The sequence below is a fragment of the Streptomyces sp. NPDC003697 genome, assembly GCF_053587115.1.
Genome location: NZ_JBSFNN010000047.1, coordinates 1 through 50,435, shown reverse-complemented (window position 1 = coordinate 50,435; position 50,435 = coordinate 1). Strand labels below are relative to the sequence as shown.

37 protein-coding genes, 3 tRNA genes and 2 pseudogenes are annotated in these 50,435 nt (G+C 73.4%); 22 read left to right on the top strand and 20 right to left on the bottom strand.

Annotated elements, in window-relative coordinates; genetic code table 11:
- Positions 1-159 precede the first annotated feature (159 nt).
- Entirely contained in the window at positions 160-459 is a 300-nt protein-coding gene (locus ACWDNY_RS19580) for a hypothetical protein (protein WP_135793527.1), read from the top strand.
- Between the two features lie 153 nt (positions 460-612).
- Here the strand turns inward: ACWDNY_RS19580 and ACWDNY_RS19575 are convergent.
- Together ACWDNY_RS19575 and ACWDNY_RS19570 are read right to left on the bottom strand one after the other, a co-directional pair.
- Positions 613-685 (bottom strand) — tRNA-Arg (locus ACWDNY_RS19575).
- A gap of 285 nt (positions 686-970) precedes the next feature.
- Positions 971-1,061, bottom strand: a tRNA-Ser gene (locus tag ACWDNY_RS19570).
- Between the two features lie 169 nt (positions 1,062-1,230).
- Here ACWDNY_RS19570 and ACWDNY_RS19565 point away from each other — a divergent pair.
- Both ACWDNY_RS19565 and ACWDNY_RS19560 read left to right on the top strand, forming a co-directional pair.
- A pseudogene (locus ACWDNY_RS19565) lies at positions 1,231-1,713 on the top strand (SSI family serine proteinase inhibitor); the annotation flags it as partial.
- 346 nt (positions 1,714-2,059) lie between these two features.
- Complete coding sequence (locus tag ACWDNY_RS19560) at positions 2,060-6,952, top strand: PAS domain-containing protein (RefSeq protein WP_451647029.1); 4,893 nt, start codon at positions 2,060-2,062, stop codon at positions 6,950-6,952.
- A 361-nt stretch (positions 6,953-7,313) separates the two neighbouring features.
- On the opposite strand, the gene ACWDNY_RS19555 is transcribed toward ACWDNY_RS19560, so the two are convergent.
- Entirely contained in the window at positions 7,314-8,990 is a 1,677-nt protein-coding gene (locus tag ACWDNY_RS19555; RefSeq protein WP_451647028.1) for a long-chain fatty acid--CoA ligase, read from the bottom strand.
- Between the two features lie 128 nt (positions 8,991-9,118).
- Complete coding sequence (locus ACWDNY_RS19550) at positions 9,119-9,679, bottom strand: SigE family RNA polymerase sigma factor (RefSeq protein WP_451647027.1); 561 nt, start codon at positions 9,677-9,679, stop codon at positions 9,119-9,121.
- Between the two features lie 384 nt (positions 9,680-10,063).
- On the opposite strand from ACWDNY_RS19550, the gene ACWDNY_RS19545 reads away from it, so the two are divergent.
- Positions 10,064-10,942, top strand: a complete 879-nt coding sequence (locus ACWDNY_RS19545) for a bifunctional DNA primase/polymerase (RefSeq protein WP_451647026.1) — start codon at positions 10,064-10,066, stop codon at positions 10,940-10,942.
- Positions 10,943-11,052: 110 nt separating this feature from the next.
- Here the strand turns inward: ACWDNY_RS19545 and ACWDNY_RS19540 are convergent, their stop codons facing one another.
- The 4 genes from ACWDNY_RS19540 to ACWDNY_RS19525 all read right to left on the bottom strand — a co-directional run bounded on the left by ACWDNY_RS19540 (position 11,053) and on the right by ACWDNY_RS19525 (position 14,120).
- Positions 11,053-11,730, bottom strand: a complete 678-nt coding sequence (locus ACWDNY_RS19540; protein WP_451647025.1) for a DUF305 domain-containing protein — start codon at positions 11,728-11,730, stop codon at positions 11,053-11,055.
- Between the two features lie 105 nt (positions 11,731-11,835).
- Positions 11,836-12,258 (bottom strand): DUF6153 family protein, encoded by a 423-nt coding sequence (locus ACWDNY_RS19535; RefSeq protein WP_451647024.1) that lies wholly within the window; start codon positions 12,256-12,258, stop codon positions 11,836-11,838.
- Between the two features lie 212 nt (positions 12,259-12,470).
- A tRNA-Ser gene (locus ACWDNY_RS19530) sits at positions 12,471-12,557 on the bottom strand.
- Between the two features lie 63 nt (positions 12,558-12,620).
- A complete protein-coding gene (locus tag ACWDNY_RS19525; protein WP_451647023.1) occupies positions 12,621-14,120 on the bottom strand; it encodes a trypsin-like peptidase domain-containing protein in 1,500 nt (499 codons plus the stop codon).
- Positions 14,121-14,376: 256 nt separating this feature from the next.
- On the opposite strand from ACWDNY_RS19525, the gene ACWDNY_RS19520 reads away from it, so the two are divergent.
- The 3 genes from ACWDNY_RS19520 (at position 14,377) to ACWDNY_RS19510 (ending at position 17,239) form a co-directional block, all read left to right on the top strand.
- The gene (locus ACWDNY_RS19520) at positions 14,377-15,204 is read left to right on the top strand and encodes a glycerophosphodiester phosphodiesterase (RefSeq protein WP_451647022.1); all 828 of its coding nucleotides are present in this window, start codon (positions 14,377-14,379) and stop codon (positions 15,202-15,204) included.
- Positions 15,205-15,329: 125 nt separating this feature from the next.
- Positions 15,330-15,968, top strand: a complete 639-nt coding sequence (locus ACWDNY_RS19515) for an ATP-binding protein (RefSeq protein ID WP_451647021.1) — start codon at positions 15,330-15,332, stop codon at positions 15,966-15,968.
- A 302-nt stretch (positions 15,969-16,270) separates the two neighbouring features.
- Positions 16,271-17,239: a DUF5926 family protein gene (locus ACWDNY_RS19510; protein ID WP_451647020.1), complete on the top strand. Its 969-nt coding sequence runs from the start codon at positions 16,271-16,273 to the stop codon at positions 17,237-17,239.
- Positions 17,240-17,508: 269 nt separating this feature from the next.
- On the opposite strand, the gene ACWDNY_RS19505 is transcribed toward ACWDNY_RS19510, so the two are convergent.
- Both ACWDNY_RS19505 and ACWDNY_RS19500 read right to left on the bottom strand, forming a co-directional pair.
- Positions 17,509-18,036, bottom strand: a complete 528-nt coding sequence (locus tag ACWDNY_RS19505) for a hypothetical protein (RefSeq protein ID WP_451647019.1) — start codon at positions 18,034-18,036, stop codon at positions 17,509-17,511.
- Between the two features lie 55 nt (positions 18,037-18,091).
- Entirely contained in the window at positions 18,092-18,757 is a 666-nt protein-coding gene (locus tag ACWDNY_RS19500) for a bifunctional DNA primase/polymerase (protein ID WP_451647018.1), read from the bottom strand.
- A gap of 637 nt (positions 18,758-19,394) precedes the next feature.
- On the opposite strand from ACWDNY_RS19500, the gene ACWDNY_RS19495 reads away from it, so the two are divergent.
- Complete coding sequence (locus ACWDNY_RS19495; RefSeq protein WP_451647017.1) at positions 19,395-20,822, top strand: PP2C family protein-serine/threonine phosphatase; 1,428 nt, start codon at positions 19,395-19,397, stop codon at positions 20,820-20,822.
- Between the two features lie 304 nt (positions 20,823-21,126).
- On the top strand, positions 21,127-22,587 hold the full coding sequence (locus ACWDNY_RS19490) for an aminopeptidase P family protein (RefSeq protein WP_451647016.1): 1,461 nt from the start codon (positions 21,127-21,129) through the stop codon (positions 22,585-22,587).
- A gap of 118 nt (positions 22,588-22,705) precedes the next feature.
- On the opposite strand, the gene ACWDNY_RS19485 is transcribed toward ACWDNY_RS19490, so the two are convergent.
- Positions 22,706-23,152 carry an ATP-binding protein gene (locus tag ACWDNY_RS19485; protein ID WP_451647014.1) on the bottom strand — a complete coding sequence of 149 codons (447 nt, stop codon included), beginning with the start codon at positions 23,150-23,152 and terminating at the stop codon, positions 22,706-22,708.
- A gap of 226 nt (positions 23,153-23,378) precedes the next feature.
- Here ACWDNY_RS19485 and ACWDNY_RS19480 point away from each other — a divergent pair, with 226 nt between their 5' ends.
- From ACWDNY_RS19480 to ACWDNY_RS19440, 9 genes are all read left to right on the top strand, one after another.
- Positions 23,379-24,239: a hypothetical protein gene (locus tag ACWDNY_RS19480; RefSeq protein WP_451647013.1), complete on the top strand. Its 861-nt coding sequence runs from the start codon at positions 23,379-23,381 to the stop codon at positions 24,237-24,239.
- Between the two features lie 307 nt (positions 24,240-24,546).
- On the top strand, positions 24,547-25,281 hold the full coding sequence (locus ACWDNY_RS19475) for a YcnI family copper-binding membrane protein (RefSeq protein WP_451647012.1): 735 nt from the start codon (positions 24,547-24,549) through the stop codon (positions 25,279-25,281).
- Between the two features lie 88 nt (positions 25,282-25,369).
- The gene (locus tag ACWDNY_RS19470) at positions 25,370-26,020 is read left to right on the top strand and encodes an SCO family protein (protein ID WP_451647011.1); all 651 of its coding nucleotides are present in this window, start codon (positions 25,370-25,372) and stop codon (positions 26,018-26,020) included.
- Positions 26,017-26,481 (top strand): copper chaperone PCu(A)C, encoded by a 465-nt coding sequence (locus tag ACWDNY_RS19465; protein ID WP_451647010.1) that lies wholly within the window; start codon positions 26,017-26,019, stop codon positions 26,479-26,481. Before ACWDNY_RS19470 ends, ACWDNY_RS19465 begins: the two co-directional genes overlap by 4 nt.
- 13 nt (positions 26,482-26,494) lie before the next feature.
- On the top strand, positions 26,495-28,480 hold the full coding sequence (locus ACWDNY_RS19460) for a copper resistance CopC/CopD family protein (RefSeq protein ID WP_451647009.1): 1,986 nt from the start codon (positions 26,495-26,497) through the stop codon (positions 28,478-28,480).
- Positions 28,481-28,489: 9 nt separating this feature from the next.
- On the top strand, positions 28,490-29,797 hold the full coding sequence (efeB, locus tag ACWDNY_RS19455; protein WP_451647008.1) for an iron uptake transporter deferrochelatase/peroxidase subunit: 1,308 nt from the start codon (positions 28,490-28,492) through the stop codon (positions 29,795-29,797).
- 82 nt (positions 29,798-29,879) lie between these two features.
- The gene (gene pheA / locus ACWDNY_RS19450; protein WP_451647007.1) at positions 29,880-30,812 is read left to right on the top strand and encodes a prephenate dehydratase; all 933 of its coding nucleotides are present in this window, start codon (positions 29,880-29,882) and stop codon (positions 30,810-30,812) included.
- Between the two features lie 620 nt (positions 30,813-31,432).
- A complete protein-coding gene (gene serS / locus ACWDNY_RS19445) occupies positions 31,433-32,710 on the top strand; it encodes a serine--tRNA ligase (protein ID WP_451647006.1) in 1,278 nt (425 codons plus the stop codon).
- Positions 32,707-33,519, top strand: a complete 813-nt coding sequence (locus tag ACWDNY_RS19440) for an HAD family hydrolase (RefSeq protein ID WP_451647005.1) — start codon at positions 32,707-32,709, stop codon at positions 33,517-33,519. The genes serS and ACWDNY_RS19440 overlap by 4 nt, the downstream gene beginning before the upstream one ends.
- 394 nt (positions 33,520-33,913) lie before the next feature.
- Here the strand turns inward: ACWDNY_RS19440 and ACWDNY_RS19435 are convergent, their stop codons facing one another.
- From ACWDNY_RS19435 to ACWDNY_RS19420, 4 genes are read right to left on the bottom strand one after another with little or no spacing between them, the layout of a single operon-like run.
- Positions 33,914-34,633 carry an ABC transporter permease subunit gene (locus ACWDNY_RS19435; RefSeq protein WP_451647004.1) on the bottom strand — a complete coding sequence of 240 codons (720 nt, stop codon included), beginning with the start codon at positions 34,631-34,633 and terminating at the stop codon, positions 33,914-33,916.
- A 10-nt stretch (positions 34,634-34,643) separates the two neighbouring features.
- On the bottom strand, positions 34,644-35,555 hold the full coding sequence (locus ACWDNY_RS19430) for an ABC transporter ATP-binding protein (RefSeq protein WP_451647003.1): 912 nt from the start codon (positions 35,553-35,555) through the stop codon (positions 34,644-34,646).
- A complete protein-coding gene (locus tag ACWDNY_RS19425) occupies positions 35,552-36,463 on the bottom strand; it encodes an ABC transporter permease (protein WP_451647002.1) in 912 nt (303 codons plus the stop codon). Before ACWDNY_RS19425 ends, ACWDNY_RS19430 begins: the two co-directional genes overlap by 4 nt.
- Positions 36,453-37,424 (bottom strand): ABC transporter ATP-binding protein, encoded by a 972-nt coding sequence (locus ACWDNY_RS19420; RefSeq protein WP_451647030.1) that lies wholly within the window; start codon positions 37,422-37,424, stop codon positions 36,453-36,455. Before ACWDNY_RS19420 ends, ACWDNY_RS19425 begins: the two co-directional genes overlap by 11 nt.
- 199 nt (positions 37,425-37,623) lie before the next feature.
- Here ACWDNY_RS19420 and ACWDNY_RS19415 point away from each other — a divergent pair, with 199 nt between their 5' ends.
- Complete coding sequence (locus tag ACWDNY_RS19415) at positions 37,624-39,381, top strand: SDR family oxidoreductase (RefSeq protein WP_451647001.1); 1,758 nt, start codon at positions 37,624-37,626, stop codon at positions 39,379-39,381.
- A 171-nt stretch (positions 39,382-39,552) separates the two neighbouring features.
- Positions 39,553-40,101 (top strand): RNA 2'-phosphotransferase, encoded by a 549-nt coding sequence (locus ACWDNY_RS19410; protein ID WP_451647000.1) that lies wholly within the window; start codon positions 39,553-39,555, stop codon positions 40,099-40,101.
- 116 nt (positions 40,102-40,217) lie between these two features.
- On the opposite strand, the gene ACWDNY_RS19405 is transcribed toward ACWDNY_RS19410, so the two are convergent.
- Complete coding sequence (locus ACWDNY_RS19405; protein WP_451646999.1) at positions 40,218-41,132, bottom strand: LLM class flavin-dependent oxidoreductase; 915 nt, start codon at positions 41,130-41,132, stop codon at positions 40,218-40,220.
- 397 nt (positions 41,133-41,529) lie between these two features.
- On the opposite strand from ACWDNY_RS19405, the gene ACWDNY_RS19400 reads away from it, so the two are divergent.
- Complete coding sequence (locus ACWDNY_RS19400) at positions 41,530-42,723, top strand: glutathione-independent formaldehyde dehydrogenase (protein ID WP_451646998.1); 1,194 nt, start codon at positions 41,530-41,532, stop codon at positions 42,721-42,723.
- Positions 42,724-43,234: 511 nt separating this feature from the next.
- Positions 43,235-44,143: a Cof-type HAD-IIB family hydrolase gene (locus ACWDNY_RS19395; protein ID WP_451646997.1), complete on the top strand. Its 909-nt coding sequence runs from the start codon at positions 43,235-43,237 to the stop codon at positions 44,141-44,143.
- Between the two features lie 45 nt (positions 44,144-44,188).
- On the opposite strand, the gene ACWDNY_RS19390 is transcribed toward ACWDNY_RS19395, so the two are convergent.
- From ACWDNY_RS19390 to ACWDNY_RS19375, 4 genes and pseudogenes are all read right to left on the bottom strand, one after another.
- Positions 44,189-45,232, bottom strand: coding sequence for a M23 family metallopeptidase (locus ACWDNY_RS19390; protein WP_451646996.1), 1,044 nt, complete (start codon positions 45,230-45,232; stop codon positions 44,189-44,191).
- A 294-nt stretch (positions 45,233-45,526) separates the two neighbouring features.
- Entirely contained in the window at positions 45,527-49,114 is a 3,588-nt protein-coding gene (gene cydD / locus ACWDNY_RS19385; protein ID WP_451646995.1) for a thiol reductant ABC exporter subunit CydD, read from the bottom strand.
- Positions 49,115-49,194: 80 nt separating this feature from the next.
- On the bottom strand, positions 49,195-50,214 hold the full coding sequence (cydB, locus tag ACWDNY_RS19380) for a cytochrome d ubiquinol oxidase subunit II (protein ID WP_451646994.1): 1,020 nt from the start codon (positions 50,212-50,214) through the stop codon (positions 49,195-49,197).
- Between the two features lie 20 nt (positions 50,215-50,234).
- Positions 50,235-50,435: pseudogene (locus ACWDNY_RS19375) on the bottom strand (cytochrome ubiquinol oxidase subunit I); the annotation flags it as partial.

Sequence of the window (50,435 nt, the reverse complement as noted above, 5' to 3'; positions counted from 1 at the left end):
CGGGACGGAGTCCCGCAGGCCCAGGAGCGCAGCGGACGGTCCGAAATGCGATCACTCGTTCGCGGGACTTCGGCATATAGGGGCGATTTAGTGACAAGCCTCCCGTCGGCCGCCGAAAACGGCCAGGAAATCGCACCCCTCACACGAAGGACTTCGCCCATGAGCTTCATCCAGACCGGCAAGGTCGACCTGAGGTCCGACGACCCCATCGAGACGAGCGGCGGTAACACCTCGACCTTCACGCGCGTCACGTTCCCCAGCCCGTTCCCGCCGGGTTCCAACGTCGTCGTCTTCCCGCTGACCCAGACCTTCAACGGTCCAGAGACGCCAGGCATCCGCGTCCACGACGTCACCAACACGGGCTTCCTCATCCGTCTCAACGAGGTGTACGCCGGCGCCACCAAGAGCGACGGCAAGCACACCACCGAAACCATCGGCTGGCTGGCCGCGACCGTCTGACGCACACGGTCCGGCCCGGCGCAGGTATCCCGCCTCTTCAAACGGACCCGGCCAGAGCACTACGCGCCGACTGAGGCGGTTGCCGTCAAATACTGCCGTCAAGGCAAAAGCCGGAGGCCCTAAGGAGTGATCCTTAAGGCCTCTGGTCAGCTGTGCACTCGGCAGGATTCGAACCTGCAACCTTCTGATCCGTAGTCAGATGCTCTATCCGTTAAGCTACGAGTGCTTGTTCTGTTTTTCGTCTTCGCTCCCGGCTCCTTCGACCCGCTCGCGGCGACAGGAAGAACATTACATGACTGCCGCCGCCATGTGAAATCCGTTCCGCACACCCCTTGTGACCTGCGGAAACGTCCAGTGAGGTGGTCTCGGTGGTGCCTGCGGGCGGGGCGCTGGGGCGGTGCGGAGTCGGTCGCCCAGGCAGTCGCTGCCGGCCCGGCTCCGCACAAAAGGTCCCGGCATCGCACACGCGCCGAAGCCCCGGTCCGCGGACCGGGGCTTCGGTGATCATGCGCGGAGGCGGAGGGATTTGAACCCTCGATGGGCTTTAAGGCCCAAACCGCATTAGCAGTGCGGCGCCATAGACCGGACTAGGCGACGCCTCCAGCACAACCGCTCACGCAAGCGCGCGAGTGGTGCGTGCAGATGATGACACAGTCGAGCGGGGTGTCACCAATCGACGTCCACGGTACTAGGCAGGCAGGCCGCAGGGCAAAGGCCTTCGCGTCGTGGCGCCGTACGCAACGTTCCGGGGCGCGAGCCGTTGGTCCGGGCATGATCCAGGTCAGCTCCCCCACACCCGGGGCCGCCGCGCGCGGGCCCCTGCGGCGCCTCCTCCTCGGTGCGTCCGCCCCCGTCGCCCTCCTCGCCTCGGTGTGCGCCGTGCCCGCCGCCTCCGCCGCCGCGCCCCCGCCCGGCCCGGACGGCGGCCGGGCCGGCGACCACCTCACGGTCACCGTCCGGCACGCCGGCGACGGCCGGGACGGGACGTACGAGGTGTACTGCCACCCCGACCGCGGCAGGCACCCGGACGTGCGGGGAGCCTGCGGCGCCCTGGACCGGAACAGCCGGTGGGGCCGCGACACCTTCGCGCCGGTGCCGGAGGGCAGCGTCTGCACCATGGAGTACGGGGGACCCGCCACCGCCCACGTCACCGGGACGTGGTCCGGGCGCCCCGTCGACACGACGTACGACCGGAGCAACGGCTGCCAGATCGACCGCTGGAACCGGCTGGTGCCGCTGCTGCCCGACATGGGGGCGGGGCGTAGGGGGCCCGGGCCGGTGGGGGTGGTCCCGGCGGCAGCCGCCGCAAGCCCCGGCGGGTCCCGGCCGACCCGCCGCAGGGCGTGCGCACGGCTCCGGGACCGCGACGGCAAACGGCCCGTAAAAATCCCGCGAAGGTCCTGCGAAGCGGCGGGAGAGCCCGCCGGGAAGGCGGAGCGAACGGTCACGCGTTCCCCGTCACTTCGTCGTGCGACCTCCTCCTCAACCCGCGTCGCGAGCCGACCGCAGCGCATAGACTCCCTCGCGTGACACGCCGGGGACCGGTTGGCAAGATGGCCCCCGCGGTCGGCAAGGTGCGGTAACAGGGAGGAAGCGTCTCGTGAGCAGCAGGCCATCCCGAGGCGCTGCTCGCCTCGCTGCCATACTCGACGCGCTGCCCGACGCGTTGGTGCTGGTCAACGCCAACGGGACCGTCGTCAACGCCAACACCATCGCGCTGGAGGCCTTCGAGGCGCCGGGGACCGCCCTCGTCGGGCGGGGGCTGCTCGACCTGCTGCCGCAGTTCGACTCCAAGCTGATCCCGGGGTCCATGCGGCGCCCCGACCACATCGATCCGCGGGCGCGTACCAAGCCGACGCGGATGACGGCGCGGCGGACCGACGGCACCGAGTTCCCGGTCGAGGTCACGAGCGCGAACCTGGAGAACGGCCAGCAGGCCTACGACGGCTACGGCTACACCGGCGACGAACTGCTGATGCTGGTCGTGCGCGACCTGTCCGGCACCGTCGACACCGAGGCCGAGCTGGCGCGTTCGCAGCGGCAGACGGAGATGATCCTGCGGGCCGCGTCGGAGGGCGTCGTCGGCACCGACACCGACGGCCGAATCGTCCTCGTCAACCCCGCCGCCGCCCAGATCCTGGGCTACCGGGCCGGTGAGCTCGGGGGCCGCGAGCTGCACACCCTCGTCCTGCACTCCCGCGCCGACGGATCGCCCTTCCCGTACGAGGAGTCACCGCTCGCCGACACCCTGCGCTCCGGGCGCAAGCACCGGGTGCGCGGCCAGGTGCTGTGGTCCAAGAGCGGCGACAAGGTGCCGGTCGACCTGACCACCGCGCCCGTGCGCGACGGGGACCAGCTCGTCGGGGCCGTGATGACCTTCACCGACCGGCGCCCCTACGACGCGCTCGCCGAGGAGAAGACCGACGTCGAGAAGCGGCACGCCGAGGAGCTGGAACAGCTCGCCGAGGAACACGCCTCCGAACTCACCGGCCTGCGCCGGCAGCACGCCACCGAGATCGAGGACCTCACCGAACGGCACGCCGAGGAACTCGCCGCGAACGAGGAGCGGTACGCCGCGCTCGGCGAGCGGGAGAAGGACCGCTACGAGGCCCTGGCCGCCCGGCACGAGCAGCTGCTGACCCTGCTCGCACGGTCGCTGCGCGGTCCGCTGGACGAGCTGCGCCGCGAACTGGCCGCCCTCGCCGCCGACGACGCCGGTCAGCTGTGGCCCGAGGCCAACCAGGTGCTGCACCACCTCTCGGCCGGCTACTCGCGGATCACGACGCTCATCGACAACGTCCTCGGATACCAGCGCCTCGACGCCGGCAGCGAGGGGATCACTCGGACGAAGGTGATGCTCGACGCGGTCGTCGCCGCCGGCGTCGAAGGGGCCGTCGAGCTGGTCGGCCCGGGGCGGGTGCAGTTCGCCGTGCACGCGCCGCCCATCGAGGCCGAGGTCGATCCGCAGCGGCTCGCGACCGCGCTCGCGCACCTCGTCGCGGACGTCGCCGGCGTCGACGCGACCGGCAACGCGCCCGTGTCGGCGGGCGGATACATGGACAACACCGTCGTGGTGGCCGCGGCGCAGCGCGGCGAGGTGGTACGCATCGAGGTGCGCGGGCCGTACACCGGGGGAGACCCGGTGCACGAACCGATCGTGCGCGGGATCGTGCGGGCGCACGGTGGCGTGCTGCAGACGCACGAGGTGCCGGGGATGAGCGGCAACGCGTACGTGCTCGAGGTGCCTCTCGGCGGCGGGGCGGGTGCCGTGGTGGCCGCGCCCGGCGCCGTGCCGGCGCAGGACGCAGGTCAGGATCACGGCCAGGGGTTCGGTGAGGATCCGGCCGCCTTGGGCGGTCCCGGTGCCGGGCAGGGTGTCTCCGCGGAGGTCGCCGTTCCCGAACCGGCCTCGGCCCGTGGACGGCGGCGGGCCCGGCGGGCCTCCACGGACGCGTTCCTGGAGGCAGACGGCGAGAGCGACGCAGACGGCGAGGGCGCGCAGTCGGCGCCGACCGGGCGGCGCAGGAGGCGCGCGGCCGGCCCGGCCCCGGAGGCGGAACCCGTACCGGCTCAGGACGCCGACGGCTCCGGTGGCACCGGGCGACGGCGCGGGAGGCCCGCGGACGGCGCGGGCGTGGCCGAGGGCGCCGTCGTCATGGCGGGCGAACACGCGGCGGGCACCGCGGCGGCGGGCACCGGCCTCGGCGGGACGGTGCCGCCGCAGGGAGTGCCCGCGCCCACCGGACGGCGGGCCCCGCACGACGGCGGCGAGCCGCACGCGCTGCCCCCGGCCCGGCCGGCCGCCCCCGAAGGGGCGGGCGGCCCCGACGGCGAGGCCGCGCAGCCGACCGGGCGCCGTCGGCGTGCCCTCGCCGCGGCGACCGAGCGGGCCGCCGCGCAGGACGCGGCCCCGCGCACGGTCTTCGCCCTGCCGCCCGCCGAGGCGGACCGGCCCTCCGGCCCCGGCCCCCAGCAGGTCCGGCCGGGACAGCCCGCCCCGGCCGGACAGCCGGCGCAGCCGCAGGTGCAGGTGCCGCCCCAGGTGGCCCCGGTCGACGCCGTGGCCGACGCGGGCCGGCACGACGCCGTGCCCCAGGACCAGACCGACGACCACACCCCGCCGCAGCCGCATCCGGCGAGCGCGCCGACGGGGCGCCGCCGCCGTGCGGTGGCCCAGCCCTCCGGGGCGGCCGGCGTGCCCGCGCAGGCGGGTCCCGTCACGGGCGCGGAGGGTCAGGGCCTGCCGGGCGCCGAGGTCCGGCCCGGCGTGCCGGGGCAGGGCGGTGCGGTTGCCCAGCAGGGCGGTCCGGCCGCGCCGAGGCCGCAGATGCCGCAGGCGCAACCGATGCCTCAGGGACAGCAGGTCCCTCAAGGACGGCCGGGTCAGATGGCCGCCGCCGTCCCGGCGCAGGGCGCCGCGGGGCAGCCCGCGCCCGCCGCGCAGGCGGTGCCGCCGGCCGATGTGCGGGTTCCCGGTCAGCCGGTACCGGCACCGGGGCAGGCGGCCCTCGGACAGGCGGTTCCCGTCGCGGCACAGGTGCCTCCGGGTCAGCCGGTCCCGATGCAGATGACACCCGGACAGCCGGTCCCGGCGCCGCAGGTTCCGGGGCAACCGGCTCCGGCACAGGTGCCTCCGGGTCAGCCGGTCCCGATGCAGATGACACCCGGACAGCCGGTCCCGGCGCCGCAGGTTCCGGGGCAACCGGCTCCGGTCCAGCAGATGCCGGGGCAGCCGGTTCCGCCGGTGCCGGGGCCGCCCGCTCAGGGAGCCGGTCCCGCCCCCGCGCCGAACGCCGCCGCTCCGGCGCGGACGCCGGCCGCCCAGCCCCTTCCCGGGCAGGGCGCACAGGTCCCCGCCGCACCGGCGCAGGCCTCCCCCGGTCAGACCGTGCCGGGCGGGCCCGTTCCGGCGCAGGGTGCTCCTGCCCGGAGCGTCCCCGCCCAGGGCCTCCCCGCCGCGCAGCCGGCGCCCGGCGCGGGTACTCCCGTCCCGCAGCAGTGTCCCGGCGCCGGAGACACCACCGGCATCCCCGGCACGCCGGGCGGTGTCACTCCCGTACCGCCGCACGGCGCCCCCGCGCCCCTACCGCAGAACGGCGCCCCGCACCCCGTCCCGCCGAACGCACCCGGCGTCCCGGTGGCTCCGCCCGCACCCGGCGTCCCGGTGGCTCCGCCCGCACCCGGCGTCCCGGTCCCGCCGGCCCAGGGCGCTGCCACGCCCGCGCCCGGCACGCCGCTGCCGCCCGAGCAGGCGTCAGCGACGGGGCAGGCGGTCGCACCGCCCGCCGGGCAGCACGCCGGCGTGCCTCCCCGTGCGGCCCAGCCGCTCCCGGCGGAGGCCGCCCCACAGGGCGACCCCAACTCCACCCAGGGGCGGGCGATAAGCGTGCGCACCCTGGGTCAGGGTGTGCCGTTCAGCCGGCAGGCCGCGCAGGCCCAGGCGCCGCACCCCGCCTCCGCCACGCCGCCTCCCCACGCCACCGGCGGTTCCGGCCGTCGCCGCAAGCTGGGCACGCGGCCCGACCCGGCCGCCGGACAGCCGGATCAGCGGTCCGGGGCCGCCCGTCCGCAGCCACCGGCCGAACAGACCCCGGCGCCGGCATCCCTGGCCGGGCAGTCCCGGCTCGCGCCGGGCACCGAGGGCGCCGGGCGGTCGTACGCGATAGGAGCCCCGGACGTGAACGCCGCCGAGGGGCCCGAGCCCCTGGACGGTCCGGGCGGCGCCGTGGAGATCGCCGACACCCCGCGGCCGCAGCCGATGGACGACGAACTGCCGCCGGAGCCACTGGACAACCCGCGGCGGCTGCTGGTGTGGCCCGCGCCGGACGTGAACACCCAGCAGGCGCTGAGCGACCGCGGCTACCGGCCCGTGATCGTGCACTCGCGCGAGGAGGTGGACGCGCAGATCGCCGCGTTCCCGGCCGCGCTGTTCGTCGACCCGCTGACCGGGCCGATCACGCGCACCGCGCTGCAGTCCCTGCGGCGGGCGGCGGTCGCGGCGGAGGTTCCGGTGCTGGTCACGGCCGGACTCGGGCAGGCGACGCGCGAGGCCGCGTACGGGGCCGACCCGGCCGTCCTGCTGAAGGCGCTGGCGCCGCGGGACAGTGAGCAGCACCCGCCGCGCGTCCTGCTGATCGAGGAGCACGCGGAGATCGCGCTGGCCCTGACGGCGACGCTGGAGCGGCGCGGGATGCAGGTGGCGCGGGCGGCGAGCGACGCCGACGCGGTGACGCTGGCCGGGCAGTTCCGGCCGAACCTGGTCGTGATGGATCTGATGCAGGTGCACCGGCGCCGGGCCGGGATCGTCGACTGGCTGCGCGCGAACGGGCAGCTCAACCGCACCCCGCTGGTCGTCTACACGGCCGCCGTCGACCCGGCCGACCTGCCGCGGCTGGCCTCCGGCGAGACGGTGCTGTTCCTCGCGGAGCGGTCCACCAGCGGCGAGGTGCAGGACCGGATCGTCGACCTGCTGGCCCGGATCGGCACCAACTGAGCAACCGAACCCGTCGGCCGGCCGGGAACCGGCCGGCCGTCGGTGGTCCGGCTCCCGGCGGCCGCCCGACGGCTGCGCCACGACGTCCATGCCAGGACGGCACGGCTGAGCCCACCATTCGTGCCGCCGCCCCGGCACGGACGTACGGGGCGGCCTCATACCGCGCGCCCGGCACGGACGTGCGCTGCGCCCCCGACGGCGGCACCGCGGACATCCACGCCGGGCCGACACGGCCGGTCCGCGCCGACCGCGCCGCGCCCGCACGGACGTGCGCCGCGGTCTCACGCCGCGCGCCCCGCACGGCGGCGCAACGGCGGCCATGCCGCCGCCCGGCACGGGCGTGCGCCGCGGCGCCCTGCCCCTACAGCCGGGTGACGTCCAGGTCCCCGGACGCGTACTGCCTGCGCAGCACCTTCTTGTCGAACTTGCCGACGCTGGTCTTCGGCACCGCCTCGATCACCGTCCAGCGCTCCGGGAGCTGCCACTTGGCGATCCTCCCCTCCTCCAGGAGGAAGGTCCGCAGGGTCTGGAAGTCGGCGCTGGCGCCCTCCTTCAGCACGACCGTGGCCAAGGGGCGCTCGCCCCACTTGTCGTCGGGTACGGCGACGACGGCGGCCTCGGCGACGGCCGGGTGGGACATCAGGGCGTTCTCCAGCTCGACGGAGGAGATCCACTCGCCGCCCGACTTGATGACGTCCTTGGCCCGGTCGGTGAGGGTGAGGAAGCCGTCGGGGCTGATGGTGCCGACGTCGCCCGTCTTCAGCCAGCCGTCCTCGCTGAACTTGTCGGCGGGGCGCAGCGGTTCGGCGTCGGGGCCGTTGTAGTACGCGCCGGCGATCCACGGGCCCCGGACCTCCAGCTCGCCGGCCGACTCGCCGTCCCAGGGCAGGCGTACGCCGCCGGGGCCGGTCAGCCGGGCCTCGACGCCGGCCGGGAAGCGGCCCTGGGTGAGCCGGTAGGCGAACTCCTCCTGCGTGCCGACGGCGTGGGCCGGCGGGCGGGCCACCGTGCCGAGCGGGGAGGTCTCCGTCATGCCCCAGGCGTGGCAGACCCGCATGCCGAGCTTGTCGAAGGCCTCCATGAGGGAGGGCGGGCAGGCCGAACCGCCGATGGTGACCTGGGTGAGGGAGCCGACGTCACGGGGCCGGGCGGTCAGCTCGGCGAGCAGGCCCTGCCAGATGGTCGGGACGGCGGCGGCGTGGGTGGGCTGCTCCTGCTCGATCATCTCGGCGAGCGGGGCGGGCTGGAGGAAACGGTCCGGCATGAGCATGTTGACGCCGGTCATGAAGGTGGCGTGCGGCAGGCCCCAGGCGTTCACGTGGAACTGGGGGACGACCACGAGCGAGGTGTCCTGGTCGCTCAGGCCCATGGACTGGGTCATGTTGACCTGCATGGAGTGCAGATAGACCGAGCGGTGGCTGTAGACGACGCCCTTGGGGTCTCCGGTGGTGCCGGAGGTGTAGCACATGGAGGCGGCCTGGCGCTCGTCCAGCTCGGGCCAGTCGTACGCGGTCGGCCTGCCGGCGACGAGTTCCTCGTACTCGTGCACCTGGACGGCGGCCCCCGCGAGCAGGGAACGGTCGCCCGGGCCGGTGACGACGACGTGCTCGACCGTGGTCAGCTGCGGCAGCAGCGGGGCGAGCAGCGGCAGCAGGGAACCGTTGGCGATGACGACCCGGTCGGCCGCGTGGTTGACGATCCAGGCCAGCTGCTCGGCCGGGAGGCGGAGGTTCAGCGTGTGCAGGACCGCGCCCATGGACGGAATCGCGAAGTACGCCTCGACGTGCTCGGCGTTGTTCCACATCAGGGTGGCCACCCGCTCGTCGTCGACGACGCCGAGGTCATCGCGCAGGGCGTGGGCCAGCTGGGCGGCGCGGGCGCCGACCTCGGCGAAGGAGCGGCGGTGCGGCTCCCCGTCTCCCGTCCAGGTGATCACCTGTGATGCACCGTGGATCGTCGACCCGTGGGTCAGGATCCTGGAGATCAGCAGCGGTACGTCCTGCATGGTGCTCAGCACGGCGTCCTCCCGGGGCGGCATCGCCTACGCGGTGGTCAGGGGGTCGCGCTGATTCTGCGCACATACCGCGCGGTATGTCACTAGGGAAGGGTGATCGATCACGTGACGTTCTGCACGGACCGCCCGCGGGCACGGGCGGCGCCGGCACGTCACCGGCACTCGAGCCCCAGCTCGGGATCGTCGCGCAGCTTGCCGAGCGCCCGCGACACCGCGGACTTCACCGTCCCGACGGACACCCCGAGCACCTCGGCCGTCTGCACCTCGGAGAGGTCCTCGTAGTACCTGAGGACGACCATCGCCCGCTGCCGGGCGGGCAGCTTCATGATCGCCCGCCACATGGCGTCCCGCAGTGCCTGCTGCTCGGCCGGGTCGGTGCCGCCGGGCACGGGGTCCGGTTCGGGCAGTTCCCCGCACGCGAACTCGTCGACCTTGCGCTTGCGCCACTGGGACGTGCGCGTGTTCAGCAGCGCGCGGCGCACGTAGCCGTCCAGCGCCCGGTGGTCCTCGATCCGGTCCCAGGCCGCGTACGTCTTGGTGAGCGCGGTCTGCAGCAGGTCCTCCGCGTCGCTCGGGTTGGCGGTCAGCGACCGGGCGGTGCGCAGCAGCACGGGCTGCCTGGCCCTGACGTACGACGAGAACGACGGATGGGCCAGGGCCCGCGCCGTCGGTACGGCGGCGTTCGACGCGCTGGTGCAGACGGGTGGGGTCATGGCTTCACGCTATGAGCGGCGCCCGCCCCGGCGGATCGCCCGCAGGTCCCGAAGCCGGGTCCCCCTCAGGTTGTAGGGGCGAGGGCGGCCCGACCTCCTGTAGGTGGACCCGGCGGCGGCGCCTCCTCAGGGGTTGCCCGGGCTGAGCCGACCGGACGCACCGGGAACCACGGCAGGTCCACCCGCCGCACCGGCCCGCGCACGCCCCGCCCCGGCCCGTCCGCGCGGCGCCGACCGAGGCGCTTCGGGCGCCCGGCACCAAGGGTCGGCGCCAGGCGGGGCAGGAGGCGAACCGTTCCGGCACAGGAGGGCCGGCCCGCACTCCGGGACGCGCCGCGAGCCCCACCCCTTCCCATTTTCGAACGCCTGTACGACTATGGAGTCATGGCCACCATCGACCGGCAGGCCACGACGCTGGCCCTCGCGCACGCCCTGTCAGCCGCCGAACGCGGGCTGGCCGTCATCCCCCTGTCCCGGACGAAACTCCCGGCCCTGCGCTCCCCCCATCGCGACGACCCCGGCGCCGCGCCCTGCCACGGCGAGTGCGGCCGCCTCGGCCACGGGGTGTACGACGCCTCCACCGACCCCGCGCGCATCCGCGAACTGTTCGCCGCCGCCCCCTGGGCCACCGGCTACGGCATCGCCTGCGGACTGCCGCCCCACCATCTGATCGGCATCGACCTCGACGTCAAGGGCGGCACGGACGCCCCGGCGGCCCTGCGTGAACTCGCCCTGCGCCACCTGTTCACGATCCCGCCGACCGTCGTCGTGCTGACCCCGAGCGGCGGCCGGCACCTCTGGCTGAGCGGTCCGCCGCACGTCGTCGTCCCCAACTCCGCCGGGCGGCTGGCCCCGGGCATCGACATCCGCGGCGCGGGCGGCTATCTCGTCGGGCCCGGGTCCCGCACCGGCCACGGGGTGTACACCACCGCGCCCCGCACCGCCCGCCTCGTGCCCGCGCCCTGCCCACGGTCCCTGCTGCGGCTGCTGCTGCCACCGCCCCGCGGACCGCACCGGCACACCACGCCGGCGTCGGAGTCGGCGGGCCGGCACGGTCACGGCCTGGTGCAGTTCGTCCTCGGGGCCCACGAGGGTCAGCGCAACACTCGTCTGTACTGGGCCGCGTGCCGGGCCTACGAGGACGGAATCGGCCCGGCCCTGACCGGCCCGCTGGTCGAGGCCGCCCTCCACACCGGCCTGACCGAACGCGAGGCCCGAGCGACCATCGCCTCGGCGGCCCGCATGACGGGCCACCGCCCGTGAAACGCAGCGGCCTGATATCTGGTCGAGCGACCGGTCGACAGGCGAACCGCGCCCTGCGGGCCCGGGACAGCCGGCAGAAGCTGCCCCGAGCCCGTCCAGGGAGGGGGGATCTACTTCTTGCCGAGCATCTCGTTCATCTCGGTGATCTCGGCCGATTGGGACGTGACGATCGACTTCGCCAGCGTCGTGGCCGGACCATAGGCGCCCTTGGCCTGCTCGGTCCTCGCCATCGCGACGGCGCCCTGGTGGTGGCTGATCATCATCTGCAGGAACGCCTTGTCGAAGGCGTCACCGGACAGGCCCTTCAGCTCGGCCATGTCGTCGTCCGACATCATGCCGGGCATCGACGAGGCGGAGTGGTGCATGCCCGGCATGCTCTCCATGCCGGGCATGCCGTCGTCCGGGACCTTCTCGCCCCAGGCCTTCAGCCAGCCCGACATGGTGTTGATCTCCGGGTCCTGCGCCTGCCTGATCTTCGCGGCCAGGTCCTTCACCGACGGGGCCTTCGCCCGCGACGCAGCCAGGCCGGCCATGGCCACAGCCTGCCGGTGGTGCGGGATCATCTCCCGCGCGAACGACACGTCCTGCGTGTTGTGGCTGCCCTGCGCGACGGAAGCGGTTGCCGAGGGGTTGGCGGAGGACATCCCCGCCATGTCGTGGCCGGAGTGCCCGGAGGCGGCCGGCGAGCCGGAGCCGCTGCTGCCGCCGCAGGCAGTCAGCACCACTGCGGCGGTCGCAGCAGTGGCCAGCGCGGCAGTCCGGCGGATGAGGGAACGGCGAGATGCCATGAGAGTGCAGCTCCTTGAAGAGCCCGCGCATGCGCACGGGAGCAACGGATCGTGAGGTAGCCCGGAGCACGCCACCCCCAGCGGGAGGATGTCGTGCGGGCGTCTCTAGATCCGCAGGAGCTGCAGCTCGGACAGGTCCGGCGGTGCCCGGCCGTCGATCGTCCGCGCGACCCGGTTGCCGGAGTCCGTCCCGGCGGATTCACCGGAGACCACCGGCCACGGCAGCAGGGCGGGTGGCACGTAGGAAGCGGCCGTGTCCCCGGCCGCGCAGGTCCCGCCGGCATGGCCCATGGCCATCCCACCGTGACCCGCGTCTGACAGGTGCGGAACCGAGCTGCCGCCCGCATGAGCCGGCACCGCGTGGTGCTCGGCGCCGTCGAGAGCGGCCATCATGACGTGCTGTCCCGCTGAGGGTGACCCCGATGGCGACAGCGCGTGCATGGCCAGTACTCCAGCCACCACCGCCAGGACGAGCAGCAGCCGGCGGGCACGGTCCACCGCGAAGCCGGGGTGCGCGCTGACTGCCATGGTCCTCATCATAGGGACGCCGGGTGCCGCGCCCACTCAGAAGGCCTCCGATCGAGTTCGGCAGCCGCCGTTCCCGTCACGAGAAGGCAGCCGTGCCCCGTGCGCGCCCGACCGGGCGGGAAGCCACGGGGAACAGCGGACAGTCACGGCAGCCGGACAGGAGAACGGCCCCCGACCGAGATCCTGGTCAGGGGCCGTTCTCACACCTCATGCGGAGGCGGTGGGATTTGAACCCACGGTGACATCGCTGCCACGACGGTTTTCAAGACCGTTCCCTTCGGCCGCTCGGGCACGCCTCCCCGCGCCGCGCGTGATCGGCGGCGCGGGACAAGACTAACGGGTCGGCAGGCCCGCGTGGGGGGTCAGTTGTCGCCGACGCGGGACCCCAGGGTGAGCTCGGTGGTGTGCTCCTTGCCACCGCGCTCGTAGGTGACCTTGACCTTGTCGCCCGGCTGGTGGATCCAGATCTCGCCGATCAGGGTCGGGCCGGAGTCGATCACGCGATCGCCGAGCTTGATGATGACGTCGCCGGGCTTCAGGCCGGCCTTGTCGGCCGGGCCGTCGGCGTCGACCGGCGAGGCGCCGCTGACGCCCTGCTCGGTGATCTTCGCGCCGTTCGTCGCCTCCTCCAGGGAGACGGAGGCGCCGATCTTCGCGTAGACCGGCTTGCCGCTCTTGATCAGCTGCTGGGCGACGTACTTGGCCTGATTGATCGGGATGGCGAAGCCCAGACCGATCGAGCCCGACTGCCCCGAACTGCCGAAGCCGCCGCCGCCCGTCGACTGGATCGCGGAGTTGATGCCGATGACCGCTCCTCGCGCGTCGAGGAGGGGACCGCCGGAGTTGCCCGGGTTGATGGAGGCGTCGGTCTGCAGGGCGCTCATGTAGGACGCCTTGCTGTCGGAACTGCCGTCGCTGGAGGCCACCGGACGGTTCATGGCACTGATGATGCCCGTCGTCACCGTGTTCGACAGGCCGAAGGGCGCGCCGATGGCGATCGTCTCGTCGCCGACGGCCACCTTGTCCGAGTCGCCGAGAGTCAGCGGCCTGAGGTCCGACGGGGCGTTCTTGAGCTTGATGACCGCGACGTCGTAGCCCTGGGCGTGGCCGACGACCTCGGCGGCGTACTTCTTGCCGTCGGGGAACGTCGCGGTGAGCTTGCCGCCGTCGACCGCGTCGGCCACGACGTGGTTGTTGGTGACGATGTGCCCCTGCTTGTCGAAGACGAAGCCGGTGCCGGTGCCGCCCTGGCCGCCGGCGCCCTCGGCCTCTATGGTCACCGTGCTCGGCAGCGCCTTGGCGGCCACGCCCGCGATCGAGGCGGAGTTGCGCTTGACCTGGGAGGCACCGGTGTCGGGGGCGGAGATGGTGGTGGAGCCGCCGACGTCGTTGTTCCTGGCCAGCGTGTAGCCGATGCCGCCGCCCAGGCCGCCGGCGACCAGCGCGGCCGCCAACAGGGCCGCGATCGGACCGCCACGTCCGCGCTTCGGTCCGGGCTGCCCGGGCGGGGTGCCCCAGCCTGCACCCCAGCCGGAGTTGCCGCCGGCGCCGCCGTGCGCGTGCGCGGGCGTGCCAGGGGGCGGCGGGGGCCAGGAACCGTCGGCCGGAGCGCCGGAGCCCTGCGGACCGGGCGCGCCGGGCGCTCCCTGCGGACCTGCCGACGCGTGGGCGGCCGGATCGCCGGGGTACGCCGGGGAGGGGCGGTGGTCCGGCGCTCCGGGCGGGTACGGCGGGGCCACGGGAGCAGTGGGCGCGTCGCCCCAGGGTGCCGCTGCCTGCGGGGAAGCAGCGGGCGAGTCCACCGGCACGGGAGGTGCTGACGGGGCCGGGGGGACCGCAGTGCCCTCGTTCTCGGTGCTCACGACTCTTCTCCTCGATCCACGGCTGTTCCTGTCGGTCGCACTCGGCGGGCTCGGCACGCGTTCCGACGAAGCGGCACGCTCGGAGTGCACACGGGCATGTGTATACCGTCAGCTTTTCCCATGGCCCGTCAGAGCACCGTAAGCGGTGGCTGTGGGTCCGGGCCTGTCCTTTATATAAGTCATGGCGCGCGAAACGGACACATTCTCGACGCCTCCCGCACTCACACCTACCCGTTCATGGTGGCACCATGACGCGGTGACCCACGTACGGCAGCACCACACCCAAGTCGTCGCCCATCGCGGAGCCTCCGAGGACGCGCCCGAGCACACCCTTGCCGCCTACCGGAAGGCCGTCGAGGACGGAGCGGACGCCCTCGAGTGCGACGTGCGGCTCACCGCGGACGGTCATCTCGTCTGCGTCCACGACCGCCGCGTCAACCGTACGTCCAACGGCCGGGGAGCGGTGTCGGCCCTGGAGCTGTCCGATCTCGCCGCGCTCGACTTCGGGTCCTGGCGGACGCGCTCCCCGTGGCGGGGCCGGGAGGAGGAGCCCGACTGGGAGTTCCGCCCCGAGGATCCCCAGGACACCTCGGTGCTCACCCTGGAGCGGCTGCTCGAACTCGTCGCCGACGCCGGGCGGCGGGTGGAACTGGCCGTCGAGACCAAGCACCCCACACGCTGGGCCGGCCAGGTCGAGGAGCGGCTGCTGGAGCTGCTGAAGCGTTTCGGCCTGGACGCCCCGCCCTCGGCGGCCGAGTCCCAGGTACGGATCATGAGTTTCTCGGCGCGCTCGCTGCACCGGGTGCGGGCGGCCTCGCCGACACTGCCGACGGTGTACCTCATGCAGTTCGTCTCACCACGACTGCGGGACGGGCGGCTGCCGGCGGGTGTCCGGATCGCGGGACCCTCGATCCGGATAGTGCGCAACCACCCGGCGTACATCGAGCGGCTGAAGGCCTCCGGGCACCAGGTGCACGTGTGGACCGTCAACGACCCTGAGGACGTCGGGCTCTGCCTCGACCTCGGGGTCGAGGCCATCATCACCAACCGTCCGCGGGCGGTCCTGCATCAGCTCGGCCGCTGATCGGCCGCACCCCTTGACCCGGGCGCCCGCCTGAAGCATCCTCCGATCTCGGCCACACCGACGAAATCCAGCCAAACGTCACAGGGAGTGCTCCGGCGCGTTCGGTGCGTGTCCGACCGTTGCGAATGCGTCGCCGGACCGGGTCGGGCCGGTTTCCGGTACAGGCCGGAAGGGCATCCACACCGTGGCGTGGGGCGAAGGAGGTCTCGGGGGTGGCGTTGGTGGTGGCACAGGAGGTGCCCACGTCGTCGAGCATGGCCGTTCCCCATGGCCCTGCGGGCGTGGGGGAGGCAAGGCGCCGGATGCGCGCTCAGCTGCGCAGGGGCGGTGTGGCGGAATCGGTCGTCGACGACGCCGTACTGATCCTTTCCGAGCTCTTGAGCAATGCCTGCAAGCACGGCCGGCCTCTGGGCGGCGCCCTGGCCGGCGACGGAGACGTGCGGGCCGCGTGGCGCGTGGACGCGGGCGGCCGGCTGACCGTCGAGGTGACGGACGGCGGCGGCCCGACCCGCCCCGCTCCCGCCACTCCCTCGGTCACCGCGCACGGCGGCCGCGGGCTGAACATCATCACCGCGCTGGCCGACGACTGGGGCGTACGGGACGACGTCCGCGGCGAGGTGACCGTGTGGGCCGTCGTCCACGAGGGCGTGCACGGCCCGGGCGCCGGGCACCGGCGCGACGACTTCGCATCGCGGATCACGGCCCCGCGGGTGTCCGCCCTGCCCGGGCTGGACTTCGTGGACGCCTTCGACGACCTGGACTGAACCGGCCCGGGCACGACCGGCGCGGGCACCGAGCCGAGCCCTCCCCTTCGCGGCCGCCGCACGATCCGGCAGGCCCGCACCCACGAAGCCCATGCCGGTCCGCGTGTCCGACACGCCCACCGCCAGGGACCCGGCGGATCCGCCCGCGGGGGCCCGTACCCCTGGCACCAGGGCCCGTGTACCCCGCTCCGGTGCACCTGCGGCGGGCCGCCCACGGCGTTGTCCACAGGGTCCCGTCGATCATGGCGCGAACGACTAGGCTCGCGCCCGTACGAGACGAGCCGTAACCGGGAGACACCCAGATGGCCAAGAAGCGACCCCAGACGAAGGCCAAGCGCCCGCAGCTCACGGACGACGGAGAGGTCCCGGTCGTCGGCGCCCGTGAGCCGTGCCCCTGCGGCAGCGGCCGCCGCTACAAGGCCTGCCACGGCCGTGCCGCCGCGCACGCCGCGACCGAGCTGGTGCAGCGTCCCTTCGAGGGGCTGCCCGGGGAGTGCGACTGGGTGGCACTGCGCGAGCTGGTCCCCGCCGCCACGGTCGGGCTGGCCGTGCAGAAGGGCCTGCCGGAGGGCGTCCCGTCCGTCACGCTGGCCACGGTGCTGCCGATGGCCTGGCCCGCGCTGCGCCGCGAGGACGGCTCGGTGCTGATCGGCCTGCAGAACGACACGCCGTCCGGCGACATCAGCCGCGACCTCGCCGACACCCTGCTGCGCGCGCTGGAGGCCGAGCCCGGCACACCGGTGCAGGCCCGCCGCGCCCCGGCCGGCGGTCCGCGGCTGCAGGACCTGCTCGACCCGGAGGCCGCCTTCGAGCCGATCGTGCACACGGGCTTCGAGTTCTGGGTGCCGGACGCGGAGAACGCGGCGCCGGACGTGGCCGCCTCCCTGGAGCGGGCCAACGCCGCGGCCATCCCGACCGTGCGCCTGCGGGGCGTGGAGGCCGCGTACTGGTGCGAGACGCCGGAGAAGAACCACCTGCGCTGGGTCATGCCGCACCCGGAGGAGCGGCTTCTGGACGCCCTGGCGCGGCTGCACGCGGCCGGCACCTCGAACCTCGGCGAGGGCACCCGCCTGGTGGGCTCCTTCCGCGCCCACGGCCTGACGGTGCCCGTCTGGGACCTGCCGAGCGGTGTCGCCGCGGACGACGTGGAGAAGCCGGCCGCCGAGTTCGCCGAGCGCCTGGCCGACGCCCTGGCCGTGGACACACCGCTGACCACGGAGGAGCGCCGGGCCCGCGGCGGCCTGACCAACCGGCAGATCACCCTCAGCTGACACGACGGGTCCGGCTGACCGGCCGGTCAGCCGGGCTCGTGCCGCACAGGGGGTGACTCCCGTCACAACTCCCGCACGGCGCAAGCGAGTCGGTGACCGGAAAGACCACCTCCCCGGTGACCGGAAAGCCGAGACCGAATTTGCGAACCGCCGATCTCTTGTTACCGTTCCAGTAGCCCGGTTGCTGGTGCATCCCCCGTCGCCAGCAACCGGGTCTTTCCATGCGTGCCGCGCTCACGGAGCGCATCCGCACGCCAACGGCCCGTCGGTTACGAGTTGCTCCCGGAGCGCAGCAGCAGCGGCCCCTCTTCCCCACGCGTCCAGAACTCCGCGACGGCCGTGTACGCCGTCGGCATCCCCTGGGTGTGCTCCCGGGGCGTCCCGCACACGCGCGGCTCGTCACCCGTGGCCGGCGGGCAGTGGACGCGCACGGTGCGGTCGCCGGGGCCCAGCAGGCTGAGGGCGGCGTCCAGCACCTCGCCGGTGGTGTTGCGGTAGTAGGTCCGCGCCCAGGTGTCCTCGCCCTGCGTCAGCACGCAGGTCTGCGCCTCGACCCCGCCGGGGGACGCGGCCTGGCCACCGCAGCGGGCCGCGGTGGCCAGGCCCAGCCCGAGCAGCAGCGGGGAGGCGGACGGCGCGGCGGACGGAATCTTGTCGTCGGCCTCCGGCAGGGGCCCTGCGGCGGACCGCGCGTCGGGCCGGCCGCCCTCCCCGGCGGGTCCCGCGGACGCCACTGCCAACGGCAGCACGACGGCGCACGTGACAGCGCCCGCCAGGGCGAGGAGACGGCAGTTCATGACCGGACGATAACGAGCCCGGACGCCCACCCCGCCCGTCACGCGCCCGACACCCCTACATCTCGGGCGCGCTCACACCCGTACGAGTGAGGGCCTCCACCACCGTGTCCACCACGGCCTCGACGTCGGGCACCCAGGGCGCACAGGAGGCCGGCAGCGGCGCGCGCTCCCAGCGGAGCGCGCCCTCGCCGGTCTCGGAGGGGGGCAGGGCGAGGTAGCCGCCCTCGCCGTGGAAGCGCAGGGAGCCGGGCACGAAGTCCTGGGCGTAGAGCAGCTCGCCCAGCTGCTCCATGGAGTACGGCTTCACGAGCAGCGCCCAGCGCGAGGGCGAGGCGACGACCGGACCCAGGCGCATGCCGATCCGGTCGAGGGCGGCCACCGCGCGGGCGCCCGCCAGGGCCGGCAGGCTGACCGCGCAGGGCGCCTTGCCGCCGGTGGCCAGGACGACCGGCGCGGTGGGCCGGTTCGTCCACCACCAGCGCACCATGCGAGCGTCCGTGGTGGCCGCGAGGAGGCCGGGGTCGAAGGGGTGCGCACCGGGAACCGTACAGTCCGGGTCGGGGCAGCCGCAGCGGCCGCGGCCCTGCGGATCCGGCGCCACGCCCGGGAGCACGGGCCACTGCCAGACCGTCGCGAAGGTCAGGGCCGCGTCGATCGGCTCGGGCCTTTCGTCGCCGCGCCGGGACCGGAACCTGCGTCGCCTTCCGGGGATCTCGCGCATCAGCGCTCGTTCCTTTCCGTTGCACCGCTGGCAACACCGTGGATCACATCTAGACCATGTGTCGATCGCTTCACTGTGCGTACCTGTTGGCGCATCACACCCCCGCCGTCAGGCGCGGGGAGCCCCTGTGGGCCGCGTTCGGCCGGCTTCCGCGGCAGCCTGGCTGCCCGTGTGCCCCGTCCCTGCCGGATCTATCAGAAGCACGGGCATGGCGCGGGGTGGCGGAACGTGGCGTTTTGCCGTCGCGGGTTCTGCTCTCCGCCGCCACCGCGGAGGATGGGGCACGGTCGTCGATGACTGGGACGCCCGGGTCCGTCGCCAGGTTCCAGGTGGCCCCCCACCACCCCTGGCCTTCTCCGGGAACGTACCCGTCACGACCGCTGTGACGCTCCGTCGAGCAGACCCAGTCGACCGCAATCAGCCGTTACCCGAGGCAGTTTCAAGCCAACTTCGCCTTTCCGCAAGGGGTTCGACGGACAACCCCGCCGTCCTCACGGACACCAGGAATCCCCGCAGGACAATGCTGGACATCCCCGCACGAGTGCGTGTACATGTGGAGACACTGCCGGCGGCGCAGAAGGACATGGGGGTTTGCGATGCTTCTGGTCACTAAGCACCGGTCGGAAGGCCGGACGCCATGACCGCCCCTCACCTTCCGAAAGTGGCCGGAATCGACTCCGCGGTCCCCGCCCCCGCACACACTGTCGCGCCCGCGCCCGCCTCCCCGGGCACCACGACCGCACCGCCCGACGGCCCCTGCTGTCCGCACCTGCCGAACGCACCGGGCCCCGCCGTGGAGGACCGGCTGGCGGGCTGGGTCTCCGACCTCACGGCCCTGCACGAACTCACCGAGCGCCTGGCCCGTACGAACGGACTCGAGGCCGCCCTGACGGAACTGCTGCGCGCCGGTGCCGCCCTCGTGGGCGCCCGGCGCGGTCTCGTCGTGTGGGAGCCGCAGGACGGACGCGGCCCCGAGACCGTGGTGGGCCTGGGTCTCGGCCGCGCCGACCTCGGTCACCTCGAGACCGTCCCGCGCGACGCGATGCCGTACGGCACGCTCCTCGACACGCCCGCCGGCCTCCCGGGCGGCGAGCACGAGCTCGTGCGGCCCGACCTGTTCGCCGAGGACGGACTCGACCCCCGCCACCGCGAGGTCGCCGCCCGCCTCGGGTACGCCGCCAGCTACGCGGTCCCCCTGTCCACCGAGGCCGCCGGCCGGCTGGGCGCCGCCGTGTGGCTGTACGACGCGCCCACCGAGCCGGCCGAACGACCGCGCCACCTCGTCGGCCTGTACGTCCGCCACGCCACCGAGCACCTGGCACGGATCCTCGACGTCGAGCGCATGCGCGCCTGCGTGGGAACGCTCTTCGAGGAACTGCTGCCCTCCCGGCTGCCCCGGGTGGCCGGCGTCCAGCTCGCGGCCCGGCACCGCACCGGCCCGCGCGGCGGCGGCGACTGGCACGACGCGCTCCCCCTGCCCGACGCCGCGCTCGGCCTCGCGGTCGGCTCGGTCACCGGTTCCGGGCCGGGCGCGGTCGCCGCGATGGGACGACTGCGCGCGTCGCTGCGGGCGTACGCCGTGATGGAGGGCGAGGACCCCGTCGCCGTCCTGTCCGACCTCGAACTGCTGCTGCGGCTCACCGAGCCCGCCCGGTCCGCCACCGCCCTGTTCGCCTACTGCGAGCCCGCGCTGCGCAGGGTCACCCTGGCCGGGGCGGGCCACAGCCCGCCGCTGCTCGTCGGCGAGCGGCGCACGGAGTTCGTGGAGACGTCCGTGTCCGCGCCGCTCGGAATGCTCGCCTGCTGGGAGGCACCGAGCACCGAGTTCCAGGCGGAGGCGGGCGAGACGGTCCTGCTGTACACCGACGGGCTGCTGCACCGCACCGGCGACCCCGTGGACCGGGCCTTCGCCCGGCTGCACGCGGCGGCCGTGAGCGTCCCGCGCCCGCTGCGCCTGGATCCCGGGGCGGTCGCCGACCACGTCCTGGCCACCGTCCTGCCGGACGGCCTCGACGCGACGGACGGCGGGGAGGACGTCGTGCTGCTGGCGGCGCGGTTCGAGTGACGGCGGCGCGAGCGGCGGCCCGCGGGCGCGGGCCGGAACGCGCGCACGGGCCCGTCTGGCGTGAGCCCGGCGCGTGACCACGGGGAAGGAACCCGGCCCCGGTCGGCGTGAGCCCGGCGCGTGACCACGGGAACCCGCCGGTCGACGGGAGCGCGGCGCGTGACACACGAGCCCGGCGGTCGGCGCGCGCCCGGCACGTGCCGCGGCGTCCGGCGACCCGTCGTGCGGCCCCTGGACCCCTGAGCCCCTTGCCGCGCGAACGTACGATGGTGCGTGGTCCAGTGCCGTATCAAGGAGGAAGACCGTGGCCGACGATCTCACCCCGGAGACCCCGGACGCCGAGTCGGAGGAGCCGATCAAGCAGCGCAAGAACGGCCTGTACCCGGGCGTGTCCGACGAGCTCGCCGAGAACATGAAGTCGGGCTGGGCCGACACCGAGCTGCGTGACCTGGAGCCGGTCCCCCAGGCGGGGCGGACCGCCGCCCGGCGCGCCGCGCTCTCCGCCCGCTTCCCCGGTGAGCGTCTGGTGATCCCCGCGGGCAACCTGAAGACCCGGTCCAACGACACCGAGTACCCCTTCCGGTCCTCCGTCGAGTACGCCTACCTCACCGGCAACCAGACCGAGGACGGCGTGCTGGTCCTGGAGCCCACCGCCGACGGCCACCGGGCGACGGTCTACCTCCTGCCGCGCTCCGACCGGGAGAACGGCGAGTTCTGGCTCTCCGGCCACGGCGAGCTGTGGGTGGGCCGCCGGCACTCCCTCACCGAGGCCGAGACGCTGTACGGCATCCCCGCCTCCGACGTGCGGGAGCTCCCCGCCGCCCTGCGCGAGGCGACCGGCCCGGTCCGCGTCGTGCGCGGCTACGACGCCGGCATCGAGGAGGCCCTGACCGACAAGGTCACCGCCGAGCGCGACGAGGAACTGCGCGTCTTCCTCTCCGAGATGCGGGTGGTCAAGGACGAGTTCGAGATCGGCGAGCTGCAGAAGGCCGTCGACTCCACCGTGCGCGGCTTCGAGGACGTCGTGAAGGTCCTCGACAAGGCCGAGGCCACCAGCGAGCGCTACATCGAGGGCACCTTCTTCCTCCGCGCACGGGTGGAGGGCAACGACGTCGGCTACGGCACCATCGCCGCCGCCGGACCGCACGCCTGCACCCTGCACTGGGTGCGCAACGACGGCCCGGTCCGCTCCGGCGACCTGCTCCTGCTGGACGCCGGTGTCGAGACGCACTCCCTGTACACCGCCGACGTCACGCGCACGCTGCCGGTGAGCGGCCGCTACAGCGAGATCCAGAAGAAGGTCTACGACGCCGTGTACGAGGCCCAGGAGGCCGGGATCGCGGCCGTGAAGCCGGGCGCCAAGTACCGCGACTTCCACGACGCCGCGCAGCGCGTGCTCACCGAGAGGCTCGTCGAGTGGGGTCTGGTCGAGGGCCCGGTCGAGCGGGTGCTGGAGCTCGGCCTTCAGCGCCGCTGGACGCTGCACGGCACCGGCCACATGCTCGGCATGGACGTCCACGACTGCGCCGTCGCGCGCACCGAGACGTACGTCGACGGCACGCTGGAGCCCGGCATGGTGCTCACCGTCGAGCCCGGCCTGTACTTCCAGGCCGACGACCTGACCGTGCCCGAGGAGTACCGGGGCATCGGCGTGCGCATCGAGGACGACATCCTGGTCACCGAGGACGGCAACCGGAACCTGTCGGCGGGCCTGCCGCGCCGCTCCGGCGACGTCGAGGCGTGGATGGCGTCCCTGAAGGGCTGAACCGATCACCGGTCCGTACGCTCCCCGGCCCGCTTCGGGCGCCGCGGTGCGGGCCGGGGGCCGGCGGCGGACAGGACTGAGGGCCGGGCACCCGCGCGGTGCCCGGCCCTCGGCGCGCCTACACGGCCATCAGCGGCGTACCCCGGCGCCACTTGAGGATCTTGTCGAAGCTCACCACCGCACCGCTCCGCCCCGGCTTGGTGCCGATCTGGACGTGGTCGGCGAGCTCCTGGATCAGGCACAGGCCACGGCCGTGCTCCGCCTCGGTGTGCGCGGCGCGGAACGGGGTGCTGCGCTCGTCCGGCGGGAAACCGGGTCCCGCGTCGGCGACCTCGATGCGGCACTTCTCCCCGTCGAGGTAGGCGGTGACGCGGTACCCCTCCGAGCAGCCGTCGTGACCGCCGTGCTCGACGGCGTTCGCGCAGGCCTCGCTCAGGGCCACGGACAGATCGAAGGAGACGTCGGGATCGACTCCCGCGGTCTCCATCGTGCCGAGAAGGAGCCGCCGGGCGAGCGGGACGCTCGCAGCTTCGCGCCGCAGTTGGAGTGACCACCAGATGCTCATGCTCCAGCCTCCAGGCCGCGGCTCGACATACCGTTACGTATTGCCGCCCATGCCCGGGGGTAAGCACGGCGTCGACGCGCTGCCGCACGATCGGCGGATGCGGCGGGACCGGGCATGGGTGTATGCGCAGGCCCCGGCCCCGGGGGTGACTTTCCGGTCGTTCCCCCGGCCATTTCGAGGGCCTGCCGCACGGCGGAGCGGGGCCCGGTGGGAGGATGAGCCCGCCATGTCTGCCCCCTGCCCGCGCTCGGCGCGCTCCGGAAGCGAGCTCCGGTTTCTGCGGGCCGCGGTGTTCGCCGCGGTCTGCGTCGTGCTGGCCGCGTCCGGTCACGCGCTGGCGTCCTGTGCCGCGGTGCCGCTGTGGACCGTGGGCGCCGCCTTCCTGGGGGCGCTCGTCGTCGCGGCGCCGCTCGCCGGGCGCGAGCGGTCCCTGCCGGGCATCGCGGCGCTGCTCGCGGTGGGCCAGATCGTGCTTCACACACTGTTCGGCCTGGGCCAGCACGGTGCGGCGGCCGCGGCGTCCGGCGAAACGCCGCACGCCATGGGATCGGCCGGCTCGGCCGGGGGCGCGGGAGCCCTGCACGGCATCGGCGACGCCTCGCTCGTCGAGCAGGCGGCGCGGTTCGTGTGCGGCACCACCGCGGCGGCGATCAGCCCCGCGCAGGCCTACCGGATCCTCCACGACGCGCACGTCCACGCGGCCACGGCCTCGCCCACGGGCCCAGGGGCCCAGCGGACGGACGCCCTGTCCGCGGCCGGGACTCCGGCCGCGCTGCTGCCGTCGCTGCCCATGCTGCTCGGCCACGTCCTGGCCGCGATCGCCGCGGGCTGGCTCCTGCGCCGCGGTGACCTGGCCCTGCTGCGGCTGATCCGGCTGTCGGCGCACGGCGTCGCCGAGGCCGCCCTCGTCCGGTCCCTGCGCGCGGCGCTCGCCCTGGTGCGTGCCCCGCGCGCCGGGCTGCCGGCCGATCCCCGCTTCTGGAGCGCCGCCCACTGCGCGCCCCCGGTGCTGCGCACCACCGCGCTGCAGCACACCGTCGTCCGGCGCGGCCCGCCGGCCGCCACCGCACTCGTCCTCGCTGCCTGACGCGACGCGACCACCACCGAGCGGGACTGCCGCCCGAGGGAGCCGCCGTCGTGCGGCACGCGCGCGTGCACGCGTCCACCGCCACCGGCCCACCGCATTCTCCCGTGGTGGCCCGTGACGCCGTCGGTCCCGGCGTGTCCGCCGTACCCGCGGTCGTCGCGGTCCGGCCGGCCGCCGCGGCCGCGCCGGTATCCGGCCCGGCCGTAGCGCCTCTGTGACCTGCGGATCACCCCTCCGGTCGGCGTTTCGGCTCCGCGCACGCGTATCCCTCGTCACGGAACCCACTCGAAGCGGAGTACCCCCTGTCATGAAGGCCTCTCGTCTCGCTGCCGCCGGTGCCGTCGCCGGCTCGGCCGTCCTCGCCCTGTCCACCCCGGCGTTCGCCCACGTCAGCGTGCAGCCGGAGACCACTCCCGCCAAGGGCGGCTACACGGTCGTCGACTTCAAGGTGCCCAACGAGCGCGACAACGCCTCCACCACCAAGGTCGAGGTCAACTTCCCGGCCGACCACCCGCTGGCCTCGGTCATGCCGGAGGCGATCGACGGCTGGAAGATCGAGGTCACCAAGTCGAAGCTGGCCAAGCCGCTGGAGATGCACGGCGAGAAGATCTCCGAGGCGGTCAGCAAGGTGACCTGGACCGCCGAGGGCAAGGGCATCCAGCCCGGCTACTTCCAGAAGTTCCCCGTCTCCCTCGGCGCGCTGCCCGAGGACACCGACGAGCTCGTCTTCAAGGCGCTGCAGACGTACTCCACCAAGGAGGTCGTCCGCTGGATCGAGGTACAGCAGGACGGCCAGGAGGAGCCCGACAACCCGGCACCCGTCCTCGAACTCGCCGCCGCCGCGGACGACGACCACCACGGCTCGCCTGCCGCGGACACCGACGGCACGCAGGCCGCCGCGCAGAAGACCGGCGCCGACGGCTCGGACTCCGAGGGCGGCAGTGACACCACCGCCCGCGTCCTCGGTGTCGTGGGCATCGTCGTGGGCGCGGCGGGCGTGGCGTACGGCGCGTTCGCCGGCCGCCGCCGCACCACCACCTGACCCCGCTCCCCCGCCACCGCGCCGGGGTCGTGCGACCCTTGCGTACGACCCCGGCGCGCGCCGAAACCTCACCTCTGGGACCTTTTCCATGCGCAACAAGACGTTCGCCGCGGCCGCGCTGCTCGCCGCCGCCGCCCTGACCCTCACCGCCTGCGGCAGCGGCGACGACAGCGGCAAGCCGGTCGCGGCGGTGTCCGAGGACTCCGCGCGCAAGCCCGCGACCGTCCTCGACAAGCCCTTCGAGAAGCCGGACCTGGTGCTCACCGACACGCAGGGCAGGACGTACGACCTCCGCAAGGAGACCGCGGGCCGGCCGACGCTGGTCTACTTCGGCTACACCCACTGCCCCGACGTCTGCCCGCTGACGATGAGCAACATCGCGGTCGCCAAGAAGGCACTGCCCAAGGCCGAGCAGGACAGGCTGCGGGTGGTGTTCGTCACCACCGACCCGGCCCGCGACACCCCCGCCGAGCTCGGCACGTGGCTCAAGGGCATCGACCCGCAGTTCGTCGGCCTGACCGGTGATTTCCCGGCCATCCAGGCCGGCGCCCGCGCCCTCGGCATCTCCGTGGAGCCGTCGACGAAGGACAAGGACGGCAAGGTCGTCTCGGTGCACGGGACCCAGGTCGTCGCGTTCTCGCCGAAGACCGACGCCGGATACGTCCTGTACGGCGAGGACGCCACCGTCGACGACTACACCAAGGACCTGCCCAAGCTCGTCGAGGGACGCAACCCGTGAGGCGGACGGCGCCGGCCTCCCTGCTGGCCACGGCCCTGGCCGCCGGCCTCCTGGCGGGCTGCGGCGGGTCCGGGTCGGGCGACGCGAACGCCCGGTTGGCGGTCAGCTCCGCCTACATGCCGCAGCCGGTCTCGGACTCCATGGCGGCCGGCTTCCTGACGATCGTCAACGACGGCGGGGCGAAGGACGAGCTGACGAAGGTCACCAGCGACATGGCGGGCGACGTCACCGTGCACGAGACGGTCCGGGGGGTGATGCGGGAGACCCAGCGGCTCACCGTTCCCGCCCACGGCCGGCTGGTGCTCAGGAGCGGCGGCAACCACCTGATGTTCGAGGACCTGAAGCGGCGGCCCCGGCAGGGCCAGACCGTCTCCGTCGAACTGCACTTCGCCACGTCCGGCCCGGTCACGGTCGAGATGCCGGTGAAGTCGGCCACGTACAGCCCCGAGACCGGCCACTGAGGGAGGGACCACCGTGACGTCGACCATCGCCCCCCGCGTCCGGACGCTGGTGCTGCTGTTCCTGGCCGTCACCGGCGCACTCCTGGGGGGTGCCGGACCGGCCTCCGCGCACGCCGCGCTGACGGGCAGCGACCCCCAGCAGGGTGTGGTGGTCGACCGGGCCCCCACCCAGGTGTCGCTGACCTTCTCCGAGAAGGTCGCGCTGAACGACGACTCGCTGCGGGTGCTCGACCCGCGCGGTCAGCGTGTCGACACCGGCACACCGTCCGAGACCGGCGGGACCACCTACGCCGTGCGTCTGCGCGACGGACTGCCGAACGGCACCTACACCGTCGCCTACCAGGTCGTCTCGGCCGACAGTCACCCCGTCGGCGGCGCCTACACCTTCTCCGTCGGCGCGCCGTCCGCCACCTCCGCCACGGTCGGCGATCAGGGCGCGGGCGGCGGGGCCGTCGGTCTGCTGTACGGGTTCGGGCGGTACGTGTCCTACGCCGGCTTCGTCGTCCTGGCCGGTGGCGCCGCCTTCGTGCTGGCCTGCTGGCCGCGCGGATCGGGGGTGCGCGCGGTGCAGCGGCTCGTCGTCTCCGGCTGGGTCGCGCTCACCGCTGCCACGCTGGCGCTGCTGCTCCTGCGCGGGTCGTACACCACCACCGGCAGCGCGGCGGACGTCTTCGACCTGGAACTCCTCGGCCAGGTGCTGCAGACCAAGACGGGCGCGGCCCTCGTCTCCCGGCTGCTGCTGCTGGCCGCGGCGGCCCTGTTCGTAGCGGTGCTCTTCGGCGCGTACGACAAGCGGGAGGAAGAGGAGAAGCGCGATCTGTCCTTCGGCCTCGCGATCGGCGGGGTGGTCGTCGCGGCCGGGCTCGCGGCGAGCTGGGCGATGGCCGAGCACGCCTCGACCGGTCTTCAGCCCGTGTTCGCGATGCCGGTCGACGTGGTGCACCTGCTCGCGGTCGCCGCCTGGCTCGGCGGACTGGCCGCCCTCCTCGTCGCGCTGTACGGGGCCCCCGCGACGGACCCGGTAGAGACCTCCGCGGTGCGCCGCTTCTCCCGCGTCGCCTTCGGGTCCGTCCTCGCACTGGTCGCCACCGGCGCCTACCAGTCGTGGCGGCAGGCCGGTTCGTGGTCCGCGCTCACCGGGACCCGCTACGGCCAGCTGCTCCTGGTCAAGATCGGGCTCGTGGCGGTGCTCGTCGGCATCGCGTGGACCTCGCGGCGGTGGACGGGACGGCTGGCGGAAACGGCGGCCGTCCCGCCCGCGGCGTCGGGATCGGCGGAGGAGGCGGCCGTCACCACCGCAGCCGAGGCGCCGGTGGCGGCCGGTGAGAAGGTGAAGTCGGACGAGAAGGGAACGGCGGACGCCGGGGAAACCCCGGCAGCCGTACCCGGGGGCGGGACGCGCGGGACGGCGGTGTCCGCCGACTCCCGGCGGACCGCCCAGCTCGCCCGGCAGCGGGCCGCCGTGAACGCCGCACGGCAGAAGCGGCTGCGGGACGCCGACCCGCACCGGTTCGGGCTGCGCCGCTCCGTGCTCATGGAGGCGGGCGTCGCCGTCGTGCTGCTCGCCGTCACCACCGTGCTCACGCAGACCGAGCCGGGCCGCACGGAGGAGGAGGCCAGGGCCGCGGCATCGGCCGCGGCCTCCTCGTCCTCGGGAGGGGCCGTGACGCTGGACATGCCGTTCGACACCGGTGGCGCGGACGGCAAGGGCGTCGTCCGCATCGACCTCGACCCCGCGCGCGTGGGCGGCAACGAGATGCACGTCTACGTGGAGCGGCCGAACGGCCGGGCGTTCGACGTCCCCGAGGTGAAGATCGCCTTCACCCTGACCACCAGGAAGGTCGGACCGCTGCCGGTGGCTCCCGACCACATCGCCACCGGGCACTGGGCGGCGAGCGGGGTGCAGATCCCGATGGCCGGCGACTGGAAGGTCGCCGTGACCGTGCGGACCTCCGCCATCGACCAGGTGACCGTCTCCAAGAACGCGCAGATCGGCTGAACCCCCACCATGCCTGACCAGTCCATTTCCCGGGCCACGCCCCAGCGCCCCTCCCCCGCGGCGTCCACGCACGGACACGGCGCTCCGGGTCGCGCCGCGGCCGGGGAGGGCATCTCGCGCCGGCGGCTGCTCGGCACGGCGGGTGCCACCGGACTCGTCCTCGGCGCGGCGGGCGGAGCCGTGGGCCACGCGGCGGGGCCCTCGTCGGCCGCGCCGCTCACCTCACTGGGCTCGGACCGGGCGATGTTTCACGGGAAACATCAGCCCGGCATCACCGATCCCCTCCAGGCCCGCGGCCACCTCGCCGCCTTCGACCTGACGCCGGGCGCGGGCCGCAAGGAGGCGGCGGCCCTGCTGCGCCGCTGGTCGGCGGCGGCGGAGCGGCTGATGGCGGGGGAGGCCGCCCCGCACGACGACACGGACGTCGCCCGGGACGCCGGCCCGTCGTCGCTGACGGTCACCTTCGGCTTCGGTCACAGCTTCTTCGACCGGACGGGTCTGGACAAGCAGCGGCCGGCCGCCCTCGACCCGCTGCCCGACTTCTCCTCCGACCGGCTCGACAGGGCGCGCAGCGACGGCGACCTGTGGGTGCAGATCGGCGCGAACGACGCGCTGGTCGCCTTCCACGCCCTGCGCACCCTGCAGAAGGAGGCCGGGTCGGCGGCCCGCGTCCGCTGGCAGATGAACGGCTTCAACCGCTCCCCGGGCGCCACCGCGCACCCGATGACGACCCGCAATCTCATGGGCCAGATCGACGGCACCCGCAATCCGGAGCCGGCCGACACCGACTTCGACCGGCGCGTCTTCGTCCCCGCCGACGGGAAGCCGGCGTGGATGGCGGGTGGCTCCTATGCGGTCGTCCGCCGGATCCGGATGCTCCTGGACGACTGGGAGAAGCTGCCGCGGACGGAGCAGGAGGCCGTCATCGGGCGACGCAAGTCCGACGGCGCGCCGTTGAGCGGGGGCGGCGAGACGACGGAGATGGACCTGGAGAGGGCGGGCAAGGACGGCAAGCCGGTCGTCCCGCTGAACGCCCACGCGCGGATCACCCGCCCCGATCAGAACGGAGGCGCGGCGATGCTTCGCCGCCCGTTCTCGTACCACGACGGCTTCGACGCGGAGGGGGTGCCGGACGCGGGTCTGCTGTTCGTCTGCTGGCAGGCGGATCCGCTGCGCGGCTTCGTGCCGGTGCAGCGCAAGCTGGACCGCGGCGACGCGCTCGCGCCGTACATCCGGCACGAGGCGAGCGGGCTGTTCGCGGTGCCGGGCGGGGCGGCGGAGGGGGAGTACGTGGGGCAGCGGCTGCTGGAGGGCTGAGGGGCGCCCGCGGTTCACCTCCCGGGGTGGGCTCCGCCGGGACGGCCGCCGCTGGTACCCGTCAGGCCATTAGGGTGAGGTCATGCCAGCGAGTTACGCGTATCTCGGTCCCGAGGGCACCTTCACGGAAGTCGCCCTGCGCACGCTCCCCGAGACGGCCACCCGGGAACTCGTCCCGTACGTGTCCGTGCAGTCCGCGCTGGACGCGGTGCGCGGCGGTGACGCCGAGGCGGCTTTCGTGCCGATCGAGAACTCCGTCGAGGGCGGCATCACCACGACGCTCGACGAACTGGTCGCGGGCGAGCCGCTGATGATCTACCGCGAGGTGCTGCTGTCGATCACCTTCGCGCTGCTGGTCCGGCCCGGCACGAAGCTGTCGGACATCAAGACGGTGACCGCCCACCCGGCCGCCCAGCCGCAGGTGCGCAACTGGCTGAGGGCGAACCTCCCCGACGTCGTCTGGGAGTCGGCCGCGTCCAACGCGGACGGCGCCCGCCTGGTGCAGGAGGGCCGCTACGACGCAGCCTTCGCCGGTGAGTTCGCCGCCGCCCGCTACGGCCTGGAGGCCCTGGAGACGGGGATCCACGACGCGGAGAACGCGCAGACGCGGTTCGTTCTGGTCGGCCGGCCCGCGCGCCCCGCCGCTCCGACCGGCGCGGACAAGACGTCGGTGGTGCTGTGGCAGCGCGACGACCACCCGGGCGGGCTGCGTGACCTGCTCGGTGAGTTCGCCACCCGGGGCATCAACCTGATGCTGTTGCAGTCCCGCCCGACGGGCGCCGGCATCGGCAACTACTGCTTCTGCGTCGACGCCGAGGGCCACATCACCGACCGCCGGATGGCCGAGGCGCTCATGGGACTCAGGCGTATCTGCCTGCAGGTGCGTTTCCTCGGCTCCTACCCGCGCGCGGACGCCGGAGTCGCGGACGTGCGCCCTCCCGCGCCCGGCACCTCCGACGCGGAGTTCGTGGCGGCCGCCGAGTGGGTGGCGCGCTGCCAGGACGGCCGGTTCTGAGAGCTCAGCGGGTCCCGGCGCCGGGGCTTTCGCGGCGGGGTCCGTTCGCCGCCGCTCCCCCGGCCGCCAGGGTGCCTCTCGCGCCCGGCCCGGCAGTACGGTTCCGGCCAATGCGTCAAGCGCTCCTTGTCCACAGGTGTTATCCACAGGTTGGCTTCTCGACCTGGGGACAAGTCGACATCAAGGGGCTCTCCGATCGACAAATCGCCCCGCCTCCCGCCGGAAGGGTCACCGCCGCACGCATCACCCTTCATCCCGAGGATTCCATCGATTCATCCTTTGGAGCGACGTTTTTGCACCCGAAAGTGAGACAAGAACCACTGCGAACCGCACAATTCTTCGCCTCCGGACGCTTCTGGAGTGATCAATTCCGGCATCCACAGATCTTGCACACAGCCTGTGGATAACTCCTCCGCGGAACGCTTTCCTGTGGACGACCGAGTTACCAAGTGCCCGGCCGAGCACGGGAATCGAGCCAGCCGGGACTCCACGCCCCGCCCCGTTCCGGAGTGCGGTCACCGATGGTCACCGCGACCAGAGTCAGGTGCACAACGGCGGATAAGCCGCAGTCCGGAATACCGGGTCGTGGGCCGGAACGCCGCACCGGTAGCCTTGACCGCGTGATTGACCTTCGTCTGCTCCGTGAGGATCCCGACCGTGTGCGCGCGTCCCAGCGCGCCCGTGGAGAGGACGTCGCACTCGTCGACGCCCTCCTGTCCGCCGACGAGCGGCGCAGGTCGTCCGGCGTCCGCTTCGACGAGCTGCGCGCCGAGCAGAAGACGCTCGGCAAGCTCATCCCCAAGGCCACCGGGGACGAGAAGCCCGCGCTGCTGGAGAAGGCCGGCCGGCTCGCCGCCGACGTGAAGGCGGCCGACGCCGAGCGCGACGCGGCCGACGCCGAGACCAGGGAACTCCTCCTCCAGCTCGGCAACCTCGTGCACCCCGACGTCCCGGTCGGTGGCGAGGAGGACTTCGTCACGCTGGAGACGCACGGGACCATCCGCGACTTCGCGGCCGAGGGCTTCCAGCCCAAGGACCACCTGGAGCTCGGCCAGACGCTCGGCGCGATCGACGTCGAGCGCGGCGCCAAGGTCTCCGGCTCGCGATTCTACTTCCTCACCGGCGTCGGCGCCCTGCTGGAGCTGGCTCTGGTGAACGCGGCGATCGCCCAGGCCACCGCCGCCGGCTTCACGCCCATGCTGACCCCGGCGCTGGTCCGCCCGCAGTCGATGGCCGGCACCGGCTTCCTCGGCCAGGCGGCCCAGGACGTCTACCACCTCGACAAGGACGACCTCTACCTGGTCGGCACGTCCGAGGTGCCGCTCGCCGCGTACCACATGGACGAGATCATCGACGGCGACCAGCTGCCACTGCGCTACGCGGGCTTCTCGCCGTGCTTCCGCCGCGAGGCCGGCTCGCACGGCAAGGACACCCGCGGCATCTTCCGCGTGCACCAGTTCGACAAGGTGGAGATGTTCTCCTACGTCACTCCCGAGGAGTCGCAGGAGGAGCACCGCCGGCTGCTGGAGTGGGAGAAGGAGTGGCTGACCTCGCTGGAGCTGCCGTTCCGGGTCATCGACGTCGCCTCGGGTGACCTCGGCGCGTCCGCCTCGCGCAAGTTCGACTGCGAGGCCTGGATCCCGACCCAGGGCAAGTACCGCGAGCTGACCTCGACCTCGGACTGCACCGAGTTCCAGTCCCGCCGCCTGCACATCCGTATGCGAGACGGCAAGCGGGTCCGTCCGCTGGCGACGCTCAACGGCACCCTGTGCGCCGTCCCGCGCACGATCGTCGCACTGCTGGAGAACCACCAGCAGGCCGACGGCTCGGTGCGGGTGCCGGAGGTGCTCCGTCCCTACCTCGGCGGCCGGGAGGTCCTGGAGCCGGTGGCCAAGTGAGACCCACCGCTGAGGCGTTCCCGTACCAGCTGATCGCGACCGACCTCGACGGGACGCTGCTGCGCTCCGACGACTCGATATCCCGGCGCACACGTGAGGCGCTCGCCGCGGCCACCGCGGCGGGCGCCGCGCACATCGTGGTCACCGGCCGCGCGGTCCCGTGGACGCGGCACATCCTCGACGACCTCGGCTACCAGGGCCTCGCCGTCTGCGGCCAGGGCGCCCAGGTCTACCACGCCGGCGAGAACCGCCTGCTGACGTCGGTGACCCTGGACCGCCAGCTCGCCGGTGTGGCCCTGGCGAAGATCGAGGCGGAGGTCGGGCCGCTGTACCTGGCGGCGAGCCGCGACGGCCTGGACGGCGAGGTGCTGGTCGGTCCCGGTTACGCCGTCACCGGCGCGCTGCCCTCCTCACCGTTCACGGACGCCTCCGACCTGTGGAGCGCACCGCTGAACAAGATCTACATCCAGCACCCCACGCTCACGGACGACGAACTCGCCGACGTCGCCCGCCGGACGGCGGGCGGTTTCGTCACCGTCGCCATGGCCGGTGAGGGCATCGTCGAACTCCTGCCGCTGGGTCTGTCCAAGGCCACGGGCCTGTCCCTGGCGGCCCGCCGCCTTGGCATGAAGCCGGCCGACACCCTCGCCTTCGGCGACATGCCCAACGACATCCCGATGTTCGCCTGGGCGGCCCGAGGCGTGGCCATGGCCAACGCCCACCGCGAGCTGAAGGCGGTGGCCGCCGAAGTCACGGCCTCGAACGACGAGGACGGCATCGCGGTGGTCCTGGAACGCCTGCTGGGCTGAGAGCGCCGCGAGGCCGGCCGGTGCGGACCCTCCGGGGGGGCGGCCCACGCGACAGCGCGTCAGGCGTCGCGTGCTCGAAGCAGCCGCCCCGGGCAGTTCCCCGTGCGGGTCGGTCTCGACGGAGCGGTGGTCACTCCGGAGCCGGCCGCGGACTGCCCTGCCGGGAGCCGGGCGTGCTGCCGTGCGGAGGCATCCCCGGCTCCTCTCCCGGAACGTGGCGCCGGTCCGGCCGGCGTCGCGAACACCACCACTGTGCCCGCGCGCCGCACGGCCCGCCATCGATTTACCAATGGGCCGTGCGGGCCCGCGGCCGCCGCTGCCGCGCGCCCTGCCGAAGAGCGGGCCGGCCGGCGGCGGAAGGGGCCCGGAGGCCCTCACCGGCCGGCCGGAGCCGTCACTCCTCCCCGGCCGGCGTCAGCGAGCGGAGCTTCTGCCCGGCGTACCAGGTGGCCAGCACCGTGACCGCGGCCAGCAGCACCGTCGCCGTCGTCAGCCCGACGTCGGAGGTGACCAGGTCGCCCCCGGCGACCTGGTGCGCCACGGCCAGCGACCACTGCTGGACGCTCAGCGTGCGCGCGCCGGGCACCAGCGAACCGAACAGCGCCTCCCAGACGAGCGCGTAGACCAGCCCGAGGACCACCGCATGCCGGGACACCGTGCCCAGCAGCAGGAACAGCGCCGCGTAGGCGATGGAGGCGACCAGCGCCGCGACGGTGTAGGCGACCGCGATCTGCTGTCCGTTGCCGTTGAGGATCAGCCCGGCGACGAGCGTCGGGACCGCCGAGAACACCATCGTCACCGCGATCGCCACGATGAGCTTGGTGAAGATGATCGTCGGCCGCTTCAGCGGCTTCGACAGCAGGTACACCACCGAGCCGTCGTCGATCTCCGGCCCGATGGCGCCGGTGCCGGCGATGACGCCGATGAGGGGCACCATCGTGGCCAGCGCCAGCCCGCCGAGGACGTCCGCGGCCGTCTGGTCGTCGGCGCCGGCGAGGGCCCGCACGGCCACGGCGATGGCGATCAGCAGCAGTGGCAGGGCACCGAGGATGAGGGCCCGGCGGCGGCCGAGCAGGGCCCGGTAGGTGAGTCGGGCGACTGTGGGGTCGTACATCTTCGGCCTCCTACGCCGCGACCAGGTACGAGAAGACGGACTCGAGGGACTCGTCGGAGGGCGAGACTGTGTGCAGCCGGATGCCGTGGTCCCTGGCGACCCTCGGCAGCAGCGTGGTGAAGCGGCCGAAGTCGACCGCCTGGACGCGCAGGGCGCCCTCGGCGACGTCGACCTCGATGCCGGACGTCGACGGGTCCGCGATCAGCGCGGCGGCGAGTGCGCGGTCGTCGCTGGACCGCACCAGGTAGCGGTGCGGGCGGTCCGTCATCAGCCGGCGGATCCGGCGGAAGTCGCCGCTGGCCGCGTGGCGTCCGGCGACGACCACCTCGATGTGCCGGGCGAGCTGTTCGACCTCCTCGAGGATGTGGGAGGAGAACAGCACGGTGCGGCCCTCGTCGCCCATGCGACGCAGCAGGTCCATCAGCTGCATGCGCTGGCGCGGGTCCATGCCGTTGAAGGGTTCGTCGAGGAGCAGGAGCGACGGCTCGTGGACCAGGGCGGACGCCATCTTCACGCGCTGCCGCATGCCCTTGGAGTACGTGGAGATCTTCCGGTCCTGCGCGTACTCCATCTCGACGGTGGCCAGCGCGCGCTGGGCCGCCTCGGCGCCCAGCCCGTGCAGCTCGGCGTTGGCCACGACGAACTCGCGGCCCGTGAGGAAGTCGTACATCGCCTCTCGTTCGGGCACGACTCCGATGTGCCGGTAGATCCGCTCGTTGCGCCACACCGGCTGCCCGTCGAGCGTGATGGAGCCCGTGGAGGGGGCGAGGAAGCCGCCCATCATGTTGATCAGGGTGGACTTCCCGGCGCCGTTGGGGCCGAGCAGGCCGGTGACGCCGGGACCGATCGTCATGGTGATGTCGTTGACGGCGACCACGTTGCCGAACCAGCGGGAGACGTGGTCGATGCTGAGGGTCGTCACAGTCCCACCTTCTTGTAGCGGCGCATCAGGAGGCCGTGGCTCGCGGCGACGAGTCCGAGGACGGCGAGGACGTAGACGACGCCCTCGGCGTGGGAGGGGCCGGTCCCCGAACCGCCGGGGAAGCTGGAGCTCGCGCCCAGGAACGCGGTCTGCACGCCGTCGATGAGGGTGATCGGTGAGAACAGGCCGATCCACGCGACGGCACCGGTGCTGCCCTGCGCCACGGCGATGGCCTGGAGCGTGGAGACCGCGCCGTAGGAGATGGTCAGCACCGCGATGACGGCGGCGATGCCGAAGCCGCGGCGCGGTGTGACGGCGGCGATGACCAGGCCGATGCCGGCGAAGAGCAGCGACAGCAGTGCCACGGAGACCAGTCCCTGTGCGAATCCCTCGGTCTGCTCGGCGAAGTCCAGCTTGGCCAGGAGCGCGCCCGCGTACAGCACGAGCAGCGGAGCGGCGGTCAGCGCGAACATCGCCGAGGCCAGCGCCGCGTACTTGGCGCGGACGTAGTCGGCGGTCTCGATGGGCCGCGAGAAGTACAGCGGCACGGTCCTGAAGCGCAGGTCCCGGGAGACGGACTGGGGTGCCTGGGAGGCGACGTACAGGCTGATGACGCCCTGCATGATGATGGCGTAGCGCGTGTAGTCGACCGGCAGGTCCTTCATCTTCGTGGCGACGGTCACGGCCACCATGATGGCGGCGGGCACGCACATCACCACGAACAGCAGCATCGGCAGCACCTTGGACTTCAGCGAGCGGCCGAAGCCGTAGGCGCCGCGCAGGGACTGCGAGTACAGCGAGCGGCGGGCGTAGGCCCGGCCCAGGCGGGGGCCGTCGTAGCCCCGGTAGCCGATGTCGTGGATGCGGGTCTGGTCACCCGGCATCGTCGTGGGCTGCTCAACCGCCATGGCCGACCGCCTCCCTCCGCTGGGTGCCGTGCTGTTCGTCGTCCCGGAAGACCTCCGAGATGTGGTGGCGGCGCTGCTCCATGCGGACCAGGCCGAGGCCGAGGTCCGCGATGACGTCCCGCACCAGGTCGTACGTCTCCTCGTTCTGCGCGGTGAGGAGCAGGACGTGGCCCGCGCCCGGCAGGCCGGTGCCGTCCTGGGTCCGCACCCCGCGCGCGTGGAGCGCCTCGCGCACCGCGCGGGTGCCGTCCGGGTGCTCGTCGCTGTCGGTCACCTCGATCGCGAGGGTGGTCGTGATCTGGGTGAAGTCGGTGGTGGAGCTGGAACGCAGGAGCTTGCCGCCGTCGACGACGACGACGTGGTCGCAGGTGCGTTCGAGTTCGCCGAGCAGGTGCGAGGTGACCAGGACCGAGATGCCGAAGTCGGTGTGGATGCGGCGGATCAGGCCGAGCATCTCGTCGCGGCCGACCGGGTCGAGGCCGTTGGTCGGCTCGTCCAGGAAGACGAGCCGCGGGTCGTGCACCAGTGCCTGGGCCAGCTTCACCCGCTGCTTCATGCCGGTCGAGTAGCCGCCGATGGGGCGGTACCGCTCCTCGTAGAGGCCGACGTGGCGCAGCGTGTCGGCGGTGCGTTCGCGCGCGGCGGTCGCGGGCAGCCCGGACATGCGTGCCATGTGGACGACGAACTCGGTGGCCGAGACGTCGGGCGGCAGGCAGTCGTGCTCCGGCATGTAGCCGACGCGCTCGCGGATGGCGGCGCCCTCGGTGGCGACGTCGAGGCCGAGCACCTCGGCGCGGCCCTCGGTCGCGGGGGACAGACCCAGCAGGATCTTGATCAGTGTGGACTTGCCGGCTCCGTTGGCGCCGACGAGCCCTGTCACACCGGGTCCGACGTCCACGGAGAGCCGGTCAAGCGCGGTCACCCGTGGGTACCGCTTGCTCAGGCTTTCGGTCGCGATCACAGTCACGTCCTCGACGGTAGTGACGCGCGCCACGGCGGTCGTCAGACCCCAGAGCAGTCTTGGTGTCAGACTCCAGTCGTACGGGTCCGTAGGGGTCCCCCTGAGGTCTCACGCCACCAGCGGCTCCCCGCGGGTCGCCGGGGCCCTGTTGACGTTACGTCTAACGACTGCCACAGTCGCCGGGGTCGAGCCGAGGGGAGTGACGGTGCTCAAGGACGCGCGGGAACGCCGGGTGCACGCCGACGGGGTCGAGCTCGCCGTGGCCGAACTGGGTGACCCGGCCCGGCCGACGGTCCTCCTCGTGCACGGCTACCCGGACAGCAAGGAGGTCTGGTCCGAGGTGGCCGTCCGCCTCGCCGGCCGCTTCCACGTGGTGCTGTACGACGTGCGGGGCCACGGCCGGTCCACGGCCCCGCGGCCGCTGCGCGGCGGCTTCACCCTGGACAAGCTCACGGACGACTTCCTGGCGGTCGCCGACGCGGTCAGCCCCGGGCGGCCCGTGCACCTGGTCGGGCACGACTGGGGCTCCGTGCAGTCGTGGGAGTTCGTCACCGCCGGGCGCACCGAGGGCCGCATCGCCTCCTTCACCTCGCTGTCCGGGCCCTCGCTCGACCACTTCGGCCACTGGATCGGCCGGCGGATGAGGCGGCCCACCCCGCGCCGGGTCGGCCAGCTCCTCGGCCAGGGCGCGAAGTCCTGGTACGTGTACCTGCTGCACACCCCGCTGCTGCCCGAACTGGCCTGGCGGGGCCCGCTGGGCAGGCGCTGGCCGGCGATCCTGCGGCGTGCCGAGAAGCTGTCCGGCGGCGACTACCCGACCTCGTCGCTGCCCCGCGACGCGGCGCACGGCGCCTGGCTGTACCGGGACAACGTCCGGCCCCGGCTGCGCCGGCCCCGCGCGGACGCCTACGCACACGCGCCCGTGCAGCTCATCACGCCCCTGGAGGACCCGTTCCTGTCGGAGCGGCTGTACGACGGCCTGGAGGAGTGGGCGCCGCGGCTGGTGCGCCGGACGCTGCAGGCCGGGCACTGGGTCCCGCGGACCCGCCCCGACCTGCTGGCGACCTGGATCACGGAGTTCGTGACGGCCACCGAGGAGGGCCGTCCCACACCGCGGGCCGACGGGGCGTACGCCGACCGCTTCGGCGGACAGCTCGTGCTGGTCACCGGCGCGGGCAGCGGCATCGGACGGGCGACGGCACTCGCGTTCGCCGAGGCCGGCGCGCGCGTGGTGGCCGTCGACCGCAACGCGCGGGCCGCGGCCCGCACCGCCGAGGTCTCCCTGGCGGCCGGCGCGCGGGAGGCCTGGGCGGAGACGGCCGACGTCTCCGACGAGCAGGCCATGGAGCGGCTCGCCGCGCGCGTCGCCGCCGAGTACGGCGTCGTCGACGTGCTGGTGAACAGCGCGGGAGTCGGCCTGTCCGGCTCCTTCCTCGACACCACCCCCGAGGACTGGCGCGGGGTCCTCGACGTCAACCTGTGGGGCGTCATCCACGCCTGCCGGCTCTTCGGACGGCAGATGGCCGAGCGCGGGCAGGGCGGTCACATCGTCAACCTCGCCTCCGCGGCGGCGTACCACCCCTGGAAGGCACTGCCCGCCTACAGCGCCTCCAAGGCGGCCGTGCTGATGCTCAGCGAGTGCCTGCGTGCCGAGCTGGCCGGACGGGGGGTCGGCGTCACGGCGGTGTGTCCCGGTTTCGTCGCCACCGGCATCACGTCGACGGCGCGGTTCGCGGGCGTCGACGCTGCGGAGGAGAAGCGCCGGCAGCAGCGCGCCACCCGCCTGTACGGGCTGCGCGGCTACCCGTCGGAGAGGGTCGCCGCTGCGATCGTGCGGGCGGTGGTCCGCGACGAGGCGGTGGTCGCGGTCACGCCGGAGGCCCGTGTCCTCCGCGCGGTGTCCCGCTGGGCTCCCGGCCTGGCGCGGCGGATCGCGCGGGTGGAACCCCGGCTGTGAGCCCCCGGTCGGGCCGTGCCGGCCGGGCGGCCGGGCGGCACGGCCCGACCGGGGGCCCGGTTGTCCACAGTTTCACCGCTCAACCTGTGGAAAACCGTGCCGGGCTGTGGATCAAACCTGTCCGCCATGCTCACCCGCGTGATCCGTGTCTCACCCGGCATGCTTGGTGCCATGGACGAAAGACGCACGGTGAAGGTGTCCAAGTTTCTTTCCAGGCACCTGCGCCACCAGCCGGAACGGCTCGGGCTGACCCTGGACGAGGGGGGCTGGGTCGCCATCGACGCACTGATCACGGCAGCGGCCACCCAGGGCTTCCCCTTCTCCCGCGAGGAGCTCGACCACGTGGTCGCCACCAACGACAAGCGGCGCTTCGCCGTCGAGGGCGACCGCATCCGGGCCAGCCAGGGCCACAGCGTCGAGGTCGACCTCGGACTGGCGCCGGCGACCCCGCCGCCGTGCCTCTACCACGGGACGGTGCCCCGCGCCCTGCACGCCATCCGCACCGAGGGGCTCAGGCCCATGCGCCGCCACGACGTGCACCTGTCCGCCGACCGCGTAACCGCGACACGCGTCGGTGCCCGCCGCGGCCGCCCCGTCGTGCTGTCCGTGGACGCCGCCGCCATGCACCGCGACGGCCATGTCTTCCACGTCAGCGCCAACGGCGTGTGGCTGACCCAGGCCGTGCCGGCCCGATACCTTCGGTTCCCCGGTCCCCGCTGACCTGGGCACTTCACCCTTCAGATGCCGATGAGCCGGACTCGGTCACCGCACAGCCGGGACATGTCGGCAAGGTCGGACGTCAGTATGGCCACCGGCCCCGGCCGGCGCAGGGGCCGTCACCCCAGCTGCGCGAGCGCCTCGGTGGCAATGCGCTCGAAGGCGTCCATGTCGGCGGCGAAGTCCGAATCCGGGATCGGCCAGTGGATGACGATCTCGGTGAAGCCGAGTTCCCTGTGCCTGCCGGCGAAGTCGACGAAGGCGTTGAGGGACTCCAGGGGACGGCCACGGTCCGGCGTGAAACCAGTCAGCAGGACCTTGTCCACGGCGTCGGCGTCGCGGCCGATGTCCAAGCACGCCTTTCCCAGCTTCTCAACCTGGTCACGCAGTGCCTGGCGGGACTGCTCAGGGGTACCCGTCTCGTACAGCTTGGGGTCACCCGTGGTCACCCACGCCTGGCCGTGGCGCGCGGCGAGCCGCAGCCCGCGCGGGCCGGTGGCGGCCACCGCGAAGGGCAGCCGGGGCCGCTGCACACAGCCGGGGATGTTGCGCGCCTCGTGCGCCGAGTAGAAGTCGCCGTTGTACGAGACACCGTCCGTGCCGTCCTCGGTCAGCAGCCGGTCGAGCAGCGGCACGAACTCCTCGAACCGCGCGGCACGCTCGCGCGGGGTCCAGGGCTCCTGACCGAGCACCGTGGCGTCGAAGCCATTGCCACCCGCGCCGATGCCCAGCGTGATCCGGCCGCCGGAAATGTCGTCCAGCGAGATCAGTTCCTTGGCCAGAGTCACCGGGTGCCTGAAATTAGGCGACGTGACGAGGGTGCCCAAGCGCATCTGCTCGGTGACGCCCGCGGCGGCGGTGAGTGTCGGTACCGCTCCGAACCAGGGCCCGTCACGGAACGGGACGCGCCAGGACAGGTGGTCGTAGGTGTACGCGCCGTGGAACCCGAGCTCCTCCGCACGCTGCCATGCGGCGCGGCCCCCCTCGTGCCAGCGGCGGTACGGGAGGATCACGGTGCTCAGACGCAGACTCATGCTCCAGAGCCTACGGTGCCCCTCGGCGCGTCTGCGAACGGTCGTACTCGGGGTCGGCCACTGCTGGTGCCGGAACGGCCGAGGAGGCGGGGCGCCCGGAGACCGGCCGAGAAACGTGGACCAGGGCGTTCTGAGGGCTCCTGAGGAGCGGGCGCTGCCGCGTCGGTCATCCCTCAAAGCCAGCAACGCGCGGGCCTGCCCGGATGGAGATGACGTGCTTGGCCGGGAGCGTGGCACACGGCGTCAGTGCGATGGCACGCCGGCACAGAGGGTCCGCTTCCGGCGTGCATACGTCGGGTGGCAGCCATACGTTGGAAAAGCCGAGGTCGCAAATCTACCCAAATGACCGCCAGCACTTGCACGGCCGAGTCGCCCTCGATCAGCAGAGGAGATCCTCATGGCAAGCAACAACCGCGCCGTCGTCTTCAACGCTCCGAAAGACATGCGCGTCGAGTCCCGCGACTTCCCGAAGCTTAAGATGCCGAACGGGAAAGACGCCCCGCATGGCGCCATCCTCAGGCTCGTCGCCACCAACATCTGCGGTAGCGACCTGCACATCTACCGCGGTTCCTTCCCGGTGCCCCAGGGCATGGTGATGGGGCACGAGAACACCGGGGAGGTCATCGAGGTCGGCCCCGACGTCGAGTTCCTCAGTGAGGGCGACCTCGTCTCCGTCCCGTTCAACGTCGCCTGCGGCCGATGCCGCAACTGCAAGGCGCGCCGGACCGACGTCTGCGAGACCACGAACCCCAAGGTGCCCTGCGGAGCATACGGCTTCAACCTGGGCGACTATGACGGTGGCCAGGCCGAGTACATGTTCGTCCCGTACGCCGACTTCCAGCTCCTGAAGTTCCCGGACAAGGACCAGGCCATGGCGAAGATCCTTGACCTGGCGGTGCTCTCGGACATCCTGCCCACCGCGTTCCACGGTCTCATGGAGGGCGGTGCCAAGACGGGCTCGACCGTGTACATCGCCGGCGCCGGCCCGGTCGGCCGCTGCGCCGCGGCATCGGCGCGCCTCCTGGGGGCGTCCTGCATCATCGTCGGCGACCACAACAAGGACCGCCTGGAGCTGGTGAAGAACAACGGCTGCGAGACGATCGACCTGACCCAGGACGCACCGCTCACCGACCAGATCGAGGCCATCCTGGGCGAACCCCGGGTCGACTGCGCAGTCGACTACGTCGGCACCGAGGCACACGGCATCGGCCGCGAGGCCGAGGACATGGACCCGGCCTACGCCATCAACCAGGTGATCGACGCCACCCGCGCGGGCGGAGCCACCGGAATCATCGGCGTCTACGGCCCCGACCCGCTCGCGAAGTCGAAGGACGAGCAAGAGGGAACGTACCCGATCGACATCGGCAAGGCCTGGATCAAGTCACCGCGGATCACCGCCGGGCAGGCACCGGTCATGCAGTACAACCGCGAACTGATGATGGCGATCCTGTGGGACCGCATGCCCTACTTGAGCGCCCTGCTCAACGCGAAGGTGATCAGCCTCGACGAGGCCCCCGAGGCCTACGCGACCTTCGACTCGGGAGTGCCGCTCAAGTTCATCATCGACCCCCACGGCCTCATTCCCACCTGAGGCCCGCCCTCCCCGGCCCGCAGTCCCCGTTCGGGGAGGCCGCGGGCCGGACCCCTGCCTTGCCGACGCATCGGCCGGCGAAAAGGCCCGGGAAGAGACTCCGCCTCGGCGGTCGACCGGGGCGGTCGGGTAGCGGGGGCCGACTGCCTCGGTCGGCCTCGTCACGAGGTCGCCTCGGTCAGCTGCTCGGGGGCCGATTCAGTCTGGTCGGACATCGACCGTGCCGCCTGCTCGTCGGCTTGCCGACGCACCGAATGGGCTGAGGCTGCTTCGGCAGAGTCAGCCGACTCGGGGTCGTGGTGCGGCATCTTCGCCCCGCCCCGAAGTGGACCGACCCGACCGGGAGCGAGGTCGCCGGCAGCACAGGAGCAGCTCGCCTGACCGGGTCCGGCCGTGGGCGCGGTGCCGGAAGTGTCCCCGCCGCCCCGCGGGCCCGGGACGTGACCTCCGCAACGTCTCAGGTGCGCGGAGTTCCGCACACCCGTGCGGGCATGTGCGGGACAATGGCCGGGTGACCTCAGCGACTCGACAGCCCGAGCCCCCGGCCGCGCCCACGCTCGCGGCATCACCCGACCAGGGAGGTGCCCCCATCGTCCGGCCGCGGCTGATCGCCACCGACCTCGACGGAACCCTGCTGCGCGACGACAAGTCCGTCTCGCCCCGCACGGTCTCCGCCCTCGCCGCCGCCGAGGAGGCAGGCATCGAGGTCTTCTTCGTGACCGGCCGCCCGGCCCGCTGGATGGACGTCGTCAGCGACCACGTCCACGGTCACGGCCTGGCGATCTGCGGCAACGGCGCGGCCGTGGTCGATCTGCACGGCGGTCCCGGCGCCCACCGCTTCGTCAAGGTGCGGGACCTGGCACGGGAGAACGCGGTGGAAACGGTGGGGCTGCTGCGCGAGGCGGCGCCGGGCACGGTCTACGCGGTGGAGCAGACGTACGGCTTCTACCAGGAGCCGACGTATCCCAAGCTGCACATGGAGACACCCGACACCCTCGCACCCGCCGAGGAGTTGCTGGCGCCGGACGGGGTCGGCTCGGACCAGCCGATCCTGAAGATCCTCGCCTACCACCCCGAACTGGACCCGGACGCCTTCCTCACCCTCGGCCGGCTTGCCGTCGGCGGGCGCGCCACCATCACCCGGTCCAGCCCCAGCGCCCTGCTGGAGATCAGTGGCCCGGGTGTGTCCAAGGCCAGCACGCTCGCCCTGTGCTGTGCCGAGCGCGGTATCTCGCACGAGCAGGTCGTCGCCTTCGGGGACATGCCGAACGACGTCGAGATGCTGACCTGGGCCGGCCGGTCCTACGCGATGGGCAACGCGCACCCCGCCGTGGTCGCCGCGGCGTCCGGGCGGACGGTCGCCAACAACGACGACGGGGTCGCGGTCGTCATCGAGCGCATCCTCGGCGACCGGCTGTAGCGGCAGCCGGCGTCCGCAGCCCCGGTGCCGGCCCGTGGCGGGCCCCTAGTCCAGGTGGACGCCGCGGGCGGCCAGCCACGGCAGCGGGTCCACCGCCGAGGCCGACTGCTCGTTGGTCCCCACCTCGAAGTGCAGATGCGGGCCGGTGGAATTCCCGGTGGTGCCGGACTGGCCGATCCACTGGCCGCTCGTCACCCGCTCACCACGCTCGACGGCGACGGAGGCGAGGTGGGCGTACCGCGTGAACGAGCCGTCCGGGTGCCGGAGGACGATCTGGACGCCGAAAGGGCCCCCGCAGGCCACCCTCACCACCCGTCCCGCGCCGACCGCCCGCACCGGTGTGCCGATCGGCACCGCGAAGTCCTGCCCGGTGTGCCGGTGCGCCCACCGCCTCCCTCTGTTGCCGAACCCGGCGGACATCTCGTACGCGTCCACCGGCGCGACCCAGGCCCGCGGGGAGCCGGCCGGCGACGGGCCCAGGCGCACGGCGTCACGGCACCTGCCCGCCGCGACCGAGGCGTCCGCCTGGCGCTCCAACCGCCGCCGTGCGGCCTGAAGCCTCTGCCGGATGTCCTTGCTCAGCTCGGCGAGGCGGACGGTGCGCCGGTCCAGCGTCCGCCAGACCCGCACCGCCCTGACCTCCTCCGCGGCGAGCCGAGCCTCGGCCCGGCGGCCGCTGCGGACCATGGGCGTGAGGACGCCGCCCGCCTGCCGCGCGGCACTCTGACGGCGCACCAGGTCCTCCGGGTCGCCCGCGAGCAGCAGCTGCACGGTGAGCGGCAGTCCCCCTCCGGCGCGGTACTGGGCGCGCGCGACCCGGCCCAGGTCCTCCTGCAGACCGGCGACCCGCCCGCGCTCACGGTCGAGGAGTGCGTCGATGCGCCGGACCCGCTGCCGCTGCTTCGCCGCCTCACGCCGGCCGGCGCGGTAGCGCTGGGCGGTCACGGCGGCCTCCTTGTAGAGGCGCGCCAGCCGTGCGCCGGCGCCGTTGTCGCCGCCACGGTTGTGGGCGCCGGCGGGACCCCCGGCCGCCACGGTGAGCGCCCACAGCAGTGCGAGCAGCAGAAACCGGCAGCGAAGTGAGTGCATGCGGCGATCCTGGCCCGCGGGAGCGGGTGACAGCGGCGTCGCCGCCGTACGGCCGGGGCGGGAATCGCCCGGATGGCTCCCGTCCGGCCCCCGGACCGCCGACGGGAGGCCGTCGTGCCGACGGTCCGGCCGGCCCGGGTCGCGGCGGGTCGTAGGGTGCGCCACCCGGCCGCGCCGGCCGCCTCCGGCGGAACCTAGTGCCGCGACAGGCAACGTTCGCCCCGTCGCGACGCCCGGCACGCCCTCTCGCACCGGACGCCGCTCCCTGACGGGCAAACGTTGCCTGCCGCGGCACTAGCGGACCCCGGCGAGCAGGTCCGTCTCCGCCTCGCGGTCGAGCATCGTGCGCAGCGGCCCGGGCACCGCGGCCAGCTCCGCGTACGGTCCGCGCTGCACCACGCGGCCCTCGTCGAGCACGATCACCTCGTCGACGGCCTCCACGCCCGCGAGCCGGTGTGTGATGAGCAGCGTGGTGCGGCCCTCGGTGGCGGCCAGCAGATCCGCGGTGAGCGCGTCGGCGGTGGGCAGGTCGAGGTGTTCGGCGGGTTCGTCGAGGACCAGGACCGGGAAGCCGGCCAGCAGTGCGCGGGCCAGCGCCAGCCGCTGCCGCTGCCCGCCGGACAGCCGTGCGCCGTGCTCGCCGACCAGGGTGTCGAGTCCGTCGGGCAGGCCGTCGGCCCAGTCGAGCAGCCGGGCCCGCGCGAGCGCGTCGCGCAGGTCGGCCTCGCTCGCGTCCTTCCTCGCGAGCAGCAGGTTCTCGCGCACGGAGCTGTCGAAGAGGTGCGCGTCCTGGGCGCACAGCCCGACCAGGCGGCGGACGTCGTCGCCGTCGAGGGCGCAGGCGTCGACACCGCCGAGCGTGTACGTCCCGGCCCGCGCGTCGAGGAACCGCAGCAGCACCTGCGCGAGGGTCGTCTTGCCCGAGCCCGACGGCCCGACCACGGCGATCCGGCGACCCCGTTCCACGGTCAGACGGAGCCCGGTGAGCGCGTTCCGGTCCTGCCCGGCGTACCCGGTGGTCAGGTCCTTCACGATGAGCGGGAAGGGCGAGGCCGGCGCCGGCCGGGGCCGCTCCGGCTCACGGACGGGCTCCGGCGCGTCCAGCACCTCCTGGACACGCTCGGCGCTGCGGCGTACGCGCCGGCGGTACTGCACGGCGAGCGGCAGTCCGAGCACGGCCTCGAAGGCGGCCAACGGAGTCAGCACGACGACGGCCACCGCCACGCCGGCCAGGCGCCCGTCGGCGACCGCGCGCGCACCCACGGCGGCGGCCGCCGCGACGGTCAGCCCCGAGACCAGCGCGGTCAGCCCGGCGCCGAGCGCGGTGGCGGTGGCGGCGCGGCAGGCGATCCGGGTCAGCACGGAGTCGGCCCGCCGTGCCTCGGCGGTACGGGCGGGCAGCGCACCGGCGACCGTCAGCTCCGCGGTTCCGGTCAGCAGGTCGGTGACACGCGTCGCGAGCAGACCCCGCGCCGGGGCGAGCCGGCGCTCGGCGCGCCGGGCCACCGACCCCGAGACCAGCGGGACACCGACCCCGGCCGTGAGCAGACCGGCGGCGAGGACCGCGCCTGCCTCGGGCAGCAGCCAGGCCGTGAAGGCCACGGAGGCGGCGGACACGATCAGCGCCGCTCCGGCGGGCAGCAGCCAGCGCAGCCAGTAGTCCTGCAGCGCGTCCACGTCGGCGACGAGCCGGGTCAGCAGGTCGCCCCGCCGTGTGCGGCGCAGCCCGCCGGGCGCCAGCCGCTCCAGCCGCCGGTAGACGGCCACCCGGGTGTCGGCGAGCATCCGCAGCACCGCGTCGTGCGACACCAGCCGCTCCGCGTACCGGAAGACGGCACGCCCGATACCGAAGGCCCGCGTCGCCGTGACGGCCACCATCAGATACAGCACGGGCGGGTGCTGCGAGGCACGCGAGATCAGCCAGCCCGAGGTGGCCATCAGCCCGACGGCGCTGCCGAGCGCCAGGCTGCCGAGCAGCAGCGCGCCGGTGAGCCTTCCCCGCCGGGGACCGGACATCGCACGGACCCGGGCAAGCACTCGCCGCGTGCGCCCTCGGACGGCCGCGTTGCCGGCGACTCGGGCTCGCGTCTCCGCGCGGCCGTCCACGGCGGCGACCGCGGTGGTGGCGCTCACCGCGGTCCCGTCGTCCGCGGCCGCCCGGGCCACCGTCACGTCCCCGGCCGCCGGCTTCCCTCCCCTTCGCCCATCTGCGGCCGCCGGGCCGCCCACCTCGCCGGGAAGGCGCGTGAGCGGGGCCGGCTCCAGCCGGACCACGCGGTCCGCGACCTCCAGCAGCGCCGGCCGGTGCGCGACGAGCAGCACCGTCCGCCCGGCGGCGAGCCGCCGCACCGCCCGCACGACCTCGGCCTCGGTGCCGCCGTCCAGCGCCGCCGTCGGCTCGTCGAGCAGCAGGACGGGCCGGTCGGCGAGGAAGGCCCGGGCGAGCGCGAGCCGTTGCCGCTGTCCGGCGGAAAGGCCCGTTCCGTCCTCGCCGAGCACGGTGTCCAGGCCCTCGGGCAGAGCCTCGGCGAACCTCAGCGCACCCGCGTCCGCCAGGGCCCGCCGTACCGCGGCGGTGTCCGCACCGGGCCGCGCAAGCCGTACGTTCTCGGCGATCGTGCCCGCGTACAGGTGCGGCCGCTGGGGCACCCAGGCGATGCGCGACCGCCACTGCTCGAGGTCGAGGCCGGCGAGATCCGCCTCGCCGACGCGGACCCGCCCCCCGGCGGGCCGCACGAACCCCAGCAGCACATGCAGCAGCGTCGACTTGCCCACTCCGCTCGGCCCGACCAGAGCCACCGTCTCCCCGGATTCGACGGCGAAGGAGACGTCCCGCACGGCGTCGGCGGTCCGGCCAGGATGGCGGACGGTGACGTCCTCGAAGGCCAGCGCCCCCGACGGGACGGCGCCGGTGCCCGACGGGGGCACCGGCGTCTCCAGCACGGCGAAGATCTCCTCGGCCGCGGCCAGCCCCTCCGCCGCCGCGTGGTATTGCGCGCCCACCTGCCGCAGCGGCAGGTAGGCCTCGGGCGCCAGGACGAGGATGACCAGCCCGATGTACAGGTCCATCTCGCCGGCGACGAGGCGCATGCCGATCGTGACGGCGACGAGGGCCACGGACAGCGTGGCCAGCAGCTCCAGCGCGAAGGACGACAGGAAGGCGATCCGCAGGGTCCGCATGGTGGCTCGCCGGTACTCGGCGGTGATGCGGCGGATCGACTCCGCCTGGGCCTTGGCCCGGCCGAACACCTTCAGCGTCGGCAGCCCCGCGACCACGTCCAGGAAGTGCCCGGACAGCCGGGAGAGCAACCGCCACTGACGATCCGTCCGGGACTGCGTGGCCCAGCCGATCAACACCATGAAGACGGGAATGAGCGGCAGGGTGAGGACGATGAGGGCCGCCGAGAGCCAGTCCTCCGTGACGATCCGCGCCAGGACCGCCATCGGGACGACGACCGCAAGCCCGAGCTGCGGCAGATAGCGCGAGAAGTAGTCGTCGAGGGCGTCGACCCCGCGCGTGGCAAGCGCGACCAGCGAGCCGGTCCGCTGCCCGGCGAGCCACCCGGGACCGAGCGCGGCCGCCCGGTCCAGCAGCCGAGCGCGCAGCTCCGACTTCACGGACGCGCTCGCCCGGTGCGCGGCCAGCTCGGTGAGCCAGGCGACCAGTGCCCGGCCGCCGGCGACGGCCACCAGTGACAGCAGGGGAGTGCGCAGCCCGGCGACCGGCGTCCCCTCCTGGAAAGCGCCCACCACCACCTCGGCGACGAGCATCGCCTGTGCGACGACCAGTCCGGCGCCGAGAGCGCCGAGCCCGACGACCGCCACCAGGAACAGACGCGTGGCGCGGGCGAACCGCAGCAGGCGCGGATCAATCGGTTTCACGTGAAACAAGCCCTTCGTTCCAGGGAGGTGTCGCATGCGGCACGGCACGCGGCACCGTGCGACCCCCCTCCCTGCCAGACTCAGTGCGCGGCGCCGGCCGCGGTGTCCGCAGCGATGTGCTGGGTGCCGATGCGCTTGCGGAACACCCAGTAGGTCCACCCCTGGTACAGCAGGACGACGGGCGTGGCGATCCCGGCGCACCACGTCATGATCTTCAGGGTGTACGGGCTCGACGAGGCGTTGGTGACCGTCAGGCTCCACCGCTCGTCGAGCGAGGACGGCATCACGTCCGGGAAGAGCGCCAGGAACAGCATCGCCACGGCGGCCGCGATCGTGACGCCCGACAGGGCGAACGACCACCCCTCACGCCCCGCCTGGTTCGCCGCGAGCGCGGCCACCAGGGCGGCCACCGCCACGGTCAGCGCCACCAGACTGCGCCCGTTGCCCGTGTCGCTCTGCGTCCACAGCAGGAAGACCACCGCGAAGACGGCCGCCGCGAGACCGACACGCAGCGCCAGCGCCCTGGCCCGTTCACGGATGTCACCCACGGTCTTGAGCGCGGTGAACACCGCGCCGTGGAAGGTGAACAGCGTCAGGGTCACCAGCCCGCCGAGGAGCGCGTAGGGGTTGAGCAGGTCCCAGACGGTGCCCACGTACTCGAAATTCCGGTCGATCCGCACGCCCCGCACGATGTTGCCGAAGGCCACACCCCACAGGAACGCGGGAACCAGCGAGCACCAGAAGATGGCGGTCTCCCAGTTGCGCTGCCAGTGCTCCTCGCGCCGCTTGGCCCGGTACTCGAAGGCCACACCCCGCACGATCAGGCAGAGCAGGATGACCAGCAGCGGCAGGTAGAACCCGGAGAACAGCGTGGCGTACCACTCGGGGAAGGCGGCGAAGGTGGCCCCGCCCGCGGTGAGCAGCCACACCTCGTTGCCGTCCCAGACGGGACCGATGGTGTTGATCAGCACCCGTCGCTCCGGCCGGTCGCGGGCCAGCAGCCTGGTGAGGATGCCGACTCCGAAGTCGAACCCCTCCAGGAAGAAGTAGCCGGTCCACAGGACGGCGATCAGGACGAACCAGACGTCGTGCAGTTCCATGACGGTGCAGCTCCCTGGGCCTAGTAGGAGAAGGCCATCGGCTTGTCGGCGTCACGGTCGCCGCCGATCTTCGTGGGCGGGTTCAGGTCGGCCTCCGTCAGCTCGGGCGGGCCGGCCTTGACGTACTTCACGAGCAGCTTCACCTCGACGACGGCGAGGATCGCGTAGAGCAGCGTGAAGAGGGTCATCGAGGTGAGCACCTCACCCTGGGAGACACCGGG

Bases quoted from the DNA above. Each gene is read 5' to 3' on its own strand.
- ACWDNY_RS19390 (WP_451646996.1), bottom strand. From the start codon at position 45,232: ATGCACTCACTTCGCTGCCGGTTTCTGCTGCTCGCACTGCTGTGGGCG.
- ACWDNY_RS19515 (WP_451647021.1), top strand. From the start codon at position 15,330: ATGCGTCGCCGGACCGGGTCGGGCCGGTTTCCGGTACAGGCCGGAAGG.
- pheA (WP_451647007.1), top strand. From the start codon at position 29,880: ATGCCAGCGAGTTACGCGTATCTCGGTCCCGAGGGCACCTTCACGGAA.
- ACWDNY_RS19580 (WP_135793527.1), top strand. From the start codon at position 160: ATGAGCTTCATCCAGACCGGCAAGGTCGACCTGAGGTCCGACGACCCC.
- ACWDNY_RS19500 (WP_451647018.1), bottom strand. From the start codon at position 18,757: ATGCGCGAGATCCCCGGAAGGCGACGCAGGTTCCGGTCCCGGCGCGGC.
- ACWDNY_RS19470 (WP_451647011.1), top strand. From the start codon at position 25,370: ATGCGCAACAAGACGTTCGCCGCGGCCGCGCTGCTCGCCGCCGCCGCC.
- ACWDNY_RS19425 (WP_451647002.1), bottom strand. From the start codon at position 36,463: ATGGCGGTTGAGCAGCCCACGACGATGCCGGGTGACCAGACCCGCATC.
- ACWDNY_RS19555 (WP_451647028.1), bottom strand. From the start codon at position 8,990: ATGCCGCCCCGGGAGGACGCCGTGCTGAGCACCATGCAGGACGTACCG.
- ACWDNY_RS19495 (WP_451647017.1), top strand. From the start codon at position 19,395: ATGACCGCCCCTCACCTTCCGAAAGTGGCCGGAATCGACTCCGCGGTC.
- efeB (WP_451647008.1), top strand. From the start codon at position 28,490: ATGCCTGACCAGTCCATTTCCCGGGCCACGCCCCAGCGCCCCTCCCCC.
- ACWDNY_RS19475 (WP_451647012.1), top strand. From the start codon at position 24,547: ATGAAGGCCTCTCGTCTCGCTGCCGCCGGTGCCGTCGCCGGCTCGGCC.
- ACWDNY_RS19550 (WP_451647027.1), bottom strand. From the start codon at position 9,679: ATGACCCCACCCGTCTGCACCAGCGCGTCGAACGCCGCCGTACCGACG.
- cydB (WP_451646994.1), bottom strand. From the start codon at position 50,214: ATGGAACTGCACGACGTCTGGTTCGTCCTGATCGCCGTCCTGTGGACC.
- ACWDNY_RS19540 (WP_451647025.1), bottom strand. From the start codon at position 11,730: ATGGCATCTCGCCGTTCCCTCATCCGCCGGACTGCCGCGCTGGCCACT.
- ACWDNY_RS19510 (WP_451647020.1), top strand. From the start codon at position 16,271: ATGGCCAAGAAGCGACCCCAGACGAAGGCCAAGCGCCCGCAGCTCACG.
- ACWDNY_RS19400 (WP_451646998.1), top strand. From the start codon at position 41,530: ATGGCAAGCAACAACCGCGCCGTCGTCTTCAACGCTCCGAAAGACATG.
- ACWDNY_RS19545 (WP_451647026.1), top strand. From the start codon at position 10,064: ATGGCCACCATCGACCGGCAGGCCACGACGCTGGCCCTCGCGCACGCC.
- ACWDNY_RS19410 (WP_451647000.1), top strand. From the start codon at position 39,553: ATGGACGAAAGACGCACGGTGAAGGTGTCCAAGTTTCTTTCCAGGCAC.
- ACWDNY_RS19485 (WP_451647014.1), bottom strand. From the start codon at position 23,152: ATGAGCATCTGGTGGTCACTCCAACTGCGGCGCGAAGCTGCGAGCGTC.
- ACWDNY_RS19505 (WP_451647019.1), bottom strand. From the start codon at position 18,036: ATGAACTGCCGTCTCCTCGCCCTGGCGGGCGCTGTCACGTGCGCCGTC.
- ACWDNY_RS19435 (WP_451647004.1), bottom strand. From the start codon at position 34,633: ATGTACGACCCCACAGTCGCCCGACTCACCTACCGGGCCCTGCTCGGC.
- ACWDNY_RS19405 (WP_451646999.1), bottom strand. From the start codon at position 41,132: ATGAGTCTGCGTCTGAGCACCGTGATCCTCCCGTACCGCCGCTGGCAC.
- ACWDNY_RS19535 (WP_451647024.1), bottom strand. From the start codon at position 12,258: ATGGCAGTCAGCGCGCACCCCGGCTTCGCGGTGGACCGTGCCCGCCGG.
- ACWDNY_RS19480 (WP_451647013.1), top strand. From the start codon at position 23,379: ATGTCTGCCCCCTGCCCGCGCTCGGCGCGCTCCGGAAGCGAGCTCCGG.